The 55,868-nt window shown below is 66.2% G+C and carries 53 protein-coding genes, 1 tRNA gene and 2 pseudogenes (1 of these 56 running past the window's edge); 14 read left to right on the forward strand and 42 right to left on the reverse strand.

The window, feature by feature from the left end; translation table 11 throughout:
* Nucleotides 1-72: 72 nt before the first annotated feature.
* Nucleotides 73-1,668 carry a gamma-glutamyltransferase gene (gene ggt, locus ADADO0_RS07005; protein ID WP_511304408.1) on the forward strand — a complete coding sequence of 532 codons (1,596 nt, stop codon included), beginning with the start codon at nt 73-75 and terminating at the stop codon, nt 1,666-1,668.
* 22 nt (nt 1,669-1,690) lie between these two features.
* Nucleotides 1,691-2,617, forward strand: coding sequence for an ABC transporter substrate-binding protein (locus ADADO0_RS07010; RefSeq protein WP_511304409.1), 927 nt, complete (start codon nt 1,691-1,693; stop codon nt 2,615-2,617).
* A gap of 284 nt (nt 2,618-2,901) precedes the next feature.
* Here the strand turns inward: ADADO0_RS07010 and ADADO0_RS07015 are convergent, their stop codons facing one another.
* Nucleotides 2,902-4,032, reverse strand: coding sequence for an ABC transporter substrate-binding protein (locus ADADO0_RS07015; RefSeq protein WP_511304410.1), 1,131 nt, complete (start codon nt 4,030-4,032; stop codon nt 2,902-2,904).
* Between the two features lie 268 nt (nt 4,033-4,300).
* On the opposite strand from ADADO0_RS07015, the gene ADADO0_RS07020 reads away from it, so the two are divergent.
* Together ADADO0_RS07020 and ADADO0_RS07025 are read left to right on the forward strand one after the other, a co-directional pair.
* Nucleotides 4,301-5,428: an ABC transporter substrate-binding protein gene (locus tag ADADO0_RS07020; RefSeq protein WP_511304411.1), complete on the forward strand. Its 1,128-nt coding sequence runs from the start codon at nt 4,301-4,303 to the stop codon at nt 5,426-5,428.
* 639 nt (nt 5,429-6,067) lie between these two features.
* Nucleotides 6,068-6,901, forward strand: coding sequence for a sugar phosphate isomerase/epimerase family protein (locus ADADO0_RS07025; protein ID WP_511304412.1), 834 nt, complete (start codon nt 6,068-6,070; stop codon nt 6,899-6,901).
* Between the two features lie 7 nt (nt 6,902-6,908).
* Here the strand turns inward: ADADO0_RS07025 and ADADO0_RS07030 are convergent, their stop codons facing one another.
* From ADADO0_RS07030 to ADADO0_RS07135, 22 genes and pseudogenes are all read right to left on the reverse strand, one after another.
* Complete coding sequence (locus tag ADADO0_RS07030; RefSeq protein ID WP_511304413.1) at nt 6,909-8,069, reverse strand: serine hydrolase domain-containing protein; 1,161 nt, start codon at nt 8,067-8,069, stop codon at nt 6,909-6,911.
* Nucleotides 8,070-8,100: 31 nt separating this feature from the next.
* A pseudogene (locus ADADO0_RS07035) lies at nt 8,101-8,829 on the reverse strand (Bug family tripartite tricarboxylate transporter substrate binding protein); the annotation flags it as partial.
* 152 nt (nt 8,830-8,981) lie between these two features.
* The gene (locus ADADO0_RS07040) at nt 8,982-9,722 is read right to left on the reverse strand and encodes a CocE/NonD family hydrolase C-terminal non-catalytic domain-containing protein (RefSeq protein WP_511304414.1); all 741 of its coding nucleotides are present in this window, start codon (nt 9,720-9,722) and stop codon (nt 8,982-8,984) included.
* Nucleotides 9,723-9,777: 55 nt separating this feature from the next.
* Nucleotides 9,778-10,197, reverse strand: a pseudogene (locus tag ADADO0_RS07045) (CocE/NonD family hydrolase C-terminal non-catalytic domain-containing protein); the annotation flags it as partial.
* On the reverse strand, nt 10,152-11,045 hold the full coding sequence (locus ADADO0_RS07050) for a CocE/NonD family hydrolase (protein ID WP_511304415.1): 894 nt from the start codon (nt 11,043-11,045) through the stop codon (nt 10,152-10,154). The pseudogene ADADO0_RS07045 and the gene ADADO0_RS07050, both read right to left, overlap by 46 nt.
* Nucleotides 11,042-12,028, reverse strand: a complete 987-nt coding sequence (locus ADADO0_RS07055; RefSeq protein WP_511304416.1) for an ornithine cyclodeaminase family protein — start codon at nt 12,026-12,028, stop codon at nt 11,042-11,044. Before ADADO0_RS07055 ends, ADADO0_RS07050 begins: the two co-directional genes overlap by 4 nt.
* Before the next feature lie 236 nt (nt 12,029-12,264).
* Complete coding sequence (locus ADADO0_RS07060) at nt 12,265-13,350, reverse strand: ABC transporter substrate-binding protein (protein WP_511304417.1); 1,086 nt, start codon at nt 13,348-13,350, stop codon at nt 12,265-12,267.
* Between the two features lie 24 nt (nt 13,351-13,374).
* Complete coding sequence (locus ADADO0_RS07065) at nt 13,375-14,262, reverse strand: ABC transporter permease (protein WP_511304418.1); 888 nt, start codon at nt 14,260-14,262, stop codon at nt 13,375-13,377.
* On the reverse strand, nt 14,259-15,071 hold the full coding sequence (locus ADADO0_RS07070) for an ABC transporter ATP-binding protein (RefSeq protein WP_511304419.1): 813 nt from the start codon (nt 15,069-15,071) through the stop codon (nt 14,259-14,261). The genes ADADO0_RS07065 and ADADO0_RS07070 overlap by 4 nt, the downstream gene beginning before the upstream one ends.
* 176 nt (nt 15,072-15,247) lie before the next feature.
* Nucleotides 15,248-16,228: a LysR family transcriptional regulator gene (locus ADADO0_RS07075; protein WP_511304420.1), complete on the reverse strand. Its 981-nt coding sequence runs from the start codon at nt 16,226-16,228 to the stop codon at nt 15,248-15,250.
* A gap of 199 nt (nt 16,229-16,427) precedes the next feature.
* Entirely contained in the window at nt 16,428-18,053 is a 1,626-nt protein-coding gene (locus ADADO0_RS07080) for a UbiD family decarboxylase domain-containing protein (protein ID WP_511304421.1), read from the reverse strand.
* 82 nt (nt 18,054-18,135) lie between these two features.
* Complete coding sequence (locus ADADO0_RS07085) at nt 18,136-19,119, reverse strand: ABC transporter substrate-binding protein (RefSeq protein WP_511304422.1); 984 nt, start codon at nt 19,117-19,119, stop codon at nt 18,136-18,138.
* Nucleotides 19,120-19,148: 29 nt separating this feature from the next.
* A complete protein-coding gene (locus ADADO0_RS07090; protein ID WP_511304423.1) occupies nt 19,149-19,940 on the reverse strand; it encodes an ABC transporter ATP-binding protein in 792 nt (263 codons plus the stop codon).
* Entirely contained in the window at nt 19,937-20,746 is an 810-nt protein-coding gene (locus ADADO0_RS07095) for an ABC transporter permease (RefSeq protein ID WP_511304424.1), read from the reverse strand. Before ADADO0_RS07095 ends, ADADO0_RS07090 begins: the two co-directional genes overlap by 4 nt.
* Nucleotides 20,743-21,717, reverse strand: coding sequence for an ABC transporter substrate-binding protein (locus ADADO0_RS07100; RefSeq protein WP_511304425.1), 975 nt, complete (start codon nt 21,715-21,717; stop codon nt 20,743-20,745). The genes ADADO0_RS07095 and ADADO0_RS07100 overlap by 4 nt, the downstream gene beginning before the upstream one ends.
* 28 nt (nt 21,718-21,745) lie before the next feature.
* Nucleotides 21,746-22,561, reverse strand: a complete 816-nt coding sequence (gene pcaD / locus ADADO0_RS07105; protein WP_511304426.1) for a 3-oxoadipate enol-lactonase — start codon at nt 22,559-22,561, stop codon at nt 21,746-21,748.
* A gap of 4 nt (nt 22,562-22,565) precedes the next feature.
* The gene (locus ADADO0_RS07110) at nt 22,566-23,042 is read right to left on the reverse strand and encodes an SRPBCC family protein (protein WP_511304427.1); all 477 of its coding nucleotides are present in this window, start codon (nt 23,040-23,042) and stop codon (nt 22,566-22,568) included.
* Nucleotides 23,043-23,055: 13 nt separating this feature from the next.
* Nucleotides 23,056-24,021, reverse strand: coding sequence for an amidohydrolase family protein (locus ADADO0_RS07115; RefSeq protein WP_511304428.1), 966 nt, complete (start codon nt 24,019-24,021; stop codon nt 23,056-23,058).
* A gap of 60 nt (nt 24,022-24,081) precedes the next feature.
* The gene (locus tag ADADO0_RS07120) at nt 24,082-26,478 is read right to left on the reverse strand and encodes a xanthine dehydrogenase family protein molybdopterin-binding subunit (protein ID WP_511304429.1); all 2,397 of its coding nucleotides are present in this window, start codon (nt 26,476-26,478) and stop codon (nt 24,082-24,084) included.
* The gene (locus tag ADADO0_RS07125) at nt 26,475-27,074 is read right to left on the reverse strand and encodes a (2Fe-2S)-binding protein (protein WP_511304430.1); all 600 of its coding nucleotides are present in this window, start codon (nt 27,072-27,074) and stop codon (nt 26,475-26,477) included. The genes ADADO0_RS07120 and ADADO0_RS07125 overlap by 4 nt, the downstream gene beginning before the upstream one ends.
* On the reverse strand, nt 27,071-27,949 hold the full coding sequence (locus tag ADADO0_RS07130) for an FAD binding domain-containing protein (RefSeq protein ID WP_511304431.1): 879 nt from the start codon (nt 27,947-27,949) through the stop codon (nt 27,071-27,073). The genes ADADO0_RS07125 and ADADO0_RS07130 overlap by 4 nt, the downstream gene beginning before the upstream one ends.
* Nucleotides 27,950-28,004: 55 nt before the next feature.
* Nucleotides 28,005-28,328, reverse strand: a complete 324-nt coding sequence (locus tag ADADO0_RS07135; protein WP_511304432.1) for an NIPSNAP family protein — start codon at nt 28,326-28,328, stop codon at nt 28,005-28,007.
* Between the two features lie 286 nt (nt 28,329-28,614).
* Between ADADO0_RS07135 and ADADO0_RS07140 the strand changes: the two genes are divergently transcribed.
* From ADADO0_RS07140 to ADADO0_RS07150, 3 genes are read left to right on the forward strand one after another with little or no spacing between them, the layout of a single operon-like run.
* Nucleotides 28,615-29,988, forward strand: coding sequence for an aminotransferase-like domain-containing protein (locus ADADO0_RS07140; RefSeq protein WP_511304433.1), 1,374 nt, complete (start codon nt 28,615-28,617; stop codon nt 29,986-29,988).
* Between the two features lie 9 nt (nt 29,989-29,997).
* A complete protein-coding gene (locus ADADO0_RS07145) occupies nt 29,998-30,522 on the forward strand; it encodes a TIGR02444 family protein (RefSeq protein ID WP_511304434.1) in 525 nt (174 codons plus the stop codon).
* The gene (locus tag ADADO0_RS07150; RefSeq protein WP_511304435.1) at nt 30,519-31,094 is read left to right on the forward strand and encodes a UbiX family flavin prenyltransferase; all 576 of its coding nucleotides are present in this window, start codon (nt 30,519-30,521) and stop codon (nt 31,092-31,094) included. Before ADADO0_RS07145 ends, ADADO0_RS07150 begins: the two co-directional genes overlap by 4 nt.
* 18 nt (nt 31,095-31,112) lie before the next feature.
* On the opposite strand, the gene ADADO0_RS07155 is transcribed toward ADADO0_RS07150, so the two are convergent.
* The 16 genes from ADADO0_RS07155 to ADADO0_RS07230 form a co-directional block, all read right to left on the reverse strand.
* Complete coding sequence (locus ADADO0_RS07155; RefSeq protein WP_511304436.1) at nt 31,113-32,093, reverse strand: tripartite tricarboxylate transporter substrate binding protein; 981 nt, start codon at nt 32,091-32,093, stop codon at nt 31,113-31,115.
* A gap of 66 nt (nt 32,094-32,159) precedes the next feature.
* Nucleotides 32,160-32,858, reverse strand: coding sequence for a 4-carboxy-4-hydroxy-2-oxoadipate aldolase/oxaloacetate decarboxylase (locus tag ADADO0_RS07160; protein ID WP_511304437.1), 699 nt, complete (start codon nt 32,856-32,858; stop codon nt 32,160-32,162).
* The gene (locus ADADO0_RS07165; protein ID WP_511304438.1) at nt 32,855-33,577 is read right to left on the reverse strand and encodes a PIG-L deacetylase family protein; all 723 of its coding nucleotides are present in this window, start codon (nt 33,575-33,577) and stop codon (nt 32,855-32,857) included. The genes ADADO0_RS07160 and ADADO0_RS07165 overlap by 4 nt, the downstream gene beginning before the upstream one ends.
* A 362-nt stretch (nt 33,578-33,939) precedes the next feature.
* The gene (locus ADADO0_RS07170; protein WP_511304439.1) at nt 33,940-35,055 is read right to left on the reverse strand and encodes a 4-oxalomesaconate tautomerase; all 1,116 of its coding nucleotides are present in this window, start codon (nt 35,053-35,055) and stop codon (nt 33,940-33,942) included.
* A 182-nt stretch (nt 35,056-35,237) separates the two neighbouring features.
* The gene (locus tag ADADO0_RS07175) at nt 35,238-36,128 is read right to left on the reverse strand and encodes an amidohydrolase family protein (RefSeq protein WP_511304440.1); all 891 of its coding nucleotides are present in this window, start codon (nt 36,126-36,128) and stop codon (nt 35,238-35,240) included.
* Nucleotides 36,129-36,167: 39 nt separating this feature from the next.
* The gene (locus ADADO0_RS07180) at nt 36,168-36,980 is read right to left on the reverse strand and encodes an NAD(P)-dependent oxidoreductase (protein WP_511304441.1); all 813 of its coding nucleotides are present in this window, start codon (nt 36,978-36,980) and stop codon (nt 36,168-36,170) included.
* A gap of 136 nt (nt 36,981-37,116) precedes the next feature.
* Entirely contained in the window at nt 37,117-38,004 is an 888-nt protein-coding gene (locus ADADO0_RS07185; RefSeq protein ID WP_511304442.1) for a LysR substrate-binding domain-containing protein, read from the reverse strand.
* Between the two features lie 58 nt (nt 38,005-38,062).
* The gene (atzD, locus tag ADADO0_RS07190; protein WP_511304443.1) at nt 38,063-39,124 is read right to left on the reverse strand and encodes a cyanuric acid amidohydrolase; all 1,062 of its coding nucleotides are present in this window, start codon (nt 39,122-39,124) and stop codon (nt 38,063-38,065) included.
* Between the two features lie 3 nt (nt 39,125-39,127).
* Entirely contained in the window at nt 39,128-40,573 is a 1,446-nt protein-coding gene (locus ADADO0_RS07195; RefSeq protein WP_511304444.1) for an amidohydrolase family protein, read from the reverse strand.
* A gap of 2 nt (nt 40,574-40,575) precedes the next feature.
* Entirely contained in the window at nt 40,576-41,601 is a 1,026-nt protein-coding gene (locus ADADO0_RS07200; protein WP_511304445.1) for an ABC transporter substrate-binding protein, read from the reverse strand.
* A 55-nt stretch (nt 41,602-41,656) separates the two neighbouring features.
* Nucleotides 41,657-42,430: an ABC transporter permease gene (locus ADADO0_RS07205; protein WP_511304446.1), complete on the reverse strand. Its 774-nt coding sequence runs from the start codon at nt 42,428-42,430 to the stop codon at nt 41,657-41,659.
* Nucleotides 42,427-43,266, reverse strand: a complete 840-nt coding sequence (locus ADADO0_RS07210) for an ABC transporter ATP-binding protein (RefSeq protein ID WP_511304447.1) — start codon at nt 43,264-43,266, stop codon at nt 42,427-42,429. The genes ADADO0_RS07205 and ADADO0_RS07210 overlap by 4 nt, the downstream gene beginning before the upstream one ends.
* Nucleotides 43,263-44,711, reverse strand: a complete 1,449-nt coding sequence (gene allB / locus ADADO0_RS07215) for an allantoinase AllB (protein WP_511304448.1) — start codon at nt 44,709-44,711, stop codon at nt 43,263-43,265. Before allB ends, ADADO0_RS07210 begins: the two co-directional genes overlap by 4 nt.
* A 14-nt stretch (nt 44,712-44,725) precedes the next feature.
* The gene (locus tag ADADO0_RS07220) at nt 44,726-45,517 is read right to left on the reverse strand and encodes an SDR family NAD(P)-dependent oxidoreductase (protein ID WP_511304449.1); all 792 of its coding nucleotides are present in this window, start codon (nt 45,515-45,517) and stop codon (nt 44,726-44,728) included.
* 225 nt (nt 45,518-45,742) lie between these two features.
* Nucleotides 45,743-46,783, reverse strand: a complete 1,041-nt coding sequence (locus ADADO0_RS07225) for an ABC transporter substrate-binding protein (RefSeq protein WP_511304450.1) — start codon at nt 46,781-46,783, stop codon at nt 45,743-45,745.
* Between the two features lie 19 nt (nt 46,784-46,802).
* Entirely contained in the window at nt 46,803-47,537 is a 735-nt protein-coding gene (locus tag ADADO0_RS07230) for a cysteine hydrolase family protein (protein ID WP_511304451.1), read from the reverse strand.
* Between the two features lie 151 nt (nt 47,538-47,688).
* Between ADADO0_RS07230 and ADADO0_RS07235 the strand changes: the two genes are divergently transcribed.
* Both ADADO0_RS07235 and ADADO0_RS07240 read left to right on the forward strand, forming a co-directional pair.
* Nucleotides 47,689-48,618 carry a LysR substrate-binding domain-containing protein gene (locus tag ADADO0_RS07235; RefSeq protein ID WP_511304452.1) on the forward strand — a complete coding sequence of 310 codons (930 nt, stop codon included), beginning with the start codon at nt 47,689-47,691 and terminating at the stop codon, nt 48,616-48,618.
* Between the two features lie 88 nt (nt 48,619-48,706).
* The gene (locus ADADO0_RS07240) at nt 48,707-48,958 is read left to right on the forward strand and encodes a GlsB/YeaQ/YmgE family stress response membrane protein (protein WP_511304453.1); all 252 of its coding nucleotides are present in this window, start codon (nt 48,707-48,709) and stop codon (nt 48,956-48,958) included.
* A 702-nt stretch (nt 48,959-49,660) separates the two neighbouring features.
* On the opposite strand, the gene ADADO0_RS07245 is transcribed toward ADADO0_RS07240, so the two are convergent.
* Both ADADO0_RS07245 and ADADO0_RS07250 read right to left on the reverse strand, forming a co-directional pair.
* A tRNA-Glu gene (locus ADADO0_RS07245) sits at nt 49,661-49,736 on the reverse strand.
* 64 nt (nt 49,737-49,800) lie between these two features.
* Nucleotides 49,801-50,490, reverse strand: coding sequence for a YggS family pyridoxal phosphate-dependent enzyme (locus ADADO0_RS07250; protein WP_511304454.1), 690 nt, complete (start codon nt 50,488-50,490; stop codon nt 49,801-49,803).
* 216 nt (nt 50,491-50,706) lie between these two features.
* On the opposite strand from ADADO0_RS07250, the gene ADADO0_RS07255 reads away from it, so the two are divergent.
* Both ADADO0_RS07255 and ADADO0_RS07260 read left to right on the forward strand, forming a co-directional pair.
* Complete coding sequence (locus ADADO0_RS07255; RefSeq protein ID WP_511304455.1) at nt 50,707-52,284, forward strand: sensor domain-containing diguanylate cyclase; 1,578 nt, start codon at nt 50,707-50,709, stop codon at nt 52,282-52,284.
* Entirely contained in the window at nt 52,281-52,712 is a 432-nt protein-coding gene (locus tag ADADO0_RS07260) for an NUDIX hydrolase (RefSeq protein WP_511304456.1), read from the forward strand. Before ADADO0_RS07255 ends, ADADO0_RS07260 begins: the two co-directional genes overlap by 4 nt.
* Before the next feature lie 225 nt (nt 52,713-52,937).
* Here the strand turns inward: ADADO0_RS07260 and gluQRS are convergent, their stop codons facing one another.
* On the reverse strand, nt 52,938-53,843 hold the full coding sequence (gene gluQRS / locus ADADO0_RS07265; protein WP_511304457.1) for a tRNA glutamyl-Q(34) synthetase GluQRS: 906 nt from the start codon (nt 53,841-53,843) through the stop codon (nt 52,938-52,940).
* 110 nt (nt 53,844-53,953) lie between these two features.
* On the opposite strand from gluQRS, the gene ADADO0_RS07270 reads away from it, so the two are divergent.
* The 3 genes from ADADO0_RS07270 to ADADO0_RS07280 all read left to right on the forward strand — a co-directional run.
* Entirely contained in the window at nt 53,954-54,613 is a 660-nt protein-coding gene (locus tag ADADO0_RS07270; RefSeq protein WP_511304458.1) for a DNA-3-methyladenine glycosylase family protein, read from the forward strand.
* 8 nt (nt 54,614-54,621) lie between these two features.
* Nucleotides 54,622-55,296, forward strand: coding sequence for an alpha/beta hydrolase (locus tag ADADO0_RS07275; protein ID WP_511304459.1), 675 nt, complete (start codon nt 54,622-54,624; stop codon nt 55,294-55,296).
* Nucleotides 55,297-55,441: 145 nt separating this feature from the next.
* Nucleotides 55,442-55,868, forward strand: partial view of an HNH endonuclease gene (locus ADADO0_RS07280; RefSeq protein ID WP_511304460.1) — the 5' portion only. The gene runs 131 nt beyond the window's last position; the window shows 427 of its 558 coding nt (coding positions 1-427); its start codon is at nt 55,442-55,444; the stop codon falls past the right edge of the window.

Here is a 55,868-nt window from a genome sequence, read left to right on the forward strand (position 1 = left end):
GATCCCCTCCCTCTCCACTTCGGAGCCGGCGCCCACCAAGCCCGCACCGAAGTCCTCGGCAAAGAAGAAGAAATGAAATTTCGCGACCTGTTCGGACCCGGCCGTTCCACGGTCCATGCCACCGGCGCCATGGCGGCGACCTCCCATCCGCTGGCGACGGCGACGGCGCTCGACGTGCTGCGCGACGGCGGGAACGCGGTGGATGCGGGCCTTGCCGCCTGCGCTGTGCTGGCGGTGGTCGAGCCGCAGATGACCGGGATCGGCGGCGATTGCTTCTGCCTGCTCGCCAAGAACGGCCGCGCGCCGGTGATCGCCTATAACGGCTCCGGCCGTGCTCCGGCGGGCGCGACGCTGGCCCGCTACCACGCGGCCGGCATCACCACCATCGACCCGCTCGGGCCGCACGCCGTCACCATTCCCGGCGCGATCGAGGCATGGCATCGGCTCGCAGGCGACCACGGCACCATTCCGTTCGGCACACTGCTTGAGCCCGCCGCGCGTTATGCCACCGAAGGCCACCCGCTGCACGAGCGGATCGTGTTCGATCTCAAGTCCTTCATGCCGAAAGTGAAGCGCGCGGAGGGCTTCGCCGACCTGATCCTCGATAACGGCAATCTCCCGAAGCCCGGACGGCTCTACACCAACCGCGCGCTCGGCCAGAGCCTGCGGGACATCGCCAAAAACGGCCCGAATGCGTTCTACCGCGGCGCCATCGCCGAGCATCTCAGCGCCTTCCTCGCGGCCAAGGGCGGCTTCCAGACCCCCGCCGACTTCGCCGCCCACACCGGCGATTATGTCGAGCCGATCCAGGCCGATTATCGCGGCCACACGGTCTACCAGTGCCCGCCCAACGGGCAGGGCATCATCACGCTGCTGCTGCTGCGCATTCTTTCCCACCTCGACGTCGCCGCTGACGCACCCGAGAGCGCGGAGCGTTATCACAAGCTGATGGAGGCGGGGCGCATCGCCTTCTCGGTGCGCGATGCCTGGCTTGCCGACCCGGAATTCTATCCCGTCCCCTGGGAGCGTTTCCTGGATGACGCCTTCACCAAGGCGGCGGCGGAGAGCATCCGGCCCGACGGCGTGGTGGATGTAACGCAGCCGATCGACCTGCCGGAGCACAAGGACACGGTCTATCTCACCGTGGTGGACCGCGACCGGACCGCCTTCTCGCTGATCAACTCCATCTTCGAGCCGTTCGGCAGTGCGCTCTACGAGCCGCAAACCGGCATCCTGCTGCAAAATCGCGGGCGCTCGTTCTCGTTGAAGGACGGCCATCCCAATTCGATCGCGCCCGGCAAGCGGCCCATGCACACCATCATCCCCGGACTGGTGATGAAGGACGACAAGGTGCTGTATTCCTACGGTGTCATGGGCGGCCATTTCCAGCCGGTGGGACACGCCACGCTGCTGAGCAATCTAATCGACTACGGCATGGACATGCAGCAGGCAGCCGATGCCCCGCGCTGTTTCCCGCAGGACGGCAAGGTCATGGTCGAGCCCAGCGTACCGGAAGCCACCCGCGCCCGGCTCGCGGAGATCGGGCACACGGTCGAACTGCGCGCCGACCCCATCGGCGGCGCCCAGGCGATCCGGATCGACCCGGAAACCGGCGTGCTGTCGGGCTGCTCGGACCCGCGCAAGGACGGCTGCGCCCTCGGCTTCTGATCCCTCCCTTTAGGAACGCCCCATGTCGCGGCTCACCGTCAACGTGTTTCCCGCCGGCTTCATCTGGCCGCTCTGGGCCGGACAGGCGAAGGGCTTCTTCGCCGCCAACGGCGTCGAGGTGGAGCTGATTCCGACCGCCAATTCCATCGACCAGATGGGCGGGCTGATCGACGGCGCCTTCGACATCGCCATGACCGCCATCGACAATGTCGTGGCCTACATGGAAGGCCAGGGCGAGGCACAGACCCGCACGGTGCCGGACATCGTCTCCGTGATGGGATCGAGCAGCGGCTTCCTCTCGCTCATGGCGGCGCCGCACATCCACACGATGGCCGATTTCAAGGGCCAGACGCTGGCGGTGGACGCCATGACGACAGGCTATTCCTTCACGCTTCGCCGGATGCTGGAGGTGAGCGGACTCAAGCGGGACGAGTACATCCTGGCAGCCGTGGGCGGCATGAAGGAGCGCTACGAGGCGCTGCTGCGCGGCGAGCAGGCGGGCACGCTTTCCGTGCCGCCATTCACGATGATGGCGAAGGCGCAGGGCTTCAACGAGGTTGCGACCCCGCTTTCGCTGTTCGCTCATTTCCAAGGGGGCGTGGCGGCGGTGCGGCGGGAATGGGCGGCGGCCCATGGCGACGACATCGTCGGCTTCATCAGGGGCAACATCGCCGCGCTCGCGTGGCTCTATGATCCCGCGAACAAGGCCGAGGCCCTCGACCTGTTCCAGTCTCACATGAAGGGCGCCTCACGCGCGGTGGCGGAACAGTCCTACGCGGTGCTGCTGGACCCGGTGAACGGCTTTCCCCGGACGTGCGGGATCGACATGGAGGGTGTACGCACCGTCATGGAAATCCGCAGCGAATTCGGCGTGCCGCGCAAGCAACTGACGGACGCGGCGCGCTATTACGATCCGTCATTTTATGATCGGGTCGTCGGCGCCATTTGAGGCGGCAGCTTTCACCGTCGCGCGTTCCCTCTTGCGAAAGCAGGGCAAAATTACGGGCGCGTGTTTCCCTTCGGTATCGGAGGGATTGGTGATGTCGGTGAAAAGACGGGGGGTTAGCTTGGTTTTGGCGAGCCGGGCCTTGGCGACAGCTAGGGCTGGGAGGGGAAGGCCTTAGACGCTCTCACCCCAATCATGTCTCACCAATTCCCTCCCCCGAAAGCGGGAGAGGGAAGAACGCGATGTCTGCGTCGGCACGACAGAAGCTTTTGTCGGCTGCTGCCGGCTCAGAGCGGCGGCTGAAGGGCGGCGAGCCACTTGGCGATTTCGGCATCGCCCTCGGGCACCTTCAGTGCCTTGGCCCACTTGCGCAGACCCGCTTCGTCGATGGTGTTGACCGCGTCGATCATCTCGCTGGTGTAGAAGTCCATGGGATCGACCTTGCCTTCGAGGCCGAGGATTTCCACGAAGTCGGTCCAGTTCTGCTTGGAGAACGAACACCACTTGTCGTTGGCGGCGGCGTCGCGGGCGATCAGCGGGGCGCGGGTGTTGATGATGGTCACCGCGTCGGCGATGGCCTGCTCGCGCGAGATGCCCGAGGGGATCGCCTCGGGATGCATGTAATAGCTGACCTTCACTGCGGCTTCGGGATTCTCCGTCATGACGATGATCGAGCGGATCATGCCCTTGAGGAGTTCGACGGTCTCCTTCTTGTGGCTCTCCATCCACGGCCGGGCGAAGGCGAAGACATAGGCGGTGGCCGCGTCCTTCATATTGGCCGGCGGCTCGAGCACGCGGACATTAATACCCAGCGTCTTCAGCCGCACCACGTCCACGTCGGCGTTCAGCAGCGCATCGATGCGGCCGGCGGTGAGCGCGGCGGCAGCGGCCTGTCCGTCGCCCACGGGCAGCAGCGTCACGTCGCCGGCGGTGATGCCGGCATGCTTCAGAGCAAACTTGAGATAGCCGACGCCGCCATAGGCCAGGGTCGGTACGCCGACCTTCTTGCCCTTCAAGTCGGCATAGCTTTTGATCGTGCTGTCGGGCAGCACCGATATGCGATGCAGGACCCCGCGCAGGTAGACGCACGGGATGACCGCCGGCAGCTTGCGACCCTCGGCAGCGGACGTGAGGATGATGTCCTGCGTCCCGGTGCTGATGGTGATCTGGCCGGACAGCATGAGCTGGAGGTTCTCGGCCGCGCCCTGCGTTCCAATCGACTTGGGCGTGACCTCCTTGCCGAACAGCCCCATCGCCGTGCCGATCCACATATTGGAAAAGCCGGGATTGAAGCTGCGGGAGGACACGCCGATCACCGGATCGGCGGACTGCGCCATCGCGGGGGCGGTGGCGGTTAACGCAAGGGGAAGCGCCAAAAGTCCGGCGATGCGGATGAAGGCGGGTCGAAACAACGGCATGACTTGCTCCACAGGACCGATGAACCAGCCTCGGCGGCGTCCTCGGGCCGCTTATTGTCGCGGCCGCTCGCAATGGCCGCCTCAGCGGCCTTAAGGGAAGGCTGAAGCACGCTCGACGAAATGTCAAACGGACGTTTGACTTCATCCCCGCTTTGCGCGAGCCTCCGTGCCGCGGCCTTAGAGCCCGTGGTGATAAATCTTCATCTAGAAATCGACGGCGGCAACGCCTGAGGGGACGCGCAGAGTGAGCCCGCACGTTCAGGAGCGCATGATGCAATCGAAATTCGCCGTACGTTTTCCAATCATCGCCTGTCTCGCGGCCACCGTGGCCATGCTTGTCGCGCCTTCGGTTTCGCGCGCCGAGGAGGTCAAGAGCGGCCTTTCCTCCCGCAGTTTCAATCCCGGCTTCTCGAACGCCTGGATCGGCGCGCCGCTCGGCCTCTACAAAGGCATCGAACTGGATGCCATCGGCACCCAGGGCGCCTCCGAGAATCTCCAGCTCATGCTGGCCGGCAAGCTCAATCTCAGCACGGGTACACAGGACATCCTGCTGAATTCCGCCGCTGAGGGCCGTGTCCTGCCGGCAATCATCCCGTGCGTCTATCTGCGCGGCATCCTGCACCGAACCTCGGTGCTGCCCGACAGCACGATCAAGAGCTACGCCGACCTGAAGGGCAAGAAGATCGGCGTGCCGACCCTCTCCTACGGCGGCATCGGGTTCATGAAATTCGCGCTGCGCCATGCCGGCGTCTCGCCGGATGAGGTGCAGTTCATCGCCGTGGGTGATGGTCAGCAGGCCGCGATCGCGCTCTCCTCCGGCCGCATCGACGCCCTCACCAATGCCGATGTGGATGTCGCCCAGTTGCAGCGGCTCGGCGTGAAGATGCGCATCGTCGACGTGCCCGACAGCATCAAGGATGCCGCCACGGCCTATGCCTACGTCTTCCCGACCGCCTGGTACGAGGGCCATAAGGAACAGGCCCGCGAAGTGGTGAAGGGACTGATCCGCTCGGTCATCGTCATGACCGAGAACCCCGAGGCGGCGGTGAAGGTCAGCTATTACATGCACCCCGAGGCGGTCCCGGCCGGCGTGTCGCGCGAGCAGGCGATCCAGGCGGCGGTGGATGTCATCAAGGTCCGCATCCCGCTGATCGAGCGCAAGAGCAGCGTCAGCGACAAGTGGTGCGAGTTCCCCAAGCCCGCCTGGGACAATCTGGTGGAAATCCTGGGCATCCAGGGCAAGGTCGACCCGATGAAGTTCTACACCAACGAACTGATCGAGAGCGTCAACCAGATCAAGGAGCCGGAACTGCGTGAATGGGCGCGCGGCCTGAAGGTGCCCGACACCGACGCCGAAATCGCCACCTGGCTGAAGACGCTCCACCCGCCACTCTGAGAAACGACTGGCGCGCGGTCTCTCTCCCTCTCCTGCAAATTGAAGGTCTGCGAAACAGACCTCGCACGTTTCTCGTAAAACCTTGCAATAAGGGGGCTTCATCTCGCCCCGAGGGGGAGTGATGCGTCATGCGCGGTGGCTCCCTCTCCCGCCTGCGGGGGAGGGCTGGGCAGGGGGCAGGAGCCTTAAGAAAAGGCTCTGCACCGGGCCATTTCTCACCAATTCCCCCTCCCTACCCCTCCCCCGCTTGCGAGAACTCTGCGAAAGGGATCTCGCAAACTCAGCAGTTCGTTAGGTGCAAAGGCCGGGCGGTTTCCACCTCGCCCCGAGGGGGAGAGGTCGGCTGCGAAGCAGCCGGGTGAGGGGGCTCCAGCATCTCAGGACTGGAGAGGGTTGCCCCCCTCACCCCAACCCTCTCCCCGTCGGGGAGAGGGAGCATGGCGCGGTCACTTGAGACGCACCACCGATCCCGCATCAGCTCGTTTCGCAGATGTCTCGCTTACGGGAGAGGGAATAACGAAACACTCCCCGAGGGGGATGGCGTTGTTAGGTCAGGAGCAAAGGTCAACCTGGGCTGGACGAAACCGGCCGCGTGGATGAAGCTGCCGTCACCCCGCCTCGGATCACCTCACATCATCCATGACCGATCTTTCCCGCTTTGCTATCAACCAGATGACCACAAAATCCCTCGACCTGCGCCAGGCGGTGGATCTCTATGCGCGCCATGGGGTGGGGGGCATCGGTGTCTGGCTTCAGTATCTCGACGGCATGAGCGCCGCGCAGGCCGCCGGGATCATCCGCGATGCCGGACTGTTCGTGCCCTCGCTGTGCTCGTCGGCGTGGATGAACCTGTCTGACGATGCGGCCCTGCAGGACGCGCTCGATGAAAACCGCCGCCGCCTCGACATCGCCGCCGAACTCGGCGCACCGTGCATGGTGGTGGTGTCGGGTGGGCTGGCAGCTGGGGAAAAGGACATCGCTGGCGCCCGGCTGCGGGTCGAGGATGCGCTGGCCGCGCTTCTGCCGCATGCGCATGCGACCGGCGTGAAGTTGGGGCTGGAGCCGCTGCACCCGATGTATGCGGCGGAACGCTCCTGTCTCAACAGCTTCGCCCAGTGCCTCGATCTCGCCGAGCGGCTTGGGCCGGATACCGGGATCGTCGCGGATGTCTATCATTGCTGGTGGGACCCGGAGTTCCCTGCCGGCCTGCGCAAAGCGGGGGCCGACAAGATCCTGACCTTCCACCTGTGCGACTGGCTCGCCCCGACCCGCGATGTCTATCAGGACCGGGGCATGGTGGGTGACGGGGTCATCGACATCCCCTTCTACCGGCGCCTGCTGGACGAGATCGGCTATGACGGCCCGTTTGAGATCGAGCTGTTCTCCAAGCTCGACTGGTGGGAGCGCGACCCGGAAGACGTGGTGCGCATCTGCGTGGAGCGGTGCGCGCACTTGGTCGCGCCCCGCTCCTGACGCCTGCTCAGTCGAGCCAGCTTGGCGGCTTTCCACCGCCCGCTGCAACCGCCACCGCCGCACCGCGCGGGCCGATGCCGGGTCCCTCGCGCTGGAAGTTCGGGCAATAGGCGAACGCCATGTTCCGCTCGCGGTCGCACCAGGCGAAGGCGCCGCCCGTTCCGGTGTGGCCGAACGCTTTCATGTTCACGCCCATGGGCGCGGTTTCCGGCTCATTGTGCATGAAGCCGTAGCCCATGCGGAGCCGGCGCTGGGTCATGATGCAGTCGCGCTCCCAGACGAGTTGAGAAGCCCGCTCCACCGCCTCGGGGGAGAGGATGCGCACGCCGTCGACCGTGCCATTGCCGGCGAGCATGGCGTAGATGCGCGCCACCGCCCGCGCATTGCCGTGGCCGCCGAACGAGGGCACCTCGATCTCGCGGATTTCCCGGTCGTTCTGGAAATAGCCCTTGGGCGAGGACTGGAAGGCACGGCCCAGCGGCGTCGAGGGATCGTTGGCGATCTTGAAGAAGCCGTTTTTCGGATTGGGGTGCATGTCGGAGACGCGGGCGATCTCCTCCGGCCTGAGGCCGATCTGATAGTCGGCCTTCAGCGGCCCCGAGAGCTCTTCGCGCAGGAACGTGCCCACGCTCTTGCCGGAGACGCGGCGCACCAGCTCGCCCAGCAGGAAGCCGATGTTGATGGAATTATAGGCCCCGTTGGTGCCCGGCTCCCACGCCGGCTCCTGCACCTCCAGGGCGTGGATGTGGGCCTCCCAATTGAACCACGACCCCGGCGGGGCGGCGTCGCAATAGATCACACCGTCGGTGTGCGAGAGCACATGCCGCACCAGCACCCCTTCCTTGCCGGCCTGGGCGAACTCCGGCCAGTAGGTGGCGACCGGGGCGTCGAAGTCGATCAACCCCCGGTCGATCAGGATATGGGTGCAGATGGCGCTCATGCTTTTCGCCACCGAGTTCATGATGACGATGGTGTCTGAGCGCCACGGCTCGGTCTTCGCGGTGTCCTTGTAGCCGCCCCAGAGGTCAACCACTTTCTCGCCGTCCTTGTAGACGCACACCGCCGCGCCCAATTCGCCGCGACGGCGGAAGTTCTGCTCGAATGCCGTGCGCACGTTGGCGAAATCCGGGCTGCACGTACCCTCGACGCGAATATTGTCTTGGTCCATATGGCCAACCTCAAGTGTTCGAAAAGGAAAATCAGTTCGCCTCGGGCTTGATGTCGGCTTCGCGCACGACGGTGGCCCAACGCTTTGCCTCGGACGCGATGAAGGCGTTGGCGGCCTCGGGGGAGAGCTGGGCGGCCGGGAAGGCTTCGACACCGCGCTCCACATAGGCCTTTTGGATCTTCTCATCGGCCAGCGTTTCGCGCAGCGCCGCGTTCAGCTTGTCGATGATCGGCTTGGGCGTGCCGGCCGGGGCGAGCAAAGCCTGCCAGAATGCGATTTCCAGGCTGGGATAGCCCTCTTGACCGAGGGTCGGGATGTTGGGCAGGCGGGGATAACGCTTGGGGGCGCCAAAGCCGAACCCCTGGATCTTGCCCGCCTGGATCAGTTCCGCCGAGGTGGTGGGTGCCGCCCACACCAGGTCGGCATGTCCGCCGACGATATCGCTCATCGCCTGGCCGCCGCCCTTATAGCCGATCAGCGTCACGTCAGTGCCGGTGGCCTGCGCGAACATGATGGCCTGGATGTGGGCGAGCGAGCCGATGCCGGGATGCGCGAACTTCGCCGGCTTGCCGGGTCCCTTCATCCAGGCGATCAGCTCAGGCATGGTCTTGGCGGGCACCTTGGTGCTGCCGACGAGGAACGAATAGGAGGTGTTCACCATCCCCACCGCCGTGAGTTCTTTCTCAACGTCGATGGCCTGCTTGGGATAAAGCACCGGGGCGATCACGAGACCGTTCTGATGGATCAGCAGGGTGTAGCCGTCCGGGGCGGAAGCGGGCGGCCTTCGCGGCCCCGATCATTCCGCCGGCGCCGGGTACGTTCTCGACCACGAGCGGCTGGCCGAGCGCCTGCGACATGCGATCCGAGATGGTGCGGATCGCGAGGTCGCTGGGGCCGCCCGGCGCATAGGGGTTAATGATGGTGATCGGGCGCGTTGGATAGTCCGCAGCCATGGCTGGCGTGCCGGCAAGCGCGAGAAGCGCCAAGCCCTTGGTCAAGCCCTTCATGGCGATGGTCAGGATGCGCATTGTTTCCTCCTATGTGCCCCTCTGCTGGGGGCGTTTTTGTTTGTCCCGCTCCCTTGCGATTGCACTCCCTCTCCCGCTTGCGGGGGAGGGCTGGGGAGGGGGCTTTCGTCGTTTGGACGCGATTACAAAGGCTGATAGTCCCCATTGCCCCCTCCCTGACCCTCCCCCGCAAGCGGGAGAGGGAAAGCGGCGGGGCGGAAGACCTCACCCCGGGATCACCGGCAAGCAACAGATAGGGCTCGTCGCCCGGGGCGAAATGCAGGGTGTTGGTGCCATGGAACACCTCCGGCGGGCGATCCTGGGGATCATCGTGCACGAACGGGCCGCAGCCCTTCATGGGGTTCTTCATGTTTGAGAGGGTCGCCGCTACGCCGGCCCACTCATAGTCCTTGCCGCGCACGGTGAGGCCGATGCGGTATCCTTTGGGCACGACGATGCAGGTCGGCCAGATTTCCACGTCCAGCTCCACCTTTTCGCCCGGCGTGAGCGGCCACACCTCGTCGTGGGAATGGTAGGGGCGATAGGGCTCGCTGCGCTTGGCATCGAGCTTGCGGTGCGAGGCGCGCAGCCAGCCTTGGCCCACCGGCGTGTGCGGATCGAGCGCGCCGTAGAACACCACTTCCACGCCCTCCGGATCGAACCACGCGCAGCACCAGGAACACGTCGGCGTCGCGGGTCTTGGAAGAGAGGAACAGCTTTGCCGCCGAGGGGCCGGTGATCTCGGTATCCGCTTCGAGCGGGGGCGTCAGGAAGGTGACGCCATCGCCCATCGCCTCATAGTCGAGGGTCGTTTCGGCGGCGGGCTTTTCCGGGGTGAGAGACTTGGTGGCGGGGTCGAGATAGAATTTGGTCCACTGCGTGCGGGCGAGCGGCCATTCGTGCTCGTGGCGCACCGGGAACTTGATCTGGCCGGGGGCGGCGGATCTGGATCTGCACCTTCGGCTGCTTGTCCCAGCCATTGTCCTCGCCCTTGAGGAAATAGCCGAGGAAGCGCTTCTGAATGTCCACGCCGTAGTCGGTATAGAACTCCGCCCAGTGCGCGCCGCCGTGCATCTCAAGCCATTTGTGCTTGGAGGCCGCCTGGAGGAAGCCCTCCACATTGCCGCGCAGATGCAGGCCCTGGCCGCCCCAATTGCCGGACGAGAGCAGGGGAATTTCGATCTTGGTGAGATCGCCGCCGAGCGAATGGTAATACTCGCCGTCGAGATGGTTGCGCAGCAGGTCGCCGGGCATGTCGGCACGGTTCTTGGCCAGCACCTCCTCGGGGATGGTCTCCGGCCCGCACACCAGTTCGCCGGTGACGCGGCTCTTGGGGCCGCGCTCGCCGAGGCCATGCTGCACGGTCTTTACCTGCATGTCCTGCCAGTTCTTGCGGAACACCGAGAGGATGCCGCCGTGGTGGGTGGCGTCGCGGTAATTGTCGGCGAAGCCCTCCCACACGCAGATGGCGGCCAGATGCGGCGGCTGCTTGGGCGGCGATGCGCCACTGGTTGGCGGCGAAATAGGAGATGCCGTTCATCCCGATCTTGCCGGTGCACCAGGGCTGCTCGGCGAGCCATTCGATGCAGTCGTAAATGTCCTTGGTCTCGCGCGGGGAATGCACCGAGAGGAAGCCCTCGGAGCGGCCGGCACCACGGCTGTCGATGCGCACGCAGGCGTATCCGTCCGGCACCCACTTCTCGGGGTCGGCGACCTCCCAGGACTGGTACTTGTTGGAGGAGCCTTCGAGCGCGTCGGGATAATCCTTCGCCATGATGTCCCAGGCGGTCTTGTAGCCGTCCTGGAAGGCGAGGCCCTTGCCGTAGGGACCATAGGTGAGGATAACCGGCACCTTCGCATCGGCCATTGGACGGAAGATGTCGGCGCGCAGCACCACGCCGTCATCCATGGTGATCGGGACGTCCCAGTCGATGCGCATGCCGTCGCGCACTTCGCTTTTATTGCTCATGTTGATCCTCCTGAGATTCCAGCGGCGATGCCGCTTCCGATCGGGTTTCCCCGTCCTTGCGCCAGGGCGCGCGCGTAAACGATCCCGGCAAGGGCCACGTCTTCGATCGCGACCCCGAGCGACTTGAACAGGGTGACTTCATGGGACGCCCGGCGCGGGCAGTCCTGCATCAGGTCGGACAGGGTGCGCACCTGCGCCCAGTCGAGCCGGCCGGCGTCGGCCAGGTCGCGGAACTCGGCGGCCTCCATGCGGGCCTGCGGGATGTCGTCGGTGGCAAGAAGGGCGGCGCGCGATACGAGGTCTCCGTCGACTTCACGGCGGTCGGCGGCATTGGCGCCCGCGACGTTCACATGGGCGCCGTCCGACACCCACGCGGAGAGGCACACCGGCGTCGCGGACTTGGTGATGGTGGCGATGAGGTCTGCACCGCGCACGCAGCTTTCCGCGCTCGCAGCGGAGACGGTGGGCACGCCCAGGCGGTCGCGCACCAGACTGGCGAAGCCGTCGCGGCGGGCCGGATCGCGGCCGAACACGCGGATTTCCTTGAGGTCGCGCACTGCGGCAACCGCCGCCGCCTGCCAGAACGCCTGCTTGCCGGTGCCGATCACGCCCAGCACATTCGCGTCGGGCCGCGCCATGAGGCGCGTGGCGAGGCCGCTGGCGGCACCGGTGCGCAACTGGCTGAGCAGGTTCGCCTCGATCAGCGCCAGCAGGCGGCGCTCCGTGTAGGAGTACAGCAGCACATTGTAAAACGTGCCCTGCGGCGAGCCGCAATAGGCCTTCAGGCCGAAGACGTTCTGCGGGGCATAGGTTGCCGCCATGAGATGGAAGACACTGCCCGGCAGCAGCGGCGCGCGCTGGCGCGGAACGTTGACCACGGCCTGCGGCGGCGCGCCGAAGCAGCCGTCCAGCGCGTCGATGGCGTCCTGCACGGTCACGAGGTCACGGACGTCGTTTTCTGAAATGAAAAGCGGAGCGGTCATATCAAAATCCGATTTCAAGCACCCGGCAAAGTCCGAGTGTCCGGCCGAGAATAGACCGTGTTCGCCGCGCTGCGCGGCTCCCTCTCCCGCTTGCGGGGGAGGGTTAGGGAGGGGGCAGGGACCATTCCTGGGAGCGGCACCCGACCATTCCTCACCCATTCCCCCTCTCTAACCCTCCCCCGCAAGCGGGAGAGGGGATTGACCTTGCGTCCAGGGAGGGAGGCTGATCGTTCCAATCACATCTTCAGCGCCTTCGCCTCGGCGATGACCGCGGCTTTGTCGAAGGCGTTGATGTCGTCGAGCAGATCGTTGGTGGAGACGCCCGAGACGTCCTTCACTTGGTCCTGGAGGCCGGCGAAGGCGACCTGGGCCTTCCATTGCTCAAGCGACTCGGCGCCGAAGCGTTGGTCGGCCTGCCAGGGCTGGGGCATCCATTTGTCGGCGCGGGATTTCACGATGAAGAGCGCCTCCTTCATGGCGTCCTCCTCGCTGCGGCCCTTCGGCTTGCTTTCGGGATAGATTTCCCAGTGCAGCAGCACGGCGTTCTCGAGGTTCGCATAGGCAAACACCGTCGACTTCGCCATGGCGCGGAAGAAGCGCACCATCGTCTCGCGGTTCTTCGTCAGAGTGGATTTCTGCACCCCATAGGAATTGCCGAACAGCTTCTTCATGCCCTCGGTGTTCGGGAGATAGCGCAGCGGAAAGCCGGCCAGTTCGATGCGCGCGAAGCTCGCATCCCAGAATGCCATGGCGTCCACGCGGTTGCGGTAGATGGCGTCCCCGGCCGGACCGCCCTCGCCGATGGAGACCCATTCCACATCGGTGTCGGGATCGATGTTCAGTTCCTGGAACATGGCGCGGGCGCCGAAATAACCGGTGTCGCCCTGGTTGCGAATGCCGATCTTCTTGCCCTTGAGTTCGGCGAGCGATTTCACCGGGCTGTCCGGCTTCACCGCCACCGCCCAATGCGGCTCGCGGAGCCAGCAATAGGTAAAGATGACGTCGAGCCGGGGGTTCTTGGCGAATGCGTTGAGGAATGCGACGGGCGAGACCGCGGAGGTCTCGCAATTGCCGCTCGCCACCGCCTGCAAGGTCTGCCCGGCGCCGGACATGTTCATGATGTCCATCTCCACGCCTTCCTTGGCGTAGTAATTGACCTTGGGATTCTGGCCCACGGTCATGAACACCAATTGCGGGTCGATGATGCCGGCGGCATTTCCCAGGCGCACCACGGCCTTGTTCTGCGCGAACGAGAAGGTGGGCATCATCAGGCTGGCGCCCGCGGCGCCGAGCAGCGTGTTGAAGGTGCGACGGTTCAGCATGCGTTTCCCCTTTATGTTTCTTTTTCAGCCGCCGGTGTTGTGCGAGGTCTGGGCGGGACCGGACCAGAACAGAACCCGTCGCTCGATGATCCGCAGCACGCCGTGCAGCAGGATTCCGATGAGCGAGAGGATGATGAAGACCGAGAAGGTACCGGCGGTGTCCATGGAGGCATTCATGGAGAGGATCAGCACGCCCAGCCCACGCTGGGCGCCGACGAACTCGCCCACCACCGCGCCGACCACCGCAAACACCGCCGCCATGTCGAGGCCGGCGAAAATATAGGGTAGGGCGCTGGGCAGGCGGACCTTCCAGAACATCTGCCATGAGTTGGCGCCGATCGCCCGCATCAGCTCGATGCGCTCCGGCTCCACCGCGCGAAAGCCGGCCATGGAATTGACCAGCAGCGGGAAGAAAGTGAGCAGGCAGATGATGACCACCTTGGAGGTCAGGCCGAAGCCGAACCACAGCACGATGATGGGCGCGAGCGCGATCTTGGGCAGGCTCTGGATCGCCACGAGATAGACGCTGAAGGTCTTCTCGATGATCCGCACCTGGGAGATGATGGTGCCCAGCACCAGTCCTGTGGTTGATCCAATGACGAAGCCCAGCAGAACTTCCCAGAGGGTGACGCCGGTGTGCAGCCAATAGCCACCGCGCGCGGTGAAAGAGGCGTTCAGCCCGCGCCAGAGCGCCACCGCCACGTCGGTGGGCGGGGGAAGGATGTAGGTCGGCACGTCGAGCAGCACGACGCCGTATTGCCAGACCAGAAGCAGCACGATGAGGACGGTCGGCGCCAACAGGAGTTCCGGGCGCGTGCGCATCAGCAGGCGGAAGCCGGAAATGGGGCGCGGTGGCGCCTCGATACCAAGCGTGTCGGTGCGAATTTCGCTGGCGTGGGCCTGGCTGGTCATCCCAATCCTCCGCCTTCGGCATGGGCCGGTGTGGCATCGCTGAGGCTGTAGAGAAGCCGGCGGATATCGCTGGACATACGCCCGAACAGCGGGTCGCCCATGGCCTCCAGCGTGCGCGGACGTGGCATCGGCACGTCGATGATCTTGGCGATGCGGCCGGGGCGCGGCGTCATGACCACCACGCGGTCGCCGAGGAACACCGCTTCGGGAATGGAATGGGTGATCAGGATGATGGTCTTGCCGCTCTCGCGCCAGATGCGCTGGAGATCGAGGTTCATCTGCTCGCGGGTCATCGCGTCGAGCGCGCCGAACGGCTCGTCCATGAGCAGGATGGCGGGGTCGCAGACCAGGCCGCGCGAGATGGCGGCGCGCTGCTGCATGCCGCCGGAGAGTTCGCCGGGATACTTGTTCTCGAAATCCGCGAGCCCGACCATCTTGAGGAGATCACGCGCCCGCGCCTTCGTGGCGAGGGTCGGCAGTCCCTGCACCTCGGCGGGCAGCATCACGTTTTCCAGCACCGTGCGCCAGGGCAGGAGGATCGGGCTCTGGAACACCACGCCGATGTCCCGGCGCGGCTTCAGAACCGGCTGGCCGACCACACGCAATTGTCCGGACGAGGCAGGGATCAGCCCTGCCAGGATCTTGAGCAGCGTGCTTTTCCCGCATCCGCTCGGGCCGACGATGGTGACGAATTCCTTGTCCGCGACCGACAACGAAATGTCGGACAGCGCGTGAACGCGCTCATTGCGGACGGTGAGAAAGATCTTCTCCAGATGCGAAATCTGGATCGCGGCACCATCGCCAGACACACCTGCATTCCCCGTAGGAACGGCTGGGCCATCCGGGAGACGCAAAGTCTCCAGAGCCATACGTTTTCTCCCTGACGTCGCTCTTTTTTGTTTGGGTTTACACCCGAGGCGACAGGGAAAGCGTAGGGGATCGCCGTGATACCGGCCAATACTTTAGTGCTATGCAGGCGATGCCGTCACGGCATCGCAGAAGAGGCTTTTGCGCGCTTTTTTGTGCGGTGCGATGTCGCCGGCGTCGGCGCCTGCTGGGCGGTACCGAAGATGCCTTGGGTGCGCAGGCAGGCCATCTCGATGCGGGTGATCTCGATCATCTTCTGCACCGCAGGGGTCAGCGGCCGGTCGGTGCGCCAGGCCAGAACCCGGTCCATCAGCCACCCCTCCACCTGGCAAAGCGTGAGCCTGCCGGACTCAAAATCTCGGTGCACCGCGCTGTGCGGCAGAACCGTGTAGCCGAGCCCGGCCTGCACCAGATTCTTCTGCACCTGAAGGCTTTCGGTTTCGATGATGACGCGCATCTTCTCGCCGGAATGGGCGAGGTTGGTGTCGAGCCAGCCGCGCACGGTGCTCGGAGGCTCCGCGAGGATCAGCGGGAGGGGCACCAGATCGCGCCAGGTGCAGGTCGCGCCGGGGGCGAACTCACCCGCCCGGCCCACCAGATAGACCGGCTCGCGCACCAGATTGTCGAGGCCGACATGTCGGCTCGCGATGCTGCTGGTGTTCGGCAGAATGGCGAGGTCCAATTCCCCCGACAGAAGGCGCGAGCGCAACAAGCCGACGCCCTCGAAATAGGTCAGTTGGACCTGGGGATAAAGGTTGCGATAGTGCCGGGAGACGTTCGGGAATAGGATTTCCGCGATGGAAGGCGGCGCGCCGAAGGTGACGCCGCCGCTCGGAACCGTGCCTTCCGCCATCACGTCCGCGAGCGCCTGTTCGGTCTGGCGGCGGATGAAGCGGGCGCGCTCCAGCAGGAGGGTTCCGGGCGCGGTGGTGACGATGCCTCGGCTGCCGCGCGTAAACAGGGCGACGCCCAGTTCGTCTTCGAGCTTCTTGATCTGGCGGGTCAATGCGGGCTGGGCGATGCGCAGCGCCTCCGACGCCTTTCGGAAGCTGCCGAGTTCGGCGATGCGCACGAAATATTCGAGTTGCTTGTCGTTCATTCCCTCACGCTCCCTGCCGCGCGCCCATCAAAGAGCGCCGGGGCGTGGGAGGAAAGGGGAATGATGCCCCCTCCCCCCGCAAGCAGGAGAAGGCACCATCGCGCATTCCGCAACTGTTCCCCTCGCGGGCGAGGGGAAAGCACCAAGGACCCCTTACGCTTGTTAAGTTGAGCGCATTCAGCCGCGGAGGACCCAACCCTCACTCCGGCCGGAACTTGGTCTCCGGCTTCAAGCCCGGCTTCTGCTGGGCGTGGCTGATGCGACCGTTCTCCAGATAGTCGCCGGCCACCGCGCGGGCCGCCGCCTTGTCCCAATAAGGCGACCAGTCGCCGAGCGAATAGCCGAACCAGGGCGCCTGCGGACGCAGCGCGGGCAGGCCCAATTCCTCCCAGATCGCCTTGGCGTTTTCCATGAACTCGCGCTTGGGCAAGGCGAGCGGCGGCATGGGCGACTTCATCGTGGCGTCGATCAGGAGGGTGGAATCCTCCTCGCCATTGGTCTCGCGCTTGGGGCCGTGGCCCTGGCCGCGATGCGCCAACGTCTGCACGTCGTCGATCGGGTTGGCGCGATAGGCCATGGCCCAGAGCAGGGCGTCGGCGTTGTCGGCCTCGATATCATCATTCACTGCGATGCAGATCTTGCCGCAGTCGCCCTTGAAGAAGGCCGCGCCATAAAGCGCGCGCCAGATCTCGGTGCGCGGCGCGTCCCGCTCCATGGTGATGATGGTGACTCGCAGCAGGCCGGTCAGCGGCTCGTGCAGCGCCACCTTCTTCACCGAGCGAATGGAGAGCGTGTCGCGCAGATGGGTGAGGAACAGCGGCTCGTAGGCCACGCGCTTGATGACGCTGGATTCCGAGGGCGCCACCTGGCTGATGTAGGAGGGGATCACCGGCGAGCGGCGATGGGTGATCGCCGTGATGCGCATGGGCATGTTGTATTCTTCGAGCGCCACATGGCCGTGGGATTCCCCGAACGGGGCCTCAGGCTCCACCATGGTGGTGTCGATATAGCCCTCAATCACCACCTCGGCTTCCGCCGGCACCAGCAGGTCGACGGTGCGGGCGCGCACCACGTTGATCGGCGCGCCGGCGAGGCCGCCGGCAACCGTGAATTCGTCCACGCCGATGGGCAGCTTCTGCGGACCCATGAAGGCGACATAGGGCGGGCATCCGAGCACGATGGCGCAGGGCATTTCCGTGTCGCCGCGCTTCTGGTGCGCGAGATAATGCTGGTAGCCGCCGGCCCCGCCGACGCGGGTCGCCATGCGCACCACCAGCCGGTCCGGCGCCTTCAGCGCGCAGCGGTAGGTGCCCATGTTCTGAATGCCGGTGATCGGGTCTTTCGAGATCACGTTTGTGGCGCTGAGCGTCGGCGTGGAATCAAAGCCCGGCGTCGAGACCGGGATCGGCAGGCGGTCGAGGCCGTTCCCCTCGCCCTTCACCGCCTCGCCCTCGTGGATCACCTCGTGGCAGGGCGCGTCATCCACCACCCTCGGGAGAATAGGATTGGCGATGGCGTTGTCCCACTTCGCCTGGATCTCCTCCACCGGGCAACCCATGCCGACGCTGTAAACTGCGCGGTTCGCCGCCATGCCGCCCACCAGGACGGGGATGTCATAGGGGCGGCCTTTGCCGTCGACGATGTTGGTGAAGAGGAAGGCCTTGCGGTCCTTCTCATCCATGCCGCCGACGAACTGCCAGCGCACCAGGGGGTGCATCTCACTGTCCTTGTCGATCTTCCGATCGACCGTGACCAGCAGGTCTTTCGCGCGCAATTCGTCGAGATGGTCGTGGAGGTCATTATAGGGGCGCGCGGGGGCGTTCATGGAACTTCTCCTGGAGGAGCCACAATCGTTGAAACGGGCAATAGGATCGGCGGGCCGCCCCGGAGGGCGACCCGCAAGGGCATCAGCTCGCGAGGCCGCCGAGCTTGGGATCGAGCAGGAACTTGCCCGGCGCCGGGGCGGTCTTGAACGCCTGTCCGTCCTCGGCCATGTCGGCGAGCACAGTCTGGAAGCCGGCGAGGTTGATCTGGCCGGTCTTTGAATAGATTTTCCCGGTGACGAAATAGTCGTCATAGACCGGCGCCAGGATGGCCGGCTCGCGCTTGGTATATTTTTCCAGCACCTTGATGGCTTCGTCGCGGTTTGCCGGGTCCCACAGCCAAGCGTGGGCCTTCTGGATCGCACGCGAGGCGCGCATGCCGGAATTATCGGCCGCCGCCCACGACTTCTTCACGATGTAGAACACGGTCGGGTAGTCGCGCATGCTGTCGAAGCTCGCGAGTGCCGGCAGGCCCTGGCGGATCGCGAATTCCGCGCTCGGCTGGAACAGCACAGCGGCGCCGAGGCCGCCCTTGTCCAACCCTGCCACCTTGGCCGGAGACGTCCCGGCGATGACGAAGCTGTAGTCGCCCTTCTTCAGGCCCTTGGCCTCAAGCAGGCGCTGGGTGAGCCAGCTTTCGCTGTTGCGCAGACCGGAGAGGCCGATCTGCTTGCCCTTGAGCTGTTCGAGGCTGGTGATGCCGCGCGCGCCGACGAGAATCCAGTCCGCCTTGTTCATGGGTGCGGTCATGGCGGCGATTTCGTTCGCGCCCTGCTCCACCACCGAGACGAAGGTTTCCGGCTGCGTGGTGGCGATGTTGTATTCGCCCGAAATCGCCATCTGCACCGAGCTGGCGGAACCTTGCATGACCAGCAGGTTGGGCTCGAAGCCCTCCTCCTTGTACATGCCCTTCTCGGCGGCAACCATCTGGACCCAGTGAACGGCATTGCCCAGCACGGTGCTCACATTAAGCGGCTGGGCGGCGCGCAGCAGAGCGGGCTTGGCGACCATCGCGGCCGTGCCGGCTGCGGTGAGGGTCAGGAACGTCCGGCGTGTCAGCTTGGTCATTTGGCGTTTCCTCCGAAATTCGTTTCTTGTTATTCGGCCAGAACGGCCTGGATTTTCGCCCGAACCTCTTCCTGCAAAGCCTTGTCGGCATTGCGCGGAATATTCACGTCGTAGGCGATCTTGGCCGGGCGGCGCAGCACCACGATGCGGTCGCCGATCTGGAGCGCCTCGTTGATGGAATGGGTGATGAAAACGGCGGTCTTGCCGTTCTCGCTCACCAGCCGCTTGAATTCCTCGCGCAGCCGGTTTCCGGTCATCTCGTCGAGCGCGGAGAACGGCTCGTCGCAGAGCAGGAGACCGGCGTTTGTGGCAAACGCGCGGGCGATCGACACGCGCTGGCGCATGCCGCCGGAGAGTGCGTGCGGATAGTCGTTCTCATGCCCGCCGAGGCCGAGCTGCGTCAGCCAACGCTGGGCAGTGGCGGTGCGCTCTGCCTTGGGAACATCCAGCATTTCCAGCCCAAGCTCGACATTCTGGATCGCGGTGCGCCAGGGCAGCAGGCGGTCGTTCTGGAACACGATGGCGATCTTGCCCCGGAACCAGTTGAACTCGGTGAAAGGGTTGTGGCCCGACACCTCCACCTTGCCCTCGCTCGGCTCCAGAAGGCCGGCGATCATGTTGAACATGGTGGACTTGCCGCACCCAGTCTTGCCGAGGATGGCGACCAGTTCGCCGGGGCGGATTTCCAGGTTCAGGTCGTCCACGGCCTTGAATAGGTCGCCGCCGCCGCTTTGCCGGCCGAACACCTTCGACACATGGTCGAAGCGGATTTCGGCGGGGCCGGTGGTGGCGGGCGAAGGGGTCGCGGTTAGGGCGTTCATAGTGCACGCTCCGAAATGGCCCGATAGCGGAAGGCGAAGTTTTCAATCAGGGTCAGGATGTGCTGAACGATCAGCACGAAGAACACGAGCTGCAAGGTCCAGGCGAGCGCGCCGGCCATGTCGAACACCTGCTGCTGCTGCAGTAACTGGTAGCCGACGCCCCCGGTCGCGCCCACCAGCTCGGCCACCACGACGACGCGCGAGGCGTTGCCGAGGTTGACCTTCCAGGCGGTGAGGATCTCGGGAAGGATCGAGGGCATGATGATGACCCGGAAGGTCTTCGCCCGTGAGGGGCGGAAGCTCATCACCATCTCCACCAGATCCTTGGACATGGCGCGCAGCGCGCCGAGCACCTGGAAGGTGAAGGCCGGCAGGGTGGTCAGCACCATGATGAAGAAGATGCGAAATTCCACGCCGTGGAACCAGATGATGGCGAACACCACCCAGGACAGCGCCGGGATGCCCTGGAAGAAGGTGAGGATCGGCGAGAGAAACTGATCGACTGCCTTCGACCGTGCCATCACCAGCGCGAGCGCCGCGCCGATGATGAAGGCACCCGCCAGACCCGCCAGGATGCGCAGGACGGTGTAGAACACGTCCACCATCTGCGACCAGTGAATCAGGATGTCCACGCACTTCCAGAACACCGCCACCAAGGAGGGGAACAGGTAGGGCGGGAAGAACAGCGACGCGATCTGCCACAGCGCCGCCATCAGCACGAAGGGCGCCACCGCTCGCACCACGCGCGTCAGGAAAGCAAGCCCCGGTACGGACGGGGAACCACCATCGATGGTTCGGTCAGTCACTGTTTCGCTCCCTCATAGATGGTGGCTGCCGACGGGTCGCCGGGCAGGAAATCGATGCTGCGGCCGGCGGCATAGACGGCGGTGATTTCCTTGCGGATGTCGGACGCCCAGCGCACGTTCAGCCCAAGGCGGTCGTTGGCCTTCACGAGGTCGGAGATGGCCTTCTGGTCCTCGGGCGAACCCTTGGGGGCGATCAGCTTCGCGGCATCGTCGGGATTAGCCACGATCCACGCGGCGGCGTCCTTGTAGGCGGCATAGAGCTTGGGGATCAGCGGCTTGTTCTTCGCCACCCAGTCGGTGTGCGCGGCGACACCGAGATAGGGGATGTCGTTGGTGCCGGTGAACTTGTTCCAGCTTTCCTTGATCTTCAGGTCGAGCCCGCGAATCGTCGGCTTCTTTGCCATCAGCGAGGTGTAGGCCGGCTCCCAGAGTTGGATGCCGCTGGCGCGATCCGCGAGCGCATAGCCGATAAGGCCGGGGGTTGCCGTGTTCACCACCGCGATCTTCGACGTGTCGATGCCCTGTTGGCGCGCGAGCCAGTCGAACATCACCCAATTGGTGGTGCCCTTCGCGGCTGCGAGTTCCTTGCCTTCCAGGTCCTTGAGCGCCTTGATGTCGGGCCGTGAAGTGACGACCGCGCCCCAATAATCGAACAGGTTGAACAGATACGTCACCTTGACGCCGCGCAGGTCGGCAAGGCCCACCGTCAGCAGCGCTGCGCTGCCGCCCACCTGGTATTCGCCGGAATTGAACTGAGCGGTGTAAGCGTCGGGCGTGCGCTCATCGAAGGTGATGGCGAGACCGTTCTTCTCGTCCAGCTTCTGCGCCTTGATCACCGGCGGCAGAAAGGCGCCGAGCGAGGGGGCGCCGAACACGACGATGGAAACCTTATCGAGCGCCTGGGCGAATGATGACGTAACGGCAGTCGCCGACATCAGGGTGGCGAGGCCCAAAGTGCAAAGCTTGTTCATCTGCTTCCTCCGGAATTTTGTTGTTTGGTTAGGCAGCATTCACACGGGACAAAAAGGCGTTCACCGCCTCGGCGAAGGCGTCTGGCGCCTCCACCGCGCTGAGATGCGCGGCATCGAGGGTGACCATCTCGGCACCTGCAATGGCGGCGGCGATTTCCGCCCCGCGCGCCGGTGGCGTAGAGGGGTCGTGGGCGCCGGCGATCACCAGAACAGGACAGATGATGGTGCCGAGTTCACCGAGCAGATCGGTGCTTCCCAGCAGTTCGCAGCAGGCGGCATAGCCCTCGGGCGGCGTCGCGCCGATAATGTCCCCCACCTGCGCCACCCGCTGCGGGTTGGCGGCACGGAATTGCTCGCTGAACCAGCGGCTCAGCGTCGGCGCCACGAGCTGGGCGAGGCCATCCTTTCGGGCACCGACCGCGCGGTCGAGCCACATCTGGGCCGGCGGGAAGCTGGCCGCGGTGTTGGCGAGCACGAGGCCGGTCAGACGATCACCGGCATGGGCGCCGATCCACATGCCCGTCAGCCCACCCAGCGAAACGCCGCAGACCGTGGCGCGCGCAATGCCGAGCCCATCCATGACCGCAATGAGATCCTTCCCCAGGCGGTCGACGGCATAGGGACCGGCCGGCACGTCAGAGCGGCCGTGGCCGCGCGTGTCGTAGCGCACGATGTAGGCGTGGGGCGCGAGGCGCTCCGTCACCTCGTCCCAGGTGCTGATGTCGGCCGCCAGCGAGTTGCTGAAGATCAGCGCCGGCTTGCCGGGGGTGCCGGAAACCTCCACCGCGAGGCGCATGCCGGGCGCGACCTCGATGCGCAGGTCCGTGTTGCTGGCGGCATCCATCGGCCTACTCCGCCGCGCCGAGGGCGGACTGGCCGCCGACTTCGAATTCCTTACGCAGCGCGGTGAAGAAACGCCCGATGAGGTGCTTCGACACGCTGCCGAGGATGCGTTGGCCGACGCCGGCCACGAGGCCGCCCACTTCGCCCACGCCCTGGTAGGCCAGCAGGCAGGTGCCGTCGTCCTGCGGGGTGATCTCGAACTTCGCCTGGCCGTTGCCGTGGCCGAGCGAGCCGGCGCCGGAGACGGAGATGGAGCAGGTGCGCGGCGGCTGCTTGTCCGAGAGCGCGATCTCGCCCTCGAACGAACCGCCGACCGCGGCGACTCGAAGCTGCATGTCCACCTTGTAGGCATCCGGTGCAGTCTCGGTCATGGCCTTGCAGCCGGGGATGCAGCGGGTCAGCACCACCGGATCGTTGAGCGCCGTCCAGAGGCTCTCCACGTCCGCCTGGACGACCTCGCTGCCTGAGATATCGAGCTTCATGGCGCGGTGCTCCTCACAGGCCCAGCAAGCGGGCGATCAGCCCGCCATTGATGGAGGCGCGCTCAGCGTCGGTGAACGACGTCTGCGCGACGAGTTTCATCGGCGCAAGATCGCCGATCGGGAACGGCATGTCGGAGCCCATCATGAGGCGGTCCGCGCCGACGATGTCGGCGAGGTAACGCAGCGTGCGGGTGTCCTGGACGATGGTGTCGTAATAGAGCGCCGAGAGCGCCGCATCCGGATCACCCAGCGACTTGTCGAGACCGTAATTGGTCCGCAGCCGGCCGATGACATAGGGCAGCGCCGAACCGCCGATGCCGGCGATGATCTTGGTGCGGGTATAGCGGGTGACATGGCCGGCATAGATCAGCCGGGAGATGGCGATCAGCATGTCGGTGACGCGCCCGACGGCGTTCGCCATGCCGTAGTCATGCACCCGGTCGTCGCCGCTCTCGAACACCGGGTGGATGCCCACCACCATGCCGAGTTCGTCCGCCGTCTCCCAGAACGGCAGCAGCGTCGGATCGTCCAGAACGCCGCCCTTGCCCTTGGGCTGGGTGCCGATCATCACGCTCTTGAAGCCCTGGCCGTGGGCCTCGCGCAGCACCTCGGCGGCGCGGGCGCCGTCCTGCATCGGCACGCAGGCCATGGGCAGGAAGCGCGGGTTTTCTTTGGCCGTGAGCAGCATGTGCTCGTTGTAGAGCCGCGACCAGGCGACCCCTTCCGCCACCGGCAGATCGTTGCCGAAGATGTCGAGCCAGCCGGCGACCACCTGGCTTTCGACGCCCTGCTCGTCCATCCACTTGGTGCGCGCCGCCACATCGCTCAGCGGCTTGGGCACCGGACGGGTCGGCTTGCCGCCGGAGAAGGAGAAGCCGCCTTCCGGCGTGATGCGCACGGACGGAAACGTCTCGGCCTTCGACTTGATAACTTCCACCAGAGTCGGGGGCACAAGATGGGCGTGGGCGTCGATGATCATTTTCGTCTTCTCTTCTTAGGCTGTTCTGTTCTGACTGTTCTTGTCGTCTGCTCTTGGCGCTTACTTGCCCGCCTCGCGTGCGGCGGCGATGGCGTCGCTGATCGCGTAGATGCGGATCGGCAGCTTGTCGAACTCGATGCCGAGCCCGGCGACCGCATCGTTGATGGCACCGGAAATGGCGGCGGGGGAGCCGAGATAGCCGCTTTCCCCAGAGCCCTTCTGGCCGAACACCGTGAAGGGCGAGGGCGTCACATGGTGGACGATCTCCACCTCCGGCATCTCGTGTGAGGAGGGCAGCAGATAGTCCATGAAGCTCTGGGTGAGCATCTGCCCTTCGTCGTCGTAGACGAACTCCTCCAGCAGCGTGGCGCCGAGGCCGTGGGCGATGCCGCCGAGCGTCATGCCCTTGACGATGTGCGGGTTGATGACCGTGCCGCAATCGTGGCCGATCACGTAGCGCCGCAATTCCGGCTTGCCGATCTCCGGGTCCAGCGCCACCAGCACCACATGGAACTCGAAGGAATGGCAGGGATACATCTGCACCCGGCCATCCACCGGCAGCTTGTCGCCTGTGGGCACCTGCATCACATGGGTGACTTCGAGGCCGGGCTCGGTGTCCGGCGGCAGCAGATGGAAATTGCGGTGGGCGATGTTGACCAGTTCCGCCCATTCCAGCCGGCGGCCCGAGGCCGGGTCGGTCACGGCGCCGGTCTCATAGGTCGTGGCGTCGGGTGAGATGCCGAACTGATGCGCGGCGATGCGCACCAGCTTCGCCCGGAGCTTCTGCGCCGCGTGGAAGCACGCGCCGCCCAGCATGATCGCCATGCGGCTGCCGACCGGCGAGTTGGACGGCAGGCTGGTCAGCGTGTCGGGGCGCACCACGCGGATGCGGTCCGGGTCGATCTGGAGCACTTCGGCGACCACGGTCGCCGCCAGCGTCTCATGGCCCTGGCCGGACGAGGTGGTGTGGATGGTGACCGTGATGAAGCCCGGCCCGTCCACATTGATGCGGGCGGAATCCATCCAGGTGGTGGTGGTGTTCTTCTCGTTCAGCAGCGGCTCGAACGAGGAATTTCCGCCCGACGGCTCCAGGCAGGCGGCAAAGCCGATGCCGGCCAGCATGCCGGAGGCGCGCAGCCGGTCCCGCTCCCTGAGCAGCGCGGGGTAGTCCACCTGCGTCAGCACCTTCTCGACCACGGTGTGGTAGTCGCCGCTGTCGTAATGGGTGCCGCTCGGGATCAGATAGGGAAACTCCTCCTTGCGGATGAAGTTGCGTCGCCGCACCTCGATCGGGTCGAGCCCGCAGGCCCAGGCCACCTTGTTGATCGCGGTCTCGATGGCGTAGTTCGTCGGCGCCTGGCCGAAGCCGCGCACCGCCTCCTGCGCCGCCTTGTTGGTGGTCACGGACTGCGCCCGATAGGCCACGCTCTCGATCTTATAGGGGCCGACGATGGCGCCGATCGGCTTGCCGAGCTGGAACGGCGCGCGCCCCGCATAGGCACCGGCATTGTCCAGCGCCCGCATCTTCATCGACTTGACGATGCCGTCGTCGTTGAAGGCGATGTCCACGTCGAAGATGCGATCCGGGCCGTGGGCATCGCCCGCCCGCATATTCTCCAGCCGGTCTTCCAGCACCCGCACCGGACGGTTGAGCCGGCGCGAGAGATAGCCGGCAAGCACGGTGTGCTTGATGCCGCGCTTCACGCCGTAGCTGCCGCCCACGTCCACGTCCTGGTGGACCCGCACCGAATTGGTGGGGATGCGCAGCGCACGGGAAATCTGGTCGGAATATTTCGGCATCTGGATCGAGGCCCAGACATCGAGCATCTCCCGCCACGGGTCCCAGGACACCGCAACGCCGAAGGTCTCGATCGGCACCGTGGAATTGCGCCCCCAGGTGACGCGGAACGAAAGATGGCGCGGGCTTTCGGCGAAGTGCTTGTCCACCTCGCCCCACACGAACTGCTTGTCCAGCAGCACGTTGGACCCATGCTCGGGATGCACCGGCGGGCTCGACGGATCGAGCGCCTGCTCGGCGCTGGTGAGGTAGGGCAGCGTCTTGTAGACGACGCGCACCTTTTCGGCGGCGTCCTCGGCGAGCGCGCGGCTCTCCGCCGCCACGGCGGCGACCCATTCCCCGGCATAGCGGGTCTGGCCGACCGCGAGCGGGTAGCGGCGCACGTTGGGCGTCTCAAGCCCGTTCATGAGGGGATCGACCGCTCCGGCAAGCTCTTCGCCCGTCAGCACATAGTGCACGCCCGGCATGGCAAGCGCCGCCGAACCGTCGATGGAGACGATCGTCGCGGCGGGGTGCTGCGAGGGCACGAGCGCCACATGCAGCATGCCGTCCAGCGCGATATCGCCGACATAATGGCCCTTGCCGGCAACGAAGCGGCGGTCCTCGCGGACCCGGCGGTTGGTGGAGACGAAGCGGAAGTTCGCGGCATCGGCGCTCATGGGCGGCCCCCGTGCGGCATGTCTGCGTCCGCGGCTTCGAGGATGCCGTCCTCTGGCGCGTCGTGGCCGGCGGCGGGATCGATGTGCGGGGCGCCCATGTGCGGCGCCCTGATGCCGCGCGGCGCGTTGGCCTTGCGCAGCCGCTCAGCGGCGAACTGCACCGCCTCAATGATCTGGCCGTAGCCGGTACAGCGGCAGATATTGCCGGAGATCGCCTCGACGATGTCCTCGCGGGTCGGGTTGTCCTCGCGCTCCAGCAGCGCGTGGGACGACAGGACCATGCCCGGCGTGCAGAAGCCGCACTGCATGCCGTGGGTCTCGCAGAACGCGTCCTGAAGCACCGAAAGCTCACCCGGCGCGGGCGCGAGGCCCTCGATGGTGGTGATGTCGTAGCCGTCCGCCTGGCAGGCGAACATCAGGCAGGAGCGCACCGGCGCGCCGTCGATCAGAACCGTGCAGGCGCCGCAGACGCCGTGTTCGCACCCGGCGTGCGTTCCGGTCAGCAGGAGATCATCGCGCAAGGTGTCGAGCAGCGTCTTGCGCTCCTCCACATCGGCGCTGCGCAGCCGGCCGTTGACGTTGAGTTCGACCTTCATTGGCCGCTCCCCTTTGATTGAGCTTGCGCTAGGGCATCGCCGAGGGCGCGGGTGCCGAACACCACGGCGACCCGGCGGCGATATTCTGCGCTGGCGTGGAGATCGCCGGTGGCCTCGAGGACCTCAGCGGCAGCGAGCACCGCATCCTTCACAGCTGCCGGATCAAGCCGGGTTCCAAGGAGGCGCGAGACATCGAGCTTCATCGGCCGGTCGCCGACGCCGCCGATGCCGAGCGCCACTTTTATGCAGCGCCCCTCCGCATCGAGCGCCACCTGGGCAGCGGCCGAAACGAAGGCGAAATCGGAGCGGCGCGCGCTGATCTCATGGAACGCGACGCCGACCCGCGCATCATCCCACACCGGGAAGCGCACGGCGGTGAGCACGCCAGTGGGCGGAACGGCGGTGAGCATGGGGCCGATGAAGAAATCGTCCGCCGGCATGGGCATGGGGCCCATCTCGTCCTCTACGATGATGTCCGCCTCAAGCGTCACGGCGACCAGCGGGATTTCCGCCGAGGGATCGGCATTGGCGCAGGAGCCGCCCACCGTGCCGCGATTGCGGGTGGGGGGATGGCCGACCCACGGCAACGCGGCCGCAAGCAGCGGAAGATGGCGCGCGACCAGTTCGGAATGCTCCGCCTCCACCTGCCGCGTGGTCGCGCCGACCACCAGGGCATCGTCTTCAAAGCGAATGCCGGAGAGGCCGGGCATCCGCGCGATATCGACCAGGATGGTCGGCCGCGCGAGGCGCATGGCGAGCATGGGCACGAGGGTCTGTCCGCCGGCGATGATGCGGGCATCCTCATCGGCGGCAAGGGCCGCGCACGCCTCGCTCAGGGACGTCGGCCGGACATATCGGAAGGGAGCCGGTTTCATCGTATTATCCTGAAAGAGCCGCCGCGCCGTGCGTGGCGCGGGGCCGTCTGGTCGGTCAGCCCAGCAGCAGGCCGGCCTGCGCCGGCGAAAGGATCGAGACGGTCTGGGACGCCATCAGCGGGCCATCCACTTCGGATGCCGCCTTGATCGCCTTCCACTCGGGGTCGGCGCCGAACGCCGCCCAGCCGGCAACGCGGGCATCTTCATCCTTGAAGCGGGTCATATAGGTGAGGCGGCCATCTTCTACGGGAGCGGTGAAGGCGCCGAGTAGTTCGATGCCGTGCTTGGAGAACCGGGGGACCACTTCCTTCAGGAAACGCTGACGCAGAGCGTCCGCGCGCCCTTCCACAGCCTGGTAGACCCGGATTTCGTAAAGCATGGGGCACTCCCTAGAACCGAGCGACATTGGGCGCCGCGATTGATTGGGACGATACAAGTTCAAAACTCATACAGTCAATCATTGAGATAAACCAATCTCATAATTTGACTTATATTTTATGATGCAATGCAAAGATTTATGCTGCGATGCACCTAAAATGAACCACATTTGTTGCATCGCATTGGCAAAAATGGATTGTTATTCAAACAAACCGGGAGGATATGCCGGCGCATATTGCATCAATTTGCAGATTGAACTATTCGCTGTGGCAGGCCGCAGGTGACACATGAACGACTGGGTACCCTCTCTCTCTTCCCAACGCGGGCCGCGCTATGTGGCCATCGTCGATCAACTCGCAGAGGACATCGGCTCCGGGCGGGTGAAGCCGGGCACGCGCCTGCTGCCTCAGCGCGATATGGCGGAGCGGCTGGGCATCAGCGTCGGCACGGTGTCCAAGGCCTATGCCGAGGCCGAGCAGCGCGGGCTGATCTCCGGCGAGGTCGGGCGCGGCACCTTCGTCCTGCGCCGCAAGGTGCCCGTGCGCCATGATGGGCGGTCCACCAGCACCAACATCAATCTCGCACTGAACGTGCCGCCCTCCACCGGCGAGGGCGAATTGATCGCCGCGACGCTCGCGGAGATCGTCGCGGACGGCGATATGGACGGCCTGCTCGGCTATTTGCCCCACCAGGGGCGGCGCGACCACCGCGAGGCGATCGCCTCCTGGCTCGCCGTGCACGGCATGGCGGCCGATCCGGACCGCCTGTTCCTGACCCACGGCGCCCAGCACGCCCTCTCCATCGCCATCGGCATGGTGGCGGCGCCCGGCGCGCCGGTGTTGACCGAGACATTGACCTATTCGGGCATGCTCGCGCTCTCCGCCCAATCCGGCTATCGGCTGCATGGCGTCGCCATGGATTCGGAAGGTCTCCAGCCGGAGGCGCTGGACCGCGCGTTCCGTGAGACCGGCGCGCGGGTGCTCTATTGCATGCCGACATTCCAGACGCCGACCGGCGCGCTGATGCCCCAGGAGCGCCGGCTCGCCATCGCTGACATCCTGCGCCAGCACGATGCCTATCTGCTTGAGGACGACGCCTACAATTTCCTTCTGCCCACCCCCATGCGGCCGCTCTCCGCGCTGGTGCCGGAACGCGCCTTCTATGCGGTGAGCCTTGCGAAATGCCTCGCCCCCGGCCTGCGCATCGGCGCCATGATCGCGCCCGACAGCTTCCGCGACCGCTGCATCAATGCGCTGCGCGCCACCGGCTGGATGGCTGTGCCCACCATGGCGGAAACCGTCACCCGGCTGATCCAGAATGGCGGGCTCTCCCGGCAGGTGATGCTGAAGCGCGAGAAGGCGGCGCAGCGCGACGAGGTGGTGCGGCGTGTGCTCAAAGGCTGGCTTCCGGTTCGCCAGGCGCCGCCCTGCTTCCATGTCTGGCTGCCGCTGCCCATGGGCAGGACCCTCAACGCCTTGATCGCCCAGGCAGCGCAGGCGGGCATCACGCTCGCCCCGCCCGGCGCCTTGCGGCCGCATGATCCGGCGAGCCTTGGCGTGCGACTGTGCCTCGGCGCGGCCGCCAATGAGGGCGATCTGGAGAAAGCTCTCGTGGAGGTTCGCTCGATCCTCGAGCGGGCCGAAGCCATCTCCCTGGTGTAGGCTGCATTCATGAACGGCCTCAAGGACTATGCATTGGCGCTCTATGGCCGCGAGGGCGTGTCGGCGGCCTGCCTGCTGCTCCAGGAGCGCACCGGCCTCGACGTGAACCTGCTGCTGTTCGCCGCCTGGATGGGCGCCCACCGCGGATATCCCCTGGACGAGCAGGAGGTGCTTCAGGCGCGGGGCAAGGTCGCGGACTGGCACGCCGAAATCGTGCGCCCGCTGCGCGCCGTGCGCCGCCGCCTCAAGACCGGCCCCCTGCCCGCCCCCTCACAGGCCACCGCACAGCTGCGGGAAAAGCTCCAGGGCCTGGAAATCTCCGCCGAACTGATCGAGCTTGAGGAATTAAGCGCCTTGGGCCAAACACTCCCGGCAAAGCCACGCGCCGGCACGCCGCGCGACATGGCAACGGCGGGCATGACGAGAGTGGTCGCGATCGCCGCCAAGCGTGATCTCGATACCGAAGAAGAAGCGGCGGTCGCCTTCATCGCCCACGCCGCAACCCGCAACGAACCGGGCGAGACCCACCCATGAGACGCCTCATCATCGCCATCACGGGGGCATCCGGTGCCATCTACGGCATTCGCGCCCTGGAACTTCTCACTGATGTTCCCGATGTCGAGACCCACCTGATCCTCACGCCATCGGGCCTGCGCACCATCGCGGAGGAAACCGACCACAGCGCCGAGCAGGTCCGCGCCCTGGCGGATGAGGTGTACAATCCCAAGGACATCGGCGCGGCGCTCTCCTCCGGCTCCTTCATCACCGCCGGCATGCTGGTGGCGCCCTGCTCGGTCAAGACCCTGAGCGGCATCGCCCATTGCTACAATGACGAACTCACCGTGCGCGCGGCGGACGTTTGCCTGAAGGAGCGCCGCCGGGTGGTCCTGCTTCTGCGCGAGACCCCGTTCCACGCCGGGCACATCGCCCTGATGGCCCAGGCGACACAGAACGGCGCCATCATCATGCCGCCGGTGCCCGCTTTCTATCACCGGCCTAAAAGCCTCGACGAAATGGTGAACCAGACGGTCGCCCGCGCCCTCGACCTGTTCGACATCCGCCTTACCCTCACCAAGCGATGGAAAGAGGACGCGGGCGACGCCTGAACGCCGCCCGGTTTGAGGCTACTGCCTCTCGATACCCGCCTTCTCGATCACCGCCGACCATTTGGCGATGTCCCCCTTCAGGCGATCCCCCAGGGCCTGCGGCGTGCTGCCCTTGGCCTCGATACCCAGTTCCAGCAGACGCCGCTTCACGTCCGGCATGGCGACGATGTCGTTGATCGCCGTGTTGAGGATGGAGATCACCTCCGGCGGAGTGCCAGTGGGGGCGAAGATCGCGTTCCAGGACGTCACCTCGAAGCCCTTCACCCCGCTGGCGTCCACCGTCACGAGGTCGCTCAGCACGGGGGATTTATCAAGGCCCGAGGAAGCGATGGCGCGGATCTTCTTGTCAGCGAGCATGGCCTTCGCCGAGGCGTAGCTGTCGATCATCAGGTCCACATCATTGCGCATCAGCGAGACGGTCAGGTCCGGTGTGCTCTTGTAGGGGATGATGGTGAAGTCGATCCCGGCCATGGACTTGAACAGTTCCGCCGAAAGGTTCTGGCTGGAGCCGACATTCACCGTGCCGACATTGAGCGCACCGGCATTGGCCTTGGCGAAGGCGATCAAGTCCTGGACGGAGGTATACTTTGACGTGCCGTTGGTGAGGAACAGGAAGTCGAAATAGCCCAGTGATGAGACCGGCGCGAAATCCTTCACCGGATCGAACGGCAGCTTCTTGAACAGCGGCACCGAGATCGCGGTGCCGTTGGTCAGCAGCGCCAGCGTATAGCCGTCCGTGCCGCCGGCGAGAGCCGCGCGCGCGGCGGTGATGCCGCCGGCGCCCGGCTGGTTGTCGATGATGAATTGCTGGCCGAGCTTTTCCGAGAGCTTCTCGGCCACCACGCGCACCGTGATATCGGCGATGCCGCCGGGACCGAACGGGACGACGATGCGCGCTGGCCGGGTGGGATAATTGGCCTGGGCCAGAGCCGGGATGGTGCCGGTGCCGAGTGCGAGCGCGAGGGCACCGCCCGCAAGAATCCTGCTGAACATGGTCATGTGTTTCCTCTTGGATCAGGCGGCGCCGGTTCGCCCGGCGTCCAGGTTTGCGAAATCAGGAAATGTTCAGGCGCCAGCGTCCGGCAGGTCGTCCACATAGACGAGGCCGGCTGCCGCGAGCGGTTCGCGCATCTTGTACATGTCGAGCCCGAGTACGCCGGAGGCGAGCGTCGCGCGCTTCGCGCCCTCATTGGCCTCGCGTGCGGCGGCCTTCGCCGCGACCTCGGCCGCACGGGCGCGCGGCACCACGACGACACCGTCATCGTCCGCCACCACCACGTCGCCGGGATGGACCAGGGCGCCGGCGCAGACCACCGGCACGTTCACTGAACCAAGCGTCGCCTTCACGGTGCCCTTGGCCGAGACAGCGCGCGGCCACACGGGAAAACCCATCTCGGTGAGGGTCTTCACGTCGCGACAGCCGGCGTCGATGACCAGGCCGACAGCCCCGCGCGCCTTGAAGGAGGTCGCCAGAAGATCGCCGAACATCCCGTCGGTATTGTCGGCGGTGCAGGCCACCACGACGATGTCGCCGGGCTTGATCTGCTCGGCGGCGACATGGAGCATCCAATTGTCGCCGGGCTGGGCCAGAACCGTGATGGCGCTGCCCGCCACCTGCGCGCCGGAAAAGATCGGGCGCATATAGGTCTTCATGAGGCCGAGCCGGCCCATGGCCTCATGCACCGTGGCGACGCCGAAGCCCGCCAGCGCATCGATCACGCCCTGGTCGGCGCGGCGGACATTGCGGACGACGAGGCCGGTCATGCCAGTTCCTCCAGCACCATGGGGAACACCCGCTGGTAGGCTTCGCCATGGGTCATGGGACGTCCGGAATTACGCCCGCCCTGGACCCCGCGATTGAGCGCGACACGGGTGTAATAGTCCCAAAGATGTTTCTGCGCCCCAAGCACCTCGAACGCTGCGTACTTCACGTCCCACACGTCGGAGATGTTGAGAATGATGCTGGGTTTGAAGTCGCACTGCTCAGGCTGGTGCGGCTCAAACAGGAACACCGGCGGGGCGGAATAGGCGCGGGTATGGTCCGGCTTGTGGCCCGCCGCCTGGGCGATAATGCGGGCCTCCTGGGCGAAGCGCGTCGCCTCCGGGTGGTCGACATTGTAGGGATCGGACAGCGCATGGGTGAGGACGAAGGCGGGCTTCTCCTCGCGGTAGATATCCACCATCCGGTCCAGCATCGCCTCGGTGGGGCGCAGCGGATAATCGCCGGCGTCGAAGAATTCGATCTCAGCGCCGAGGATCCGCGCGGCCTCCTCCGCCTCGGCCTTGCGCTGGGCCTTCACCTCTTCAATATCGACCCCTGGCACCTTCCAGGCGAACTGGCTCTCGCCGCGCTCGCCGTAGGACATGCAGACGATCTTGACGCGGTATCCCTTGCGCGCATGAAGCGCGATGGCCCCGCCGGCACGCCAGACGAAATCGCCGGGGTGAGCGGTGACGACAAGGGCGGTTTTCTGCTCAGACATGACGTGTTCTTTCTTGGAAGCTTGATGCTTGTTCTGAATACTTAAAATCCGAATAGATCATCGACGCGTTTCAAGTCTCAGGCGCGCACCGCGCTAAGCGCGATCGCCCCCTCTCCCGCTTGCGAGAGCTCTGCGAAAGTCTGGAACATAAGGAATCAAAACAAGAGCGGAGAGGGAACGAAACGGAATCAATATGAGTACCGTGTTCACGGTTTCATCTCTTTCGCAGAGCTCTCGCTTGCGGGGGAGGGCTGGGGAGGGGGCCGGGAGCCTCGCAGGAAGCGCCGCAACCAACCATGTCTCACCAACTCCCCCTCCCTAACCCTCCCCCGCAAGCGGGAGAGGGGACATGCACATCACCCCTATTCCGCCGCCACGCCAACCGACGGGGCGGCCATGATCGCGGCCGGGATCAGCACGCGCCCGTCGAACAGAGCGCGAGCGGTGCGCAGAAGCCCTGCGCGCTCCACCACCGGGTTGTCCGGCGTGCCGCCGAGTTCGATACGCACGGTGAATTCGCCGGTGGGATGCTCCACCGAGAGCGTCTTTTCCCGACCCTCGGGAAGCACCGCCACGGCATGAGCGGGCGAGCCGGGCAAGGTCGCGGCGGTCGCCACCGTCACCGCCGCGAACACACCGATGGAGGCGTGGCATTCGTGAGGAATAAAGCTGCGGGTGGAGAGATGGCCGCCCTTCGCCGGGGGCGCCACCAGGATCATCTTGGGCACCACCTTGGAGGTGACATCGCCCAGGTTCATCAGCGGCCCGGCGGCGCGGCGGATCTGCTCCAGGCGGGCCTTCAGCTCGATGTCCGTGTCGAGGGCATCGCGGCTCTCGTACCCGGTGCGGCCGACGTCCGCTGCCGCGAGGATCACGCAGGGCATGCCGTTGTCGATCAGCGTGACGTCCACCCCCGCGACACGGTCCACCGCATGGCCGGTGGGCAGCAGCGCGCCGCAGACCGAACCCGCAGCGTCAAGGAAATCGATCGGGATCGGCGCAGACGTGCCCGGCGCCCCGTCGATGCGGGCATCGCCCTCATATTCCACTACGCCATCCGGGGTCTGCACACTGAGTTCCGCAATGGTGCCGGTGTTGACGGTGCGGACCCTCACGCGGGTCACGGGCCCGGTGGGGGTCACCAGCCCGCGCTCGATGGCGAATGGCCCGACGCCGGAGAGGATATTGCCGCAATTGGGCGTGGTATCCACCACCGGCTTGTCCACCACCACCTGGCAGAACAGGAAGTCGATATCGCAGCCCTCAAGCGTGGAGCGCGAGACCAAGGCCACCTTGCTGGTGAGCGGATGGGCGCCCCCCATCCCGTCCACCTGGCGCGGATCGGGCGAGCCCATGGCGGCGAGCAGGGCCGCGTCCCGCGCGGCAGGGTCGGAGGGCAGGTCGGACGCAAGGAAATACGCCCCCTTCGACGTGCCGCCGCGCATCAGCATGCAGGGGATTGAGATCTGTCGGGCCACGGGTGCCTCTTTCTCCAATCGGTGTTCGGAAAAAGTGGACCCGCCACCCTTCCCACCGTCATGCCCGGGCTTGTCCCGGGCATCCACGGCCGTCCCTTCGTCACTGCCTGGCGGAGCCGCGTGGATGGCCGGGACACGCCCGGCCATGACGGCTGGTTTGCTTTTCCTTCAACCGGAACCGTTCACGGGCTGTCGAAGCCGAACAGGCGGGCGGGATTGTCCACCAGGATTTTCTGCTGAAGCTCCGGCTCGGGCGCGAACAGCGGAATGATGTCTACCAGGTCGCCGTCGTTCGGCATCACCTTCACATTGGGATGCGGCCAGTCGGTGCCCCAGATGATCCGGTCGGGCGCGGTCTCGGCAAGCTTGCGGGCGAACGGCACGGCGTCGTGAAACGGCGGGCCGGAAGACGACACCCGTTCGGAGCCGCACACCTTCACCCAGCATTTCTCGTCCGATGCCAGGAGATCCAGCAGGATGCGGAACGGCGCCTGGTCCAGCCCGCCCGCCGCCTGCACCCGGCCCATGTGGTCGATGCAATAGGGCAGCGGCAGGCGTGCCAGCATGGGGGCGTAGTCCGGCAGATCGATCGCGTCGAAATGCAGGTCGATGTGCCAGCCAAGCGGCGCCACCATCGCCACCAGCCGGTCTAACACCTTCATGTCGGGCACGCCGCCGAGATGGCGCACGAAATTGAACCGGCAGCCCCGGAAGCCGCCCTTGTCCAACGCCTCCAAGCCCTTCTCGTCGATGTCGCCATCGAGGTTCGCCACCGCGCGATAAGCGCCATTGCTCTGGGCGATGGCATCGAGCGCGACGCGATTGTCGGTGCCGTGGACGCTGGCGTTGACGATCACCGCCCGCTCCACGCCGATCTTGGCGTGCACCGCCCGGAACATCTCCAGCGGCGCGTCGGGGGGCGTGTAGGACCGGTTCGGATCATAGGGGTAGAGATGCCCCGGCCCGAAGATGTGGCAGTGGGTGTCGCACGAAAGCGGCGGAAGCCTGAAGGCCGGCGTGCGGGTGTCCGGGTCCGGCCCCGGAATGCTCTTGATGACTTTCGCTTCAGTCATGAAATCCTCTGCACACGAATGCTTGCCGGCGTGGCGCCGTCAGGGCTTTGCGGCACCGCGCGCTTGCGCCTGGGCGACCGCGCGGATGAGTTCGGGGTCGAATCCGAGGTCCGCCACCATGTCGGCGGCCTCCAGCATCTCGGCGGCGCGGCGCACGCCGTGCTGCCGCACCCGCCCCGCCATGGTGTCGGCGAGCTTGGCGAAATCCACCGCAGGGAAGGTGTCGTTGAGTGAGGCGTAGACTTCCGCCTCCACGTCCCATCCCTTGGCGGAACGGGCGCAATCGATCATCAGCGCCTCGATGCCCTTGATCATGATGGAACGGCACAGCTTCATCGCAGAGGCGCGGCCGTGGGTGAGCGACACCGGCCGCACATTCATGCCCAGCGCATTGAGCCGTTCCGCCGCCAATTCGGCCTGCGGGCCACCGGCGAGGATGGGCACGGACAGGCGCGGCGCCGGCACCGGCGCCATCACCGCCCCTTCCACATAATGCGCGCCCGAGATCTCGACATGGCCGGCGGCGGCGCGCTTGGTCTCGGGGGCGGCCGAGTTCACGTCGAAGAACATCTGCCCGGCCTTGAGATGGGGCACCGCGCCTTGCGCGACGTCGAGCACCGCATTTGCCGTGACCGCTGAAATGACGATATCGGCGCCCGCAATGGCGTCGGCCACGCTCGCGGCAAGGCGAATCCCGCCGGCTTGCGCCTTCTGATGAAGGGCGGGTGCGAGGGCTGGGTCGTCCAGCTTGATGTCATAGGCCGCGACGCCCGGCGCTCCGGCCGCCTTCAGATCGGCCGCGAAAATGCCGCCCACCTCACCGAAGCCGATGAGGGCGATGGTTGCCTTCATGCGCCCGCCTCCCAGATTGATTATTTTATTTTGGGTCAAACCTTGGGCCAAACCTTGGTCGCATTGAACTCATGAATCAAATGACATAATTTCAGATTCATATGAATTTCGTGCATCTTTTATGATGCGTCGCCGCTCACCGAAGCTTCGCGCGGATCAGCTTCAGCATGAGTTTCGCCGGGCCGGAGAGCGAATGCCCGCGCCGGGTGATGACACCGAGCGTTCGGGTCACGCTGGGGTTCTTCAATTGCAGCGCCACGAGCCCCGGCGAGCCGTCGATACCCATGGCCAGCTTCGGCACCACGGTGAGGCCGATGCCCTCGGCCACCATGCTGGCGGCGGTCTGCACATGCTGCACTTCGTAACGCCAGTTTAGCGTCTCGCGACGGCTGCCGAGAGCATCGTCGATTAGCGCGCGATTACCCGCCTGCGGGCTGATGCGGATCAGAGGAATGCCTTCCAGTTGCGACCAGTTCACCGAACCCAGGCCCGCGAACGGGTGGCTGTCGCGGCACAGCAGCACGAACGGCTCCTTGAGCAGCGGCGCGATGTCGAGATCCCAGGTGTGGACCGAGACGATGCCGATGCCGAATTCGGCGGCGCCCGTCTGCACCAATTGGGCGATCTCGGTGGCGGAATTGTCGTAAATCTTCACCGCCATATCGGGATGGCGCTCGCGGAACGCCGACAGCGCGCGCGGCAGGTGATAGGCAGCGATGGTGGGCAGGCAGCCGAAGGCGAGCCGCTCCTGCCGCGCCTGGGCGAGGCCGCGCAGGGCATCGACCTCGGCCTCCAATTCCCCCAGCAGACGGCGCGCCTTGGGCAGCAGTTCCTGCCCCTGCGCGGTCAGCGTGATCTGGCGCGTGGTGCGGGCGAAAAGCTGGACGCCCAGATCCTCCTCCAATTTGCGCATGCGGTGGCTGAGCGCGGTCTGGGAGAGGTTGAGATGCGCCGCCGCGCGCAGGAACGAGCCGCGCTCGGCGATCGCGACGAAAGCCTCCAGCCCCAGGAAATCGACACGCATCCGGCCCTCCTGGCGGGAAGGCTAATACAGGCGGCGCCGGGATGTGCCAATCCCATGGCTACCGGCGCGGCGCGATCACCGCCACCGGACCGCCGCCGTCCGGCCCCTGGTGCTCGGCGCCGCCGGAGACGTAGATTTCGGTGTGCCCCACCAGAGCGGCCAAGGCCCCCGCCACGAAGGCGCGGGCGTGGCGGGTGGCGGAGATGTCGCTGTCATCAAGCATGGTGTGGCGGCGCCCGCGAATCGTGCCGCTGCTGCTCGCCTCGGCCTTGGCGAGGATGATGATCGCCTCTTCGCCGGCGGGCGCGAGACCGGCCAGCGCGGCGTGTACCGGCTTCAGGTCGATGGCGTCAGTCATCACGCCATGGGTAATGCCGAGCGGCCCGGACCAGGCGGGCGACAGGCCGAGCACCACCACTTCATGGCCCATCAATTCGATGCCGCTGGAACAGCTCGCCCGCCCCGACCACAGGGCGTAATCGGCGCAGATGGCGGCATCGGAAAGCGATGTTTCCTCAAGCTCTCCGAGGGCGAGGGCGATGCCCAAGGCGCTGGCGCCGCGCGACAGGCCCATGGATTTCAGCGTATCGGCGGTGGCGACGCTCTCACCCCGCGCCTGCGCCTCGCGGACGCGGGCGGCGGTCAGCAGCGGGCATTTCACCTGGACGAAATGCACCGCTCCGGGGTCGGCAATTTCAGCTGCCGCCATGGCGCGACGCACCGCGTCGGCCACCTGCGCCACCTGCCCCATCCGGCCGAGATGTTCCGGCGGCAGGGACGGAGTATGGGCGCGGCCGATCGCGAGCGCCGGACCCGTGCCACCCTCGCCTTCCTCGCGCTCGAACACCAGCCAGTGGGGCGCCATGCCGCCCTCGGTGCCGCCCGACATGACAAGGCAGATCGCGTCCGCCGCCGCCCCGAGATGCGACCGCAGCAGCAGCGACAGGGACTGCACCGCGAAGCCGCGCGAGAAATCGTTCACGCAGCCATTTCCCTCGGTCTTGCCGAAGATGGCGAGGATGCCCTCCGGCCGGATCTCGCCGCTTGAGATGGCGGCGGCGAGACCCGAGACGTCATCGGGGGCAGCGGCGGAGATGCGGTGGACTTTGGCGATGGGCATGGTTCAGCAGCACAGGCAATCGGGTTCGAAATGGCGCGCCATGGCGCGGTCGAGGGCCGGCATCGCCGCCTTGAACGGCCCGCCGGCGGCCATGCCGGCGCGCATCTGCGCCAGCACCTCCGCGCGGGCGGCGGGATAGTCGACGCCGGTGAATATCCCGTCCTTCAGAACCGTCCGTCCGCCCACGATCAGTTCCCGGATATGGGCCGCCGTGGCGCGGGTCAGCATCAGTTCGATGGGGTCGAGATCGTCCATCAGGTGGTCGTCCTCGATCGCCGCCCAGTCCAGCAGCAGCAGATCGGCGGGCGCGCCCGGCGCGATGGCGCCGCCGTCGTCAACGCCGGTGACGGAGCGGCGGCCGTTGCGCATCGCCATCTCCATCACATCCTCGCGGGTGACGGCGGCGCGGAAGCCGGTGCCGGCGTGAAGCAGGTGGGCGAGGCGCAGTTCGCGCAGCGCATCGTCATCCTCGTCCAGCGCCTTGCCATCGACCCCGAGCGCCACCCGGCACCCCTTCGCCTTCATCTGGGCGACCGGGCCCATGCCGGACCGCAGGTGCAGGTTGGACGAGGCATTGGTGACAATGGTGACACCGCGCGCCGCCAGCAGCTCCAGCTCCGCCGGCCGCGCCCAGACGCAATGCGCCAGGGTGAGGCGCTCCGACAGGAGGCCGATGGCGTCGAGATGCGTCACCAATCCGTCGGGATAGGCCTCGTCCGCCCAGGCGCGCTGATAGCGCGTTTCCAGGAGATGCATGTGCACCCGCCGGCCGGTGCGGGCGGAGGCTTCCGCCACCGCCGCCAGCAGCGCATCGCTGCACCATTGCGGTCCGTTGGGGCCATATTGCACGTCGAAGCTGGGGCCGGCGGCAGCTTCCGCCACCGCGTCCGCCAGTTCGATGAAGGCCTTGGGCTCGCGCGGGGCGCTGAGGAATTTTCCCGCGATCGCGTCCCGCGCCGGCGCCGGCATGTCGTCCAGCAACGGGCCGGACGGGCCATAGACCAGGGGATTGCGATCCTTCATCGAGACCGCGAAGCCGGCGCGCACGCCGACATCGCGCGCCGCCCGCGCCACCTCTCGCGCCTCCGCAGGCAGGTCGGTGAAGCCCTGCGCGCGGGTGTAATGCATCATCACCGTCCCCGCGCCGCCGAGCGCGCTGCGGCACAGCGAGACCGCCGCGCCGAGATAGGGGTCGACGGAGGGAAACAGCGCGAGATAATGCAGCCACGCCTCCAGCGGCTTGCCCCCCGCGCCGATGGAACTGGTGCGGACGGCGCGGCCGTGGTCGTGAGCATTGACCAGCGCCGGCATCACCAGCAGCGGGTCCACCGCACCCGCCGCCGGTGCGAGGGATGCGATGTGTCCGTCAGAAATCTCGATCCGGGACGGCCCCGCCGCAGGCGCGCGGGGATCGCCGATCACATGGGCGCAGGTGAGAACGCGCGGCATGCTCACTGCCCCAGCGCGGGAGGCATGCGGTCCGCCTTCGGCGGCAGGAAGGCGCGGCTGAACACGTCGCCGGCCGTCGGCCTGCGCGGCAGTTCGAACGCGTCCGCGATCACTTCGATGGAGGCGGTCAGGCGGGCATCGCTCACGTCCCCGAGGCCGAGTTCACGCGCTTCCGGCGTGTCGATCAGCGTCTTGTAGACATACATCAGCCGGCGCTTCTCGATGTCCTTGTTGATCAGCGGCTCGATGCGCGCCAGGAGATCGATGGCGGCCGTGGGGTCCGCCACGGTTTCCTTGATGGCGCGGTTGATCGCACGCAGCAGGCCCTTCACCGCCTCGGGCTTCTCCTTGGCGAGCTTGGGGGACACCATGACGCCGTTGGAATAGAGATCCACCCCCGCGTCGGAATAATAGATCCAGCGGAAATCCTTCTCCGGATCCAGCTTCAGCGCGACCAGGTTCATGTAGCTGGTGGCGGTGAAGATCGCGATGGAATCCACCTGCCCGCCCAGCAGCAATTGCTCCTGAAGATTGGGCGCCACCTGGGTGATGGCGATCTTGGAATAATCCACCCCATTGGCCTTCGCCAGCAGCGGCAAAAGCTTGAAGGACGCGCCACCCGGCGGCGTGCCGAGCTTGGAGCCGGCGAGATCCTTGACGCTCTTGATCGGGCTGTCGGCCTTGGTGAGCAGGGCGAACGGCGCCTTGTTGTAGAGCATATAGACCATGAGCGGCGCCTCGCCGGGCCGCAGCGCCGCATTCTGGATCACCGCGTTCATGTCGCCGAAGCCGGCGTCATAGACCCCGGACATGATCCGCGTGACGGTGACGGCGGAGCCTTCGCCCTGGTCGATGGTGACGTCCAGTTTCTCGGCGGCGAAGTAACCCTTCTCCTTGGCCCAGTAATACCAGGCATGGATGCCCTGGAGCTTCCAGTCGAGGGTAAAGCGGATCTTGGTGGTCTCCTGCGCGGCGGCGATGCCACCGGTCATAAGCAAGGCGATGGCGCCCGCAAGTAAACGTCGCATGGTCTCAACTCCAGGAAGGTGTTTGTCTTTTTTTGAGCGATGATGAAGGGTCGGATCAGCCCATGGCGAAGTCGTCCTTGCGCTTCGCCCAGCCGATCACGCGGCCCTCGATGATGGAGAAGATCACGTAGAGGGCGACCCCGAGCACCGCGAGCACCAGCAGCCCGGCGAACACGAGGGGCACGTCGAAGGAGGAGGAGGCGATCATCATCAGATTGCCGATGCCCCGGTTGGAGGCCACGGTCTCGGCGATCACCGTGCCGACGAAGGCCAAAGTCACCGCCACCTTCAGCGAGGCGAAGAAATAGGGCATGGCGCGCGGCAGGCCGACATTGAACAGGATGTCGAGCTTGGTGGCGCGCAGCGCCTTCATCACGTCTTCCAGCTCCGGCTCGGTGGTGGCGAGGCCGGTGGCCACGTTCACGACGATGGGGAACAGGCTCATGATCATGGCGGTCAGCACCGCCGGCACCGTGCCTGCGCCGAACCACAGGACGAAGATCGGCACCACCGCCACCTTGGGGATCGAGGAGAAGCCGATCAGCAGGGGATAGCCGGTGTCGTAGGCAAGGCGCGAGGAGCCGATCAGCATGCCCAGCGCCACGCCGGAGATGATGCCGAGCGCGAAGCCCACCAGCGTGGTGTAGACCGTCTGCACCGTGTGGGGCCAGATCGCCGGGGCCTGGACCCAGAGCGTATAGAGAATCTGGGTGGGACGCGGCAGCACGATCTCCTTCACATGGAAGATGATGCAGGCCAGTTCCCAGACCACGAAGAAGCCGATGATGACCGCCGTTGAAGCGAGGCGTCGGCGCAAAAGCGTGTTCATGCGAGCACCTCTGCGATGGCGGGCGGCAGCGGATCGCTGGAGCGCGCGGAAACGATCAGCTCACGCAGCCGCTGGGTCAGCGACACGAAGCCGGGCTCATAGGTCATTTCGATGGTGCGCGGACGCGGCAGGTCCACATGCCGGTCCTCGACAATATGGCCGGGGCGCGCGCGCATCACGCAGACGCGGTTGGCGAGGTATCCGGCTTCCTTCAGATCGTGCGTGACTAGCAGCACGGTCGGCTTGCGGGTCATCCAGAGGTCCTGGAGGATCGCCCACAATTCCTCGCGGGTGAACTGGTCGAGCGCGCCGAACGGCTCGTCCAGCATCAGCAGTTGCGGGTCATGGATCAGCGCGCGGCAAAGCGAGGCGCGCTGGAGCATGCCGCCGGAGAGCTGCCAGGGAAACTTGTCGCCGAAGCCGTTCAGGCCGACCTGGGCCAGCAGCGCGTCCGCCCTGTCGCGGAACTCGGTGCGCTTCTTGGCCCGGAACTCCTGCCGGAACGGCGGCACGATCTTCAGCGGCAGCATGACGTTCTCTCGGATCGAGAGCCACGGCAGCAGGGTCGGATTCTGGAACGCCATGCCCACCCGGACCGCCTCGGCGCCGACCTCGCGGCCGGCCACGAAAACATGGCCGGTGGTCGCGCCGATCAGCCCTGTCACCAGCTTGAGGATGGTGGACTTGCCGCAGCCGGATGGCCCGACCAGGGCAACGAAATCACCCTTCCCGATCCTGAGATTGGTCTCGCCTAGGGCATGGACGATCTTGTCCCCCTTGCCATAGCTCAGGGTAACACCTTCGAGTTGAACGAAGGCCTGCGTGTCCGCGCTCATGCCGCTTCCTCCGGTCGCACGGCGATGACCGCCGCAAGGGTCTGGTCCGCATGCCGGGGCTGCGGGGTGGGCATCTCCTGGATCGCGTGGACGGAGCGCCCGAAGCCGCGCGTCTCCGGCACCAGGGCCCGGTCCTTCACCACGAAGCGTCCGCGCACCATGGTGTGCACCGGCAGGCCCGTGACCTCACGGCCGTCCCAGGGGGAAATCTTCGAGCGGGAATGCAGGTCCGCGTCGTTCAGGGTCCAGACCCGGTCGAGATCGACGAAGGCGAGGTCGGCATCCGCCCCGGTCTGGATCACGCCTTTGCGGGGATAGAGGCCCCACACCTTGGCGGGGTTGGCGGCGCTCCAGCGCACATAGTCGCTGACCGAATAGCGGCCGGCCGCCACTTCGCTCAGCATCAGCGGCATCTGGCTCTCGACACCGGGAAAGCCGCAATCGACGCTCCAGATGTCGGCGCGGGTCTTTTCTTCCGGGGTGTGGGGCGCATGGTCGGTGGCGATCATGTCGATGGTGCCGTCCTTGAGCGCGGCCCACAGAGGCTCCTGGTTCTCGGCCTCGCGCACCGGCGGGTTGACCCGGATGACACCCTTGCAGCGGGCATAATCCTCCGCCCCCAGCATCAGATAATGTGGGCAGGTCTCCCCGGTGATGTCGACGCCGCGCGCCTTCGCCTCGGCGAGCGGGCGCAATTCGGCGGCGGACGAGATGTGCAGCACATGGATGCGCGCGCCGGTCCATTCGGCCAGGATAGCGGCGCGGGCCACCGCCTCCACCGCCACCACGGCGGGGCGGGAGGCGAGATGGGCCAGGGGATCGGTTCGCCCGCTTTCCACCAGCCGTTGCTGGCGCCGCTCCATGATGGAATTGGTCTCGGCATGCAGCGAGACCCGCTTGCCGGTGGGCGCCACCACCTCGAACGCCTCCAGCATCGCGCCGGTGGACGGTGAGGGAATGCGGCCGAACGTGTTGCCCATGTAGAGCTTGAAGCCGATGACGCCGGCCTCGATCAATTCGGGCACCTTGTCGATGCTGCTGTCGCCGAGCACCGCATAGAGCCCGTAATCCACATGGGCCTTGGCGGCGGCGATCTTGTGCTTCGCCACCAGCGCCGGGCCGTCTTCGACGGTGGGAATGGTGTTGGGCATGTCGAAGATCGTGGTGACACCGCCGAAGGCAGCGGAAGCGGTTCCGCTCTCGAAATCCTCCTTGTGGGTGTAGCCGGGATCGCGGAAGTGGACGTGCACGTCAATGGCGCCGGGCAGGATGTGCAGGCCCGTGGCGTCGAAGATCTCCTTGGCGGCCGGCATGGCATCCGCCGCGCCCACGGCGACGATGCGGCCGTCGCGCACCGCGATCGATGCATCCAGCACCGTTTCCGGCGTCACCACCTTGCCGCCGTGGATCACCAGGTCGGCGGGCATCTGCTCAATCTGCGTCATCATCGCCTCCCCGGTCACAGCATCGCCCAGCCGCCGTCGACGGGCATGTCGACGCCGGTCATCTGGCGCGACACGTCGCTCGCCAGGAACAGGCAGGCATTTGCCACGTCGTCGTCGGTGGTCACGCGCTTCAGCGCGTAGTCCGCCGCATGGCGCTCCATGGCTTCCTCAAGGCTGATATTCAGCTTCTTCGCCATGTCGGCGCAGACCTTGTCGCGGAAGCGCGGGCCATCGACCATGCCGGGCTCCACGCAGTTCACGTTGATGTTGTGCATGCCCACCTCCAGCGCGAAGCTCTTGGTGATGCCGCGCAGGCCCCATTTGGAGGCGGAATAGGCCATGCGACCGGCCCGCCCGCGCATGCCGAACGTCCCGCCCACATTGACGATCTTGCCGTAGCGCTGGGCGATCATGGAGGGCAGCACGGCGCGCATGGTGTGGAAGCAGCCGTGCATGTTCAGGGTGACGATCTCGTCGAACTCCGCCGGCGTGGTCTCGACGCCGGTCTTGCCGATCGGGCCGGAGCCGCCCGCCACGTTCACCAATATGTCCACCGCGCCGAAGGCCTCGACCGTGCGGTCGGCGGCGGACTGGCAGGCGTCCGGGTCGGTCAGGTCGCAAGGCAACACGATCACCTGCGCGCCATTCGCGCGGATTTCATCGGCGATCGGCGCGATGGCGGCGATGTCGCGGCCGATCAGCGAGAGCCTGCACCCTTCGGCGGCGAAGGCGCGGGTCACGGCGGCGCCCATGCCCTTGGCCGGTCCGGTGATGATCGCAACGCGATCCTGAAGCTTCAGGTCCATGGGAGTGTCCGGTTTGGGTTTATCGGATGGTTCTCCCTCTCCCGCTTGCGGGGGAGGGGACAGGCCCGGACCTCCCCGTTCGCGTCCCCTCCCCCCTTGAGGGGGAGGGCGGGGTGGGGGGTATCTATCCGTTCGGCCTGGCGTGGGTTGCTCTGGCGGCACCATACCCCCCACCCCAGCCCTCCCCCTCAAGGGGGGAGGGAGAGAAGGGGGCGCGTCAGAAGATCAGAACAACTTCTTCGGCAGGTCCGCCACGGGCGGCAGGAAGGCGGGGGTGAAGATCTGGTCCACCTTCGGGGTGATGGGCAGCTTGTTGGCGTCCACCAGGATGTCGATGGACTGCTTCAAACGTGCCGGGTCCACGTTGCCGAGGCCGATCTTGGCGATCTCGGGGTGGTTCATCTCGGCCTTCAACGTGGCGTCGAGCCGCTCGCGCTCCACCGGGATCTTGATCAGCGGCTCGCGCTGAGCCACCGCCGCAACCGCCGCCGCCGGGTCCTTCAGCGTGTCGATGAGGCCCTTGTTGAGGGCGCGCAGGAAGCCCTTGATGGCCTCCGGATTGGACTTCACCAGATCGGCCGAGACGATGATGCCGTTGGAATAGAGATCCATCCCGTAATCGCCGAAATTGATGTAGCGCAGCTTGTCATCGTCCACGCCCATGAGCTTGGCCGAGAAGCGGATGGTGTTGACGTAGCCGAATACGCCGTCCACCTGCCCCTGCATCAGCATCTGCTCGCGCAGATTGGGCTGCATGTTGGTGATCTTGATGCCGGAACAGTCGATCTTGGCGAGCTTGCAGAACGCCGGGAACAGCTTCAGCGCGCCATCGTTCGCGGCACCGCCGAGCGTCTTGCCCTCGAGGTCCTTGGGGGTCTTGATCGGGCTGTCGGCCTTCACCGCGATGGTGAAGGGCGGCTGGTTGAACATGACATAGACCGCGATCGGCGCGCCCTCGGGCTTCTTCGCCACCAGCTCGATCAGCGCGTTGATGTCGCCGAAGCCCATGTCATAGGTGCCGTTGGCCACCAGCGGCACCGCCGCGCCGGAGCCGTTGCCCTGGTCGAAGGTGACGTCCAGCCCTTCGGCTTTGAAGTAGCCGCGATCCTGCGCCAGGAAGAACATGCCCTGCGGGCCCTGGTACTTCCAGTTCAGCACCATCTTCAGCTTGGTCTGGGCGAACGCCGGGGCGCCGGCGAGCGCGGTGCCGGCAAGGCCGAGGGCGAGGCCCAGGGCAAGGCGGCGAGAGAGCGTGGCAAAGGTCATCTGGCAGGTTCCCGTCTGGTTATTGATTGGGGGAGGCGAAGGCCGCCAACAGGTGGTCGCTGGTCAGCGTCACGCCGTAGAGCAGGCGCACGAGATAATGGATCGCGTCGGTGACATAGGCCGGCGAGCCGGTGGCGCAGGCGTCCGTCACCATCAGGCAGCCGTAGCCGAGGAAGCTGGCGTCGCAGAGGGTGGAGAACACGCAGCGGTCGATGTTCACCCCGGTGAACAGCAGCGTGTCGATGCCGCGATTGCGCAACACGGAATCCAGTTCGTTGTCGTGGAAGCCCGACAGGCGGTGCTTATGGACGATCAGGTCGGACGGGTCCGGCTTCAGCTCGTCCACCAGAAGCGACCCCCACTCGCCCTGCACCAGAATGTGCCCGTGAAGCGAGGGGTCGGCATAGATCGGCCGCGTGCCACCGGCGGAGGTCTTGCGCAGCATGGGGGCGGAAAGTTCGGCGCGATCCGCCCGCACACCCCAATTGAGCCAGATCACCTGCACGCCGGCACTGCGGGCGGCGCCGGTGACGTCGATCAGCTTCGGGATGATGGCGGCAAGCGGGCTCGGGTCGAAGCCGAGGCGGGGAAACCAGCCGTCCGGGTGCAGGAAGTCGTTCTGCATGTCCACCACCACCAAGGCGGTGCGGGACAGGTCGATCTCGGCCGTCTGCGGCTGCGCCGGAAAGGCGACGATGCGCGGCGGTGGCGCATCCCGCACGAAAGAGAGAACGGATGGACCGTCGGACGCCATTGCGGTGCTCTCGGCTGGGTTGGACGAACCATCGGGGTCGGCGCGCGCCTTCTGTCCGTTAAGCTACGACCAAATCAGTGATGCGATCTATTGCCGTTTTCTCCCAGCTCTGTAGCCTAATCGGCTACGAACTTTTCACGGGGGGCCAGCCGTGCGTCATCTCAGATTCCTGCGCTACATGGACGAGGTGGCGCGCACCGGCTCGATCCGCCGCGCCGCCGACCGCCTCAACGTCACCCCCTCCGCCCTCAACCGGCGCATCATGGACCTGGAGGAGGAGCTGGGCCTGAAGCTCCTGGAGCGGCGGGCGCGCGGCGTCGATCTCACGGCGGCCGGCGAGGTGTTCGTCAGCTACATCAGAGAGCAGTTGAACGATGCCGAGCGCATGCGGTCCCAGCTTGAGGATTTGCGCGGCCTGCGCCGGGGCACGGTGCGCATCGCCTGTAGCCAGGCGCTGGCCCACGATTTCCTGCCGCAGCAGATCGCCAGCTTCCGCCAGCGCTATCCGCTGATGAATTTCGAGGTGATGGTGGCTGACCATGAGCACGCCATCACCCTGCTCGCGGCCTATGAGGTGGACCTGATCCTGGTGTTCCGCCCGCCGTTCATCGCCCGGCTGCGGCCGCTCATGACCCTGCCGCAGCGGGTCGTGGCCCTGATGCCGGCGGACCATGTGCTCGCCGCCAAGCAGAAGCTGCGCCTCGCCGACTGCACCAGCTACCCGCTCGCCCTGTCCGAGCGGTCCACCGGCGGGCGGCAGATGATCGAGGAAAGCATCTCGCGCTCCGGGCTTCGCTTCTCGGTGGCGGCGCAGTCCAATTCCTTCGAGCTGCTGCGCGGGCTGGTGGCCCATTGCGGCATGATCTCGTTCCAGATCCAGATCGGCGCGCAGCCGGAGGCGATGCCGCCCGGCATCGTGGTTCGGCCGATCGACGAACGCGACCTGCCTTCCGCCGATCTGGTGCTCGGGCAATTGCGCGGCCGTAACCTGCCGCTGGCCGGCGCGCAGTTCGCCGAGCATCTCTCCATCGTGCTGCGAAGCCGGAACGCGGCCGCCGCCGTCCCCTCGCCCGTGGCGTGAGCGCTACGGCACCGCAAATTCGTGTCCGCCGCGGAACCCAAGCGCAACCTCTGCCGTTTCCTGTTAGGCTAAATTTAGGGAGGCGTTCATGGGCATCATCTGGACAATCATTATCGGGTTTCTCGCGGGTCTCGTGGCGAAGCTCATCTATTCCGGGCCGAGCGAGCCCCAGGGCTTCATTCTCACCACCATATTGGGCGTCATCGGCGCGCTGGTGGCGACCTATCTCGGTCAGGCCATCGGCTGGTATCGCGCGGGTGAAGGCGCGGGCTTCATCGGCGCCATCGTCGGCGCGATTATCCTGCTGATGATTTGGGGCCAGATCGCTCGGCGGGCGTGAGCCATTTTTTGAGCGGCAGGAGAAGCGTGGCACGGCCCGAGAGCCAGCGCGCTTCTCCCGCTCCCAACCCTCCCCCGGAAGCGGGAGAGGGCATTTAGACCGATTGCGGTTAGGCGTGCTTCCATCCCCTCTCCCGCGCAAGCGAGGATTATGCGAAAGCTCGGTTTGTAGTGGCGGCTGGTGTTTGTGCGGACGTCATAGGGGCGGGTCCCCGCACACGGAGCCGCAGGGTGAGGCGGCAGGCGGCGCGGGGGATAGGCACGTTGCTCGTGCTCGCATCAGGCGATGCGCGCAGCGTGCAGTCTTCGAGACCCTGACCGGACATAGCGACATGTGGGGTTGGGTTGCGATCGATTCGACCCGCATCAAGGCCCACCGTTCGGCGGCGAGCGCAAAAGGGGGGCTTCTCGCAAGGTATCGGTACGTCGCGAGGCGGGCGTACCAGCAAAACCTATAGGCTGACCGATACAGCCGGACGCCCGCGTCCTGATCATCTCGCCCGATAACAGCGACATGACGATGGCGCCGGCCCTTATCGAGGCCGCACCAGGCCGCGTCGACAGGTTGATCGCCAATCGCGGCTATGGCCGCACCGCGATCCGCGCCGCCATAGTCCGGCTTCCACGTATGGAATAGCCGCTGCGTATTCTCCCCAAAAACACAAAAGCCCCGCCATAGGCAGGGCTAAGTCATTGAAACCGCTGGCGCTCCCAAGGGGAATCGAACCCCTGTTTTCGCCGTGAGAGGGCGACGTCCTAGACCGCTAGACGATGGGAGCAAGCGCAGAGGGGCTCCTATATCCGCGAACGGGAAGCGCATCAAGGGGCTGTTGCGCAATTAGATCAGGGGGCCGGGCGGGTGCCGAAGATGGCGCTGCCGACGCGCACATGGGTGGCGCCCTGGCTGATGGCAACCGGGTAGTCCGCACTCATCCCCATGGAAAGGCTGGGTAAACCGTTGCGCGCGGCGATTTTGGCGAGCAGCGCAAAGTGAGGCGCTGCAACATCTTCCGCCGGCGGAATGCACATAAGCCCCACCAGATTGAGCCCAAAACTCTCGCGGCAGGCGGTGATGAAGAGGTCGGCTTGGTGGGGAAGGATGCCGGCTTTCTGGGGTTCGGCGCCGGTGTTGACCTGGATGAAGACCGGCAGCATGCGGCCCTGGCGCGCCATCTCCTCGGCGAGGGCGGCGGCGATCTTCGGGCGGTCGACCGTGTGAATAACATCAAACAATTCAACGGCTTCCCGCGCTTTATTGGATTGCAGCGGGCCGATCAGGTGGAGCTGAATGTCGGCTGCGGTCTCGCGCAGGAGAGGCCATTTCCGCTGCGCTTCCTGCACCCGGTTCTCGCCAAACACCCGATGTCCCGCATCGACAACCGGCTTGATCTGCCCGACGTCGAACGTCTTGGACACGCAGATCAACTGGACATCGAGAGGGTCACGTCCACAATCCCGGCAGGCGTCGGCGAGCGCCTGGCGCACCGTGCCGAGTTGCTCCACGGCATGTGCCTGAGGTGTCTCGTACGCCATGACCTGTCCCTTGCCCCTCTGCTTGTCTTCGCGTGGCTGTCAGCCGCGCGCCGAAGCTTGTCCCTTTTGCCTCGCGATGGCGTAATAAGGAAGGGGAAGCGCGCCGGTTCGGTGCGTGGTATTACGCGGATTGCGTCGGACGAGATGGCGGAGCAGGTTTACCCGACCGCGCAGGCGAATAGGCGCCGACGGACGAGCATCCGGCGGCGCGTTGCGTTGTTGATCATCCTGGTGGCCCTGCCGATCTCCGTCGAGCGGTTCCTGGCGCTGATCTCGGAGCGGGACCAACTGGTCCAGGCGACCCTCGCCGGGCTGCATGAAACGGCGCAGGTGGTGGGGCTGGCCCAGCGCGAGAACATCGCGACCGCGCTCGCCATGACCCAGACCTTGGCACGGCAGGCGGCAACGCTGATGGAAGACCCCCTCGCGTGCGAGGCGTTTCTCGCGCGGCTGAGCAAGGATGTCATCGGCATCCAGGGAATTTGGATCGGCAGCGCACAGGGCCGGGTCCGCTGCTCCAGCGCGCGGGCGCTCGCGGATGTGGACCTCTCGGACCGCGATTACGTGCGCGATGCCCTTCGCTCGTCGCATCCGGTGTTCTCGAACTTCATCATCGCGCGCACCACGTCCCGCACGCTTCTCGCGATCGCCGAGGCCCAGCGCAACACCGCCGGCGATCCGGTCGCCGTGGTGGCCGTGGGGCTAGACCTGCAATGGATGTCGCGCCTTGCCGGGCAGGCGGGGAGCCAGGCCGGCGTCGCCGTCACGGTGGTCGACGGCGGGGGGACCGTGCTGGCCCGCTATCCCGCCCGCGCCAATACCGTGGGGCGCTCTTTTGCCGAGCACCCGCTGTTCGAGCGCATGATGAAGTCGGACGAAGGCGCGGCGGAGGCCGTCGGCTTCGACAATGTCGATCGCTATTACGCCTTCGTGCGCATGCCGGGCACCGAGGTGCGCGTGCTGGTGGGCATCGACCGGGATGAGGCGGTTGGCGCGATCGACCGAAGAATCCTCGCCATATTCGGCTTTCTGGTGGTGGGGATCCTGATCCTGACCGCGCTGGCGATCTATGCCGCCGAGCGCATGATCGTCGCGCCGATGAACCAATTGGCGCGCGATATCCTCGCTGTGGGGCGGGGCGAGGCGAACACCATCGCCGACGTGGAGGTGGAGGAGTTCGCGCCCGTGTTGATCGCGTTCGAGGAAATGAACCGGCGCCTGTCGGACCGCGCCGCCGAACTGCGCAGCCTCAACAGACGCCTCGCCGCCCTGGCGAGCACCGACGGCCTCACCGGCCTTGCCAACCGGCGCACCTTCGACGTGAGCTTTTCCAACGAATGGGTGCAGAGCGCGGATGCGCGGCGGCCGATCGCGCTGGTCATGGGCGATGTGGACAGCTTCAAGCTGTTTAACGACACCTTGGGTCATCTCGCCGGGGACGAAGCCTTGCGCGGGGTCGGGCGCATGTTCGCGGCGGCGGTGGCGGGAAGCGACAATCTGGCGGCCCGCTATGGCGGCGAGGAATTCATCGTGCTCCTGCCGGGCGCGGACATCGAGACAGCGGTGGAACTCGCGGAGAGCCTGCGGCGGCTGGTGGTGGCGCTCGGCATCGATCATCCCAAGGTGTCCATGGGGCGGCTCACCGCCAGCTTCGGCGCGGCCTCCACCATTCCAGCGCCCGGGGATTCTCCGGATGCCCTGCTCGCTGCCGCCGATGCGGCGCTTTATGAGGCCAAACGCCTGGGGCGCAACCGGGTGGTCGGGGCGCGCAGCGTGGAAGGCCTGCGCGCGTGAGCGCACCGCGCCGTCCCGGCTGCGCCGCCCTCGCGGTGGTGGTTCGCGAGGGCAAGGTATTGCTGGTGCGCCGTGCCAACCCGCCAGATGCCGGCCTGTGGGGCTTTCCCGGCGGCCGCATCGAATGGGGCGAGAGCGCCGCCGAGGCGGCGGTGAGGGAACTGGCGGAGGAGACCGGCGTGCATGCCGAACCCGGCCTCTCGTTCCGCGCCCTGGATGCTTTGGACCGGGCAGCCGACGGCACCCTGTTGCACCATTACGTGCTGGTTGCCGTGCTTTGCCGCTGGATCTCAGGTGACGGTGCGGCGGCTGACGATGCGCTGGATGCCGCCTGGATGTCACTGGAGGAGATCGCCACGCGCAAGGCCGAACTCAGTGCGTGTGTCGAGGATGTGGCGCTGGAGGCTTTGGGCCTCGCCGGTCTTTGAGGTTGCGCGAACGCTCGCGCGGGAAGGGGTTCGCCGAGGGTTGTCGAATAGAGCGTTTATCGCCCTGGAGCCCGCGGCCGGGACCTATCAGGCCGTCATGGTCGGGCTCGTTCCGGCGATCCACGCGGCTCCGCCGGGGTAGAGCGGGGGCGGCGTGGATGCCCGGATCACATCAGGGCAGATGGCTGACGGCGACTGGAAGCCCCCGGCGTCACCCGAACCTTATCATTCCGGCAATCCGGCGAGGCGGCGGATGTCGGAGGGGGTGGCGCCGGTCTTGCGCAGGGTGGCGAGGCTGGGTGCGCCGGCGCTCTTGGAGAGCTTGCGCCCGTCCGGCCCCAGGATCAGCCGGTGGTGGTGGTAGACCGGCGGCTTAAGGCCGAGCAGCGCCTGGAGCAGCCGGTGGACGCTGGTGGAGAAGAAGAGATCGCGCCCCCGGATCACATGGGTGATGTCCTGTTCGGCATCGTCCATCACCACCGCGAGATGATAGCTGGCCGGAGTGTCCTTGCGGGCGAGCACCACATCGCCCCAGGCGGCCGGGTCGGCGGCTTGAGCTTCCAGCGGCCCCTCTGGCGAACCCTGCGCTTCCTCCCAGGACAGCGGGCCGCCAATCCGCTCCAGGGCGCGGGCCATGTCGAGCCGCAGCACGAAGGGCTCGCCGGCGGCGCGGCGGCGGGTGCGTTCCGCCTCCGGCATGTGGGAGCGGTGGAACGGGTAGAGGGGCGCGCCGTCGGGATCGCGCGGCCAGGGCGCGGTGCATTCCAGGGCAATGATGATGCGGGCGATCTCGGAGCGGCTCTCGAACGCGGGATAGGCGAGGCCCTCGGCCTCCAGGCGCGCCAGGGCGGCGGCATAGAATGCGAAATGCTCGGACTGGCGGCGCGGCGGCTCCGGAGGCAGCACGCCCAGCCAGTCGAGATCCTCAAGAATGCCGGCCTCGAATTCCGGGCGCGAGCGGGTGGTGTCCACATCCTCCAGGCGCAGCAGAACGCGCCCGCCCATGGTCGATGCGGCCCGGTGGTTCAGCAGCGCCGAGACAGCATGGCCCACATGCAGGCGGCCATTGGGACTGGGTGCGAACCGGCACAGCACGGAATGGCTCTCGCTTTTCTTCTCGCCCGCAGGCATCACTTCCAGGCACGACTTGTGGGCGTGACTTTGCGGGCATGTTTGGCGCGCGTCGCAATCTATCAGGTCGCGCCGCCGGCGCGATTGAATTGGCTTGAGAGATGGGGCCGATGCCGCACATTCCAGAGCCCAGGCTTGACGACCAGGCGGCGTTCGACGCCGCGCTGGATCACCTCCTTACTTTGGACGAGCGCATCGTTCCGCTGGTGGCGTTCGCCGGGCGCCCGACGTTGCGGCGCCGCGCGCCGGGCTTCGCCGGCATGGTCGCCATCGTCATCGCCCAGCAGCTATCGGTGGCGGCGGCGCGCGCCATTCAGGCCAAATTGAATGCAACCCTGGGCGCGGAGCCGACGCCGGAGGCCATTCTCGCGGCGGACCCGGTGGCGCTGCGGGCCGCCGGTCTTTCGGCGCCGAAGATACGCACCCTCACCGGCATCGCGCACGCGCTGGTGTCGGGCGAGGTGGACCTGTCCCTGGTGGAGGCCATGGAGGCGGACGCCGCCGCCGCCTATCTCACCCGCCTGCCGGGCATCGGATTGTGGACCGCCGACATCTATCAGTTGTTCTGCCTGGGGCGGGCGGATGCGTTTCCCCACGGCGACCTCGCGCTACAGGTCGCGGCCGGGGAGGCGTTCGGCCTGCCCGGGCGGGCATCTGCCCAGGGGCTCGCCGCGATCGCCGAGGATTGGCGCCCGTGCCGGGGCGTGGCCGCGCAAATCTTGTGGGCCTATTATGGCGCGCGACGCGCCCGCATCGGCGTGCCCACCTGAGGTTTTTCATGCCGCTTCTCGATGGTCCCCGCCTTGCGCCGCGCTCGGGCGGCGCGCCCGATTCCCTGGTGGTTCTGCTGCACGGCTATGGCGCGGACGGGCGCGACTTGATCGATATCGGCGCCGCGTGGGCGGAGCGCCTGCCGGGTGCGGCCTTTGTCGCGCCGCATGCTCCCGATCCATGCGGCCAGGCCCCGGTGGGCCGGCAATGGTTTCCCCTGGCGCAGATGGATCTCAAGGAAATGGCGCGCGGCGTCGAGATGGCGGCGCCGGGGATCACGCGTTTCCTGGCGGCGGAATTGGAGCGCCTCGCCCTGCCGGCACGGCGGCTGGCCCTGGTCGGCTTCAGTCAGGGTTCCATGATGGCGTTGCAGGTGGCGCTTGACATGGCGCAGGCGCCGGGCGCTGTGGTGGCCTATTCCGGCCTGTGGGCCGGTGCCGCCACGGGCAAGGCGCGCGCCCAGGGTGGACCCGTGCCGCCGGTGCTGCTGCTGCACGGCACCGAGGATGAGGTGATCCCCGCCGACGCCCTGTTCGCGTCAGCCTATGGACTGGCGGCGGCGGGTGTGCCGGCGGAATGGCATCTCAGCCCAGGCTTGGGGCATGGCATTGATGAAGAGGGGCTCGCCATCGGCGAGGACTTCATCGCCCGTTATCTTGCCGGTGCGCGGTCGGCTGCCTGATACCGCAAGCTGAGCCGGCTGCGGACACTGGCGAGACCTGGGCCGGCGGGCGCTTCACAAGATTGACATGCTCCATATACAGTATCGGAACGCGCCGGGACGGCCTTTACCGATTCGGCGGGGAAAGGGTGAGGAGTTCCGACCCTTGACGGCTGCGATATCTCCAGGTGCTTGGCCGGCTCTCGTGCTCAACGCGGACTACCGTCCGCTGAGCTACTATCCGCTGTCTGTCTGGTCCTGGCAGGATTCGATCAAAGCGGTGTTCCTCGACCGCGTGAATATCGTGGAACACTACGACAAGGCGGTGCGAAGTCCCGGCTTTGAAATCCGGCTTCCCAGCGTGGTCTCGCTGCGGACCTTCGTTAAGCCGACCCGCCACCCCGCCTTCACCCGCTTCAACGTCTTTCTGCGCGACCGCTTCACCTGCCAATATTGCGGATCACGCGACGACCTCACCTTCGACCATCTGATTCCGCGCTCGCGGGGCGGGCTGACCACCTGGGAAAACGTGGTCGCGGCCTGTTCTCCCTGCAACCTGCGCAAGGGCAGCGACATGCCCAATGTCGTGGGGA

The sequence above is a fragment of the Aquabacter sp. genome (assembly GCF_965279295.1).
GTDB lineage: Bacteria > Pseudomonadota > Alphaproteobacteria > Rhizobiales > Xanthobacteraceae > Aquabacter.

Bases quoted from the DNA above. Each gene is read 5' to 3' on its own strand.
- ggt (WP_511304408.1), top strand. From the start codon at position 73: ATGAAATTTCGCGACCTGTTCGGACCCGGCCGTTCCACGGTCCATGCC.
- ADADO0_RS07010 (WP_511304409.1), top strand. From the start codon at position 1,691: ATGTCGCGGCTCACCGTCAACGTGTTTCCCGCCGGCTTCATCTGGCCG.
- ADADO0_RS07015 (WP_511304410.1), bottom strand. From the start codon at position 4,032: ATGCCGTTGTTTCGACCCGCCTTCATCCGCATCGCCGGACTTTTGGCG.
- ADADO0_RS07020 (WP_511304411.1), top strand. From the start codon at position 4,301: ATGATGCAATCGAAATTCGCCGTACGTTTTCCAATCATCGCCTGTCTC.
- ADADO0_RS07025 (WP_511304412.1), top strand. From the start codon at position 6,068: ATGACCGATCTTTCCCGCTTTGCTATCAACCAGATGACCACAAAATCC.
- ADADO0_RS07030 (WP_511304413.1), bottom strand. From the start codon at position 8,069: ATGGACCAAGACAATATTCGCGTCGAGGGTACGTGCAGCCCGGATTTC.
- ADADO0_RS07050 (WP_511304415.1), bottom strand. From the start codon at position 11,045: ATGAGCAATAAAAGCGAAGTGCGCGACGGCATGCGCATCGACTGGGAC.
- ADADO0_RS07055 (WP_511304416.1), bottom strand. From the start codon at position 12,028: ATGACCGCTCCGCTTTTCATTTCAGAAAACGACGTCCGTGACCTCGTG.
- ADADO0_RS07060 (WP_511304417.1), bottom strand. From the start codon at position 13,350: ATGCTGAACCGTCGCACCTTCAACACGCTGCTCGGCGCCGCGGGCGCC.
- ADADO0_RS07065 (WP_511304418.1), bottom strand. From the start codon at position 14,262: ATGACCAGCCAGGCCCACGCCAGCGAAATTCGCACCGACACGCTTGGT.
- ADADO0_RS07075 (WP_511304420.1), bottom strand. From the start codon at position 16,228: ATGAACGACAAGCAACTCGAATATTTCGTGCGCATCGCCGAACTCGGC.
- ADADO0_RS07080 (WP_511304421.1), bottom strand. From the start codon at position 18,053: ATGAACGCCCCCGCGCGCCCCTATAATGACCTCCACGACCATCTCGAC.
- ADADO0_RS07085 (WP_511304422.1), bottom strand. From the start codon at position 19,119: ATGACCAAGCTGACACGCCGGACGTTCCTGACCCTCACCGCAGCCGGC.
- ADADO0_RS07090 (WP_511304423.1), bottom strand. From the start codon at position 19,940: ATGAACGCCCTAACCGCGACCCCTTCGCCCGCCACCACCGGCCCCGCC.
- ADADO0_RS07100 (WP_511304425.1), bottom strand. From the start codon at position 21,717: ATGAACAAGCTTTGCACTTTGGGCCTCGCCACCCTGATGTCGGCGACT.
- pcaD (WP_511304426.1), bottom strand. From the start codon at position 22,561: ATGGATGCCGCCAGCAACACGGACCTGCGCATCGAGGTCGCGCCCGGC.
- ADADO0_RS07110 (WP_511304427.1), bottom strand. From the start codon at position 23,042: ATGAAGCTCGATATCTCAGGCAGCGAGGTCGTCCAGGCGGACGTGGAG.
- ADADO0_RS07115 (WP_511304428.1), bottom strand. From the start codon at position 24,021: ATGATCATCGACGCCCACGCCCATCTTGTGCCCCCGACTCTGGTGGAA.
- ADADO0_RS07120 (WP_511304429.1), bottom strand. From the start codon at position 26,478: ATGAGCGCCGATGCCGCGAACTTCCGCTTCGTCTCCACCAACCGCCGG.
- ADADO0_RS07125 (WP_511304430.1), bottom strand. From the start codon at position 27,074: ATGAAGGTCGAACTCAACGTCAACGGCCGGCTGCGCAGCGCCGATGTG.
- ADADO0_RS07130 (WP_511304431.1), bottom strand. From the start codon at position 27,949: ATGAAACCGGCTCCCTTCCGATATGTCCGGCCGACGTCCCTGAGCGAG.
- ADADO0_RS07135 (WP_511304432.1), bottom strand. From the start codon at position 28,328: ATGCTTTACGAAATCCGGGTCTACCAGGCTGTGGAAGGGCGCGCGGAC.
- ADADO0_RS07140 (WP_511304433.1), top strand. From the start codon at position 28,615: ATGAACGACTGGGTACCCTCTCTCTCTTCCCAACGCGGGCCGCGCTAT.
- ADADO0_RS07145 (WP_511304434.1), top strand. From the start codon at position 29,998: ATGAACGGCCTCAAGGACTATGCATTGGCGCTCTATGGCCGCGAGGGC.
- ADADO0_RS07150 (WP_511304435.1), top strand. From the start codon at position 30,519: ATGAGACGCCTCATCATCGCCATCACGGGGGCATCCGGTGCCATCTAC.
- ADADO0_RS07155 (WP_511304436.1), bottom strand. From the start codon at position 32,093: ATGACCATGTTCAGCAGGATTCTTGCGGGCGGTGCCCTCGCGCTCGCA.
- ADADO0_RS07160 (WP_511304437.1), bottom strand. From the start codon at position 32,858: ATGACCGGCCTCGTCGTCCGCAATGTCCGCCGCGCCGACCAGGGCGTG.
- ADADO0_RS07165 (WP_511304438.1), bottom strand. From the start codon at position 33,577: ATGTCTGAGCAGAAAACCGCCCTTGTCGTCACCGCTCACCCCGGCGAT.
- ADADO0_RS07175 (WP_511304440.1), bottom strand. From the start codon at position 36,128: ATGACTGAAGCGAAAGTCATCAAGAGCATTCCGGGGCCGGACCCGGAC.
- ADADO0_RS07180 (WP_511304441.1), bottom strand. From the start codon at position 36,980: ATGAAGGCAACCATCGCCCTCATCGGCTTCGGTGAGGTGGGCGGCATT.
- ADADO0_RS07185 (WP_511304442.1), bottom strand. From the start codon at position 38,004: ATGCGTGTCGATTTCCTGGGGCTGGAGGCTTTCGTCGCGATCGCCGAG.
- atzD (WP_511304443.1), bottom strand. From the start codon at position 39,124: ATGCCCATCGCCAAAGTCCACCGCATCTCCGCCGCTGCCCCCGATGAC.
- ADADO0_RS07195 (WP_511304444.1), bottom strand. From the start codon at position 40,573: ATGCCGCGCGTTCTCACCTGCGCCCATGTGATCGGCGATCCCCGCGCG.
- ADADO0_RS07200 (WP_511304445.1), bottom strand. From the start codon at position 41,601: ATGCGACGTTTACTTGCGGGCGCCATCGCCTTGCTTATGACCGGTGGC.
- ADADO0_RS07205 (WP_511304446.1), bottom strand. From the start codon at position 42,430: ATGAACACGCTTTTGCGCCGACGCCTCGCTTCAACGGCGGTCATCATC.
- ADADO0_RS07210 (WP_511304447.1), bottom strand. From the start codon at position 43,266: ATGAGCGCGGACACGCAGGCCTTCGTTCAACTCGAAGGTGTTACCCTG.
- allB (WP_511304448.1), bottom strand. From the start codon at position 44,711: ATGACGCAGATTGAGCAGATGCCCGCCGACCTGGTGATCCACGGCGGC.
- ADADO0_RS07220 (WP_511304449.1), bottom strand. From the start codon at position 45,517: ATGGACCTGAAGCTTCAGGATCGCGTTGCGATCATCACCGGACCGGCC.
- ADADO0_RS07225 (WP_511304450.1), bottom strand. From the start codon at position 46,783: ATGACCTTTGCCACGCTCTCTCGCCGCCTTGCCCTGGGCCTCGCCCTC.
- ADADO0_RS07230 (WP_511304451.1), bottom strand. From the start codon at position 47,537: ATGGCGTCCGACGGTCCATCCGTTCTCTCTTTCGTGCGGGATGCGCCA.
- ADADO0_RS07240 (WP_511304453.1), top strand. From the start codon at position 48,707: ATGGGCATCATCTGGACAATCATTATCGGGTTTCTCGCGGGTCTCGTG.
- ADADO0_RS07250 (WP_511304454.1), bottom strand. From the start codon at position 50,490: ATGGCGTACGAGACACCTCAGGCACATGCCGTGGAGCAACTCGGCACG.
- gluQRS (WP_511304457.1), bottom strand. From the start codon at position 53,843: ATGCCTGCGGGCGAGAAGAAAAGCGAGAGCCATTCCGTGCTGTGCCGG.
- ADADO0_RS07270 (WP_511304458.1), top strand. From the start codon at position 53,954: ATGCCGCACATTCCAGAGCCCAGGCTTGACGACCAGGCGGCGTTCGAC.
- ADADO0_RS07275 (WP_511304459.1), top strand. From the start codon at position 54,622: ATGCCGCTTCTCGATGGTCCCCGCCTTGCGCCGCGCTCGGGCGGCGCG.